Origin of the sequence: Paenibacillus sp. Aloe-11 (assembly GCF_000245715.1) — a bacterium.
Taxonomy (GTDB): Bacteria; Bacillota; Bacilli; order Paenibacillales; family Paenibacillaceae; genus Paenibacillus; species Paenibacillus kribbensis.
Window position 1 is genome coordinate 176,290 of sequence record NZ_JH601056.1, and the last position, 57,671, is coordinate 233,960.

General features: G+C 46.3%; 57 protein-coding genes (1 of these 57 running past the window's edge). 10 read left to right on the forward strand and 47 right to left on the reverse strand.

The window, feature by feature from the left end:
• From xseA to WG8_RS14410, 20 genes are all read right to left on the reverse strand, one after another.
• A partial coding sequence (gene xseA, locus WG8_RS14315; RefSeq protein WP_007430922.1) for an exodeoxyribonuclease VII large subunit occupies positions 1-787 on the reverse strand: 787 nt, incomplete at its 3' end.
• A 12-nt stretch (positions 788-799) separates the two neighbouring features.
• Entirely contained in the window at positions 800-1,657 is an 858-nt protein-coding gene (folD, locus tag WG8_RS14320) for a bifunctional methylenetetrahydrofolate dehydrogenase/methenyltetrahydrofolate cyclohydrolase FolD (protein ID WP_007430923.1), read from the reverse strand.
• A gap of 37 nt (positions 1,658-1,694) precedes the next feature.
• Positions 1,695-2,144: a transcription antitermination factor NusB gene (gene nusB, locus WG8_RS14325; RefSeq protein WP_007430924.1), complete on the reverse strand. Its 450-nt coding sequence runs from the start codon at positions 2,142-2,144 to the stop codon at positions 1,695-1,697.
• A 133-nt stretch (positions 2,145-2,277) separates the two neighbouring features.
• Positions 2,278-2,511 (reverse strand): DUF2273 domain-containing protein, encoded by a 234-nt coding sequence (locus WG8_RS14330; RefSeq protein WP_007430925.1) that lies wholly within the window; start codon positions 2,509-2,511, stop codon positions 2,278-2,280.
• Between the two features lie 15 nt (positions 2,512-2,526).
• Positions 2,527-3,066, reverse strand: coding sequence for an alkaline shock response membrane anchor protein AmaP (gene amaP / locus WG8_RS14335; protein ID WP_007430926.1), 540 nt, complete (start codon positions 3,064-3,066; stop codon positions 2,527-2,529).
• A 73-nt stretch (positions 3,067-3,139) separates the two neighbouring features.
• On the reverse strand, positions 3,140-3,553 hold the full coding sequence (locus WG8_RS14340; RefSeq protein ID WP_007430927.1) for an Asp23/Gls24 family envelope stress response protein: 414 nt from the start codon (positions 3,551-3,553) through the stop codon (positions 3,140-3,142).
• Positions 3,554-3,678: 125 nt separating this feature from the next.
• A complete protein-coding gene (accC, locus tag WG8_RS14345) occupies positions 3,679-5,022 on the reverse strand; it encodes an acetyl-CoA carboxylase biotin carboxylase subunit (protein WP_007430928.1) in 1,344 nt (447 codons plus the stop codon).
• Positions 5,023-5,083: 61 nt separating this feature from the next.
• Positions 5,084-5,575 (reverse strand): acetyl-CoA carboxylase biotin carboxyl carrier protein, encoded by a 492-nt coding sequence (accB, locus tag WG8_RS14350; RefSeq protein WP_007430929.1) that lies wholly within the window; start codon positions 5,573-5,575, stop codon positions 5,084-5,086.
• A gap of 138 nt (positions 5,576-5,713) precedes the next feature.
• On the reverse strand, positions 5,714-6,472 hold the full coding sequence (locus WG8_RS14355; RefSeq protein WP_007430930.1) for a SpoIIIAH-like family protein: 759 nt from the start codon (positions 6,470-6,472) through the stop codon (positions 5,714-5,716).
• A 61-nt stretch (positions 6,473-6,533) separates the two neighbouring features.
• Positions 6,534-7,175, reverse strand: a complete 642-nt coding sequence (gene spoIIIAG / locus WG8_RS14360; protein WP_007430931.1) for a stage III sporulation protein AG — start codon at positions 7,173-7,175, stop codon at positions 6,534-6,536.
• 16 nt (positions 7,176-7,191) lie between these two features.
• Positions 7,192-7,962: a stage III sporulation protein AF gene (gene spoIIIAF, locus WG8_RS14365; protein WP_007430932.1), complete on the reverse strand. Its 771-nt coding sequence runs from the start codon at positions 7,960-7,962 to the stop codon at positions 7,192-7,194.
• A gap of 38 nt (positions 7,963-8,000) precedes the next feature.
• Positions 8,001-9,191, reverse strand: a complete 1,191-nt coding sequence (gene spoIIIAE, locus WG8_RS14370; RefSeq protein ID WP_007430933.1) for a stage III sporulation protein AE — start codon at positions 9,189-9,191, stop codon at positions 8,001-8,003.
• A 12-nt stretch (positions 9,192-9,203) separates the two neighbouring features.
• Complete coding sequence (gene spoIIIAD, locus WG8_RS14375; protein WP_007430934.1) at positions 9,204-9,593, reverse strand: stage III sporulation protein AD; 390 nt, start codon at positions 9,591-9,593, stop codon at positions 9,204-9,206.
• Between the two features lie 8 nt (positions 9,594-9,601).
• The gene (gene spoIIIAC / locus WG8_RS26955) at positions 9,602-9,784 is read right to left on the reverse strand and encodes a stage III sporulation protein AC (protein WP_232289118.1); all 183 of its coding nucleotides are present in this window, start codon (positions 9,782-9,784) and stop codon (positions 9,602-9,604) included.
• A complete protein-coding gene (gene spoIIIAB / locus WG8_RS14385) occupies positions 9,785-10,303 on the reverse strand; it encodes a stage III sporulation protein SpoIIIAB (RefSeq protein WP_010345634.1) in 519 nt (172 codons plus the stop codon).
• A 25-nt stretch (positions 10,304-10,328) separates the two neighbouring features.
• Positions 10,329-11,324 carry a stage III sporulation protein AA gene (gene spoIIIAA, locus WG8_RS14390; protein WP_007430937.1) on the reverse strand — a complete coding sequence of 332 codons (996 nt, stop codon included), beginning with the start codon at positions 11,322-11,324 and terminating at the stop codon, positions 10,329-10,331.
• A 335-nt stretch (positions 11,325-11,659) separates the two neighbouring features.
• Entirely contained in the window at positions 11,660-12,913 is a 1,254-nt protein-coding gene (locus WG8_RS14395) for an aspartate kinase (protein ID WP_007430938.1), read from the reverse strand.
• A 200-nt stretch (positions 12,914-13,113) separates the two neighbouring features.
• Positions 13,114-13,671: an elongation factor P gene (gene efp / locus WG8_RS14400; protein ID WP_007430939.1), complete on the reverse strand. Its 558-nt coding sequence runs from the start codon at positions 13,669-13,671 to the stop codon at positions 13,114-13,116.
• A 33-nt stretch (positions 13,672-13,704) separates the two neighbouring features.
• On the reverse strand, positions 13,705-14,778 hold the full coding sequence (locus WG8_RS14405) for a M24 family metallopeptidase (protein WP_007430940.1): 1,074 nt from the start codon (positions 14,776-14,778) through the stop codon (positions 13,705-13,707).
• A gap of 81 nt (positions 14,779-14,859) precedes the next feature.
• Positions 14,860-15,444, reverse strand: a complete 585-nt coding sequence (locus tag WG8_RS14410) for a YqhR family membrane protein (RefSeq protein ID WP_007430941.1) — start codon at positions 15,442-15,444, stop codon at positions 14,860-14,862.
• A gap of 862 nt (positions 15,445-16,306) precedes the next feature.
• On the opposite strand from WG8_RS14410, the gene WG8_RS14415 reads away from it, so the two are divergent.
• Together WG8_RS14415 and WG8_RS14420 are read left to right on the forward strand one after the other, a co-directional pair.
• Positions 16,307-17,299, forward strand: a complete 993-nt coding sequence (locus WG8_RS14415; RefSeq protein WP_007430942.1) for a DUF1385 domain-containing protein — start codon at positions 16,307-16,309, stop codon at positions 17,297-17,299.
• 7 nt (positions 17,300-17,306) lie between these two features.
• Positions 17,307-17,624 (forward strand): hypothetical protein, encoded by a 318-nt coding sequence (locus tag WG8_RS14420; protein WP_007430943.1) that lies wholly within the window; start codon positions 17,307-17,309, stop codon positions 17,622-17,624.
• Between the two features lie 114 nt (positions 17,625-17,738).
• Here WG8_RS14420 and WG8_RS14425 read toward each other — a convergent pair whose 3' ends face one another.
• The 3 genes from WG8_RS14425 to mntR form a co-directional block, all read right to left on the reverse strand.
• Positions 17,739-18,728 carry a patatin-like phospholipase family protein gene (locus WG8_RS14425; protein ID WP_007430944.1) on the reverse strand — a complete coding sequence of 330 codons (990 nt, stop codon included), beginning with the start codon at positions 18,726-18,728 and terminating at the stop codon, positions 17,739-17,741.
• 95 nt (positions 18,729-18,823) lie between these two features.
• A complete protein-coding gene (locus tag WG8_RS14430; RefSeq protein WP_007430945.1) occupies positions 18,824-20,563 on the reverse strand; it encodes a family 10 glycosylhydrolase in 1,740 nt (579 codons plus the stop codon).
• A 137-nt stretch (positions 20,564-20,700) separates the two neighbouring features.
• Positions 20,701-21,126, reverse strand: a complete 426-nt coding sequence (gene mntR / locus WG8_RS14435; protein WP_007430946.1) for a transcriptional regulator MntR — start codon at positions 21,124-21,126, stop codon at positions 20,701-20,703.
• A gap of 251 nt (positions 21,127-21,377) precedes the next feature.
• Between mntR and splB the strand changes: the two genes are divergently transcribed.
• The gene (gene splB / locus WG8_RS14440; RefSeq protein ID WP_007430947.1) at positions 21,378-22,442 is read left to right on the forward strand and encodes a spore photoproduct lyase; all 1,065 of its coding nucleotides are present in this window, start codon (positions 21,378-21,380) and stop codon (positions 22,440-22,442) included.
• Here the strand turns inward: splB and WG8_RS14445 are convergent.
• The 8 genes from WG8_RS14445 to adhE all read right to left on the reverse strand — a co-directional run bounded on the left by WG8_RS14445 (position 22,435) and on the right by adhE (position 35,210).
• Complete coding sequence (locus WG8_RS14445; protein ID WP_007430948.1) at positions 22,435-23,151, reverse strand: cytochrome c biogenesis CcdA family protein; 717 nt, start codon at positions 23,149-23,151, stop codon at positions 22,435-22,437. The two genes, splB and WG8_RS14445, sit on opposite strands and share 8 nt — an antisense overlap.
• Before the next feature lie 156 nt (positions 23,152-23,307).
• Positions 23,308-25,326 (reverse strand): methionine--tRNA ligase, encoded by a 2,019-nt coding sequence (gene metG / locus WG8_RS14450; protein ID WP_007430949.1) that lies wholly within the window; start codon positions 25,324-25,326, stop codon positions 23,308-23,310.
• Positions 25,327-25,718: 392 nt separating this feature from the next.
• Positions 25,719-26,015 carry a membrane protein insertion efficiency factor YidD gene (gene yidD / locus WG8_RS14455; protein WP_007430950.1) on the reverse strand — a complete coding sequence of 99 codons (297 nt, stop codon included), beginning with the start codon at positions 26,013-26,015 and terminating at the stop codon, positions 25,719-25,721.
• A gap of 1 nt (position 26,016) precedes the next feature.
• Complete coding sequence (locus tag WG8_RS14460; protein ID WP_007430951.1) at positions 26,017-26,508, reverse strand: Fur family transcriptional regulator; 492 nt, start codon at positions 26,506-26,508, stop codon at positions 26,017-26,019.
• A 255-nt stretch (positions 26,509-26,763) separates the two neighbouring features.
• Complete coding sequence (locus WG8_RS14465) at positions 26,764-28,983, reverse strand: copper amine oxidase N-terminal domain-containing protein (protein WP_007430952.1); 2,220 nt, start codon at positions 28,981-28,983, stop codon at positions 26,764-26,766.
• A gap of 212 nt (positions 28,984-29,195) precedes the next feature.
• Positions 29,196-29,954, reverse strand: a complete 759-nt coding sequence (pflA, locus tag WG8_RS14470; RefSeq protein WP_007430953.1) for a pyruvate formate-lyase-activating protein — start codon at positions 29,952-29,954, stop codon at positions 29,196-29,198.
• A gap of 65 nt (positions 29,955-30,019) precedes the next feature.
• On the reverse strand, positions 30,020-32,281 hold the full coding sequence (pflB, locus tag WG8_RS14475) for a formate C-acetyltransferase (protein ID WP_007430954.1): 2,262 nt from the start codon (positions 32,279-32,281) through the stop codon (positions 30,020-30,022).
• A gap of 316 nt (positions 32,282-32,597) precedes the next feature.
• The gene (adhE, locus tag WG8_RS14480; RefSeq protein WP_007430955.1) at positions 32,598-35,210 is read right to left on the reverse strand and encodes a bifunctional acetaldehyde-CoA/alcohol dehydrogenase; all 2,613 of its coding nucleotides are present in this window, start codon (positions 35,208-35,210) and stop codon (positions 32,598-32,600) included.
• A gap of 258 nt (positions 35,211-35,468) precedes the next feature.
• On the opposite strand from adhE, the gene WG8_RS14485 reads away from it, so the two are divergent.
• Positions 35,469-36,185 (forward strand): Crp/Fnr family transcriptional regulator, encoded by a 717-nt coding sequence (locus WG8_RS14485; protein WP_007430956.1) that lies wholly within the window; start codon positions 35,469-35,471, stop codon positions 36,183-36,185.
• A 121-nt stretch (positions 36,186-36,306) separates the two neighbouring features.
• On the opposite strand, the gene WG8_RS14490 is transcribed toward WG8_RS14485, so the two are convergent.
• The 7 genes from WG8_RS14490 to WG8_RS14520 form a co-directional block, all read right to left on the reverse strand.
• Positions 36,307-37,074, reverse strand: coding sequence for a DODA-type extradiol aromatic ring-opening family dioxygenase (locus tag WG8_RS14490; protein ID WP_007430957.1), 768 nt, complete (start codon positions 37,072-37,074; stop codon positions 36,307-36,309).
• Positions 37,075-37,820: 746 nt separating this feature from the next.
• A complete protein-coding gene (locus WG8_RS14495) occupies positions 37,821-38,165 on the reverse strand; it encodes a winged helix-turn-helix transcriptional regulator (protein ID WP_043891085.1) in 345 nt (114 codons plus the stop codon).
• Between the two features lie 213 nt (positions 38,166-38,378).
• Positions 38,379-39,110 (reverse strand): ThuA domain-containing protein, encoded by a 732-nt coding sequence (locus WG8_RS14500; RefSeq protein WP_043891162.1) that lies wholly within the window; start codon positions 39,108-39,110, stop codon positions 38,379-38,381.
• Positions 39,111-39,163: 53 nt separating this feature from the next.
• The gene (locus WG8_RS14505) at positions 39,164-40,132 is read right to left on the reverse strand and encodes a sugar phosphate isomerase/epimerase family protein (protein WP_007430961.1); all 969 of its coding nucleotides are present in this window, start codon (positions 40,130-40,132) and stop codon (positions 39,164-39,166) included.
• A 39-nt stretch (positions 40,133-40,171) separates the two neighbouring features.
• Complete coding sequence (locus WG8_RS14510) at positions 40,172-41,254, reverse strand: Gfo/Idh/MocA family protein (protein WP_007430962.1); 1,083 nt, start codon at positions 41,252-41,254, stop codon at positions 40,172-40,174.
• Entirely contained in the window at positions 41,247-42,014 is a 768-nt protein-coding gene (locus WG8_RS14515; protein WP_007430963.1) for a sugar phosphate isomerase/epimerase family protein, read from the reverse strand. The genes WG8_RS14510 and WG8_RS14515 overlap by 8 nt, the downstream gene beginning before the upstream one ends.
• A gap of 18 nt (positions 42,015-42,032) precedes the next feature.
• The gene (locus WG8_RS14520) at positions 42,033-43,139 is read right to left on the reverse strand and encodes a Gfo/Idh/MocA family protein (RefSeq protein ID WP_007430964.1); all 1,107 of its coding nucleotides are present in this window, start codon (positions 43,137-43,139) and stop codon (positions 42,033-42,035) included.
• Between the two features lie 165 nt (positions 43,140-43,304).
• On the opposite strand from WG8_RS14520, the gene WG8_RS14525 reads away from it, so the two are divergent.
• Complete coding sequence (locus WG8_RS14525) at positions 43,305-44,123, forward strand: AraC family transcriptional regulator (RefSeq protein ID WP_007430965.1); 819 nt, start codon at positions 43,305-43,307, stop codon at positions 44,121-44,123.
• An 84-nt stretch (positions 44,124-44,207) separates the two neighbouring features.
• On the opposite strand, the gene WG8_RS14530 is transcribed toward WG8_RS14525, so the two are convergent.
• The 5 genes from WG8_RS14530 to WG8_RS14550 form a co-directional block, all read right to left on the reverse strand.
• The gene (locus WG8_RS14530) at positions 44,208-45,692 is read right to left on the reverse strand and encodes an alpha-N-arabinofuranosidase (RefSeq protein ID WP_007430966.1); all 1,485 of its coding nucleotides are present in this window, start codon (positions 45,690-45,692) and stop codon (positions 44,208-44,210) included.
• A gap of 281 nt (positions 45,693-45,973) precedes the next feature.
• Positions 45,974-46,255: a hypothetical protein gene (locus WG8_RS14535; RefSeq protein WP_007430967.1), complete on the reverse strand. Its 282-nt coding sequence runs from the start codon at positions 46,253-46,255 to the stop codon at positions 45,974-45,976.
• Positions 46,256-46,346: 91 nt separating this feature from the next.
• Positions 46,347-46,667 carry a hypothetical protein gene (locus WG8_RS14540; RefSeq protein ID WP_007430968.1) on the reverse strand — a complete coding sequence of 107 codons (321 nt, stop codon included), beginning with the start codon at positions 46,665-46,667 and terminating at the stop codon, positions 46,347-46,349.
• Positions 46,668-46,746: 79 nt separating this feature from the next.
• The gene (locus tag WG8_RS14545) at positions 46,747-47,688 is read right to left on the reverse strand and encodes a Gfo/Idh/MocA family protein (RefSeq protein WP_007430969.1); all 942 of its coding nucleotides are present in this window, start codon (positions 47,686-47,688) and stop codon (positions 46,747-46,749) included.
• A gap of 162 nt (positions 47,689-47,850) precedes the next feature.
• On the reverse strand, positions 47,851-48,540 hold the full coding sequence (locus WG8_RS14550; RefSeq protein ID WP_007430970.1) for a TerC family protein: 690 nt from the start codon (positions 48,538-48,540) through the stop codon (positions 47,851-47,853).
• A 352-nt stretch (positions 48,541-48,892) separates the two neighbouring features.
• Between WG8_RS14550 and WG8_RS14555 the strand changes: the two genes are divergently transcribed.
• Together WG8_RS14555 and msrA are read left to right on the forward strand one after the other, a co-directional pair.
• Positions 48,893-49,510, forward strand: a complete 618-nt coding sequence (locus WG8_RS14555) for a TVP38/TMEM64 family protein (RefSeq protein ID WP_007430971.1) — start codon at positions 48,893-48,895, stop codon at positions 49,508-49,510.
• Between the two features lie 178 nt (positions 49,511-49,688).
• Positions 49,689-50,660 (forward strand): peptide-methionine (S)-S-oxide reductase MsrA, encoded by a 972-nt coding sequence (msrA, locus tag WG8_RS14560; protein ID WP_007430972.1) that lies wholly within the window; start codon positions 49,689-49,691, stop codon positions 50,658-50,660.
• A gap of 102 nt (positions 50,661-50,762) precedes the next feature.
• Here msrA and WG8_RS27135 read toward each other — a convergent pair whose 3' ends face one another.
• The 4 genes from WG8_RS27135 to WG8_RS14585 form a co-directional block, all read right to left on the reverse strand.
• Positions 50,763-51,566 (reverse strand): lipid II flippase Amj family protein, encoded by an 804-nt coding sequence (locus WG8_RS27135; protein WP_007430973.1) that lies wholly within the window; start codon positions 51,564-51,566, stop codon positions 50,763-50,765.
• Entirely contained in the window at positions 51,511-52,227 is a 717-nt protein-coding gene (locus WG8_RS29535; RefSeq protein WP_442950076.1) for a tropomyosin, read from the reverse strand. Before WG8_RS29535 ends, WG8_RS27135 begins: the two co-directional genes overlap by 56 nt.
• Positions 52,228-52,455: 228 nt before the next feature.
• Complete coding sequence (locus WG8_RS14580) at positions 52,456-53,160, reverse strand: YitT family protein (RefSeq protein ID WP_007430974.1); 705 nt, start codon at positions 53,158-53,160, stop codon at positions 52,456-52,458.
• Between the two features lie 464 nt (positions 53,161-53,624).
• Positions 53,625-54,515: a DMT family transporter gene (locus WG8_RS14585; protein ID WP_007430975.1), complete on the reverse strand. Its 891-nt coding sequence runs from the start codon at positions 54,513-54,515 to the stop codon at positions 53,625-53,627.
• A gap of 336 nt (positions 54,516-54,851) precedes the next feature.
• On the opposite strand from WG8_RS14585, the gene WG8_RS14590 reads away from it, so the two are divergent.
• The 3 genes from WG8_RS14590 to WG8_RS14600 all read left to right on the forward strand — a co-directional run.
• The gene (locus WG8_RS14590) at positions 54,852-55,265 is read left to right on the forward strand and encodes a hypothetical protein (RefSeq protein WP_007430976.1); all 414 of its coding nucleotides are present in this window, start codon (positions 54,852-54,854) and stop codon (positions 55,263-55,265) included.
• Between the two features lie 111 nt (positions 55,266-55,376).
• Positions 55,377-56,840 (forward strand): spore germination protein, encoded by a 1,464-nt coding sequence (locus tag WG8_RS14595; protein WP_007430977.1) that lies wholly within the window; start codon positions 55,377-55,379, stop codon positions 56,838-56,840.
• Positions 56,833-57,671 carry the 5' portion of a GerAB/ArcD/ProY family transporter gene (locus tag WG8_RS14600; RefSeq protein WP_007430978.1) on the forward strand. It continues 253 nt past the right edge of the window, so the window shows 839 of its 1,092 coding nt (coding positions 1-839); its start codon is at positions 56,833-56,835; the stop codon falls past the right edge of the window. The genes WG8_RS14595 and WG8_RS14600 overlap by 8 nt, the downstream gene beginning before the upstream one ends.

Genomic DNA, 57,671 nt, shown 5'->3' on the forward strand with positions numbered 1-57,671 from the left:
CAGCCAGCTCGGCCGCTGCGGTCGGCGTAGCGGCACGCAAATCGGCCACGAAATCGGCAATGGTAAAATCCGTTTCATGTCCGACCGCCGAAATAACCGGGATGACCGATGCATAGATGGCGCGCGCAACGGCTTCCTCGTTAAACGCCCACAGCTCTTCCAGCGAGCCGCCACCCCGCCCGACGATCACCACCTGCACCTCCTGCATGCGATTCATGGCTTCAATCGCCTTGACGATGGAGGGGGCAGCCCCTTTGCCTTGTACAAGCACAGGATAGAGGACAATTCCCGCCTGCGGGTATCGCCGTTGAAGCGTCGTGATAATATCACGCACAGCCGCCCCGGTCGGCGATGTAATTACGCCGATCGTTGCCGGGTGAGCCGGCAAACGACGCTTGCGAGCAGGTTCAAATAATCCTTCGGCATCCAGCTTTTGTTTGAGCTGCTCGTAAGCAAGATACAGGCTTCCGATGCCGTCGGGCTGCATTTGGGTCGCATAAAATTGATATTGTCCATCCCGTTCGTACACGGATACGTTTCCCCGGGCAATAACACGCGTACCTTCCTTAGGCACGAAAGGGAGCCGCTTATTATGGGTCGCAAACATAATCGAACGTATGCGGCTCCCCTCATCCTTGAGCGTAAAATACATGTGACCACTCGAATGATGCGTAAAGTTAGAAATTTCCCCGCGTATCCATACGTCGGACAGCACCTGATCCGATTCGAGCTTCATCCGGATATAACGATTCAGGTCCTTTATGGAGTAAATACGCTGTTCAGCCACAGGCAGTCGCTCTTAAGCCAAACCGTGCGACCGCTTGGCCGCTACGAGCGTATTTTGCATCAGCATCGTTATCGTCATTGGGCCTACTCCGCCGGGAACAGGCGTAATCGGACCGGACACTTGCTTCACGCTCTCAAAATCAACGTCACCCGCCAGCTTTCCGTTTTCCAGACGATTCATTCCAACATCGATCACTACTGCACCGGGCTTTACGAACGAAGCATCAATAAAATTGGCTTTGCCGATGGCAACAACCAAAATATCCGCTTGCTGGCTTAACTCGGCAATATTCGCTGTGCGGGAATGACACATCGTTACTGTAGCATTTTCCCGCTGCAACAATAATGACACTGGCTTACCTACGATATTACTGCGACCAATAACCACCGCATGTTTACCCGCTATTTCTACCCCTGTACGCTTAATCAGCTCAATCACTCCAGCGGGAGTACAAGGCAGCAGGCTATCGTCACCGATAACCAGATTGCCTACGTTTACCGGATGAAATCCATCCACGTCTTTCTCCACGGCAATAGCATCAATGACCGCTTTTTCATGAATGTGCTTGGGCAGCGGTAGCTGCACCAGAATTCCGTGAATATTGCTTTGGTGATTCAGCTTATCGACCAGTTCCAGCAATGCTTCCTGCGAAGTATCCACTGGCAGCCGATGAACCTCGGAATAATAGCCGAGATCATGGCACGCCTTTTCCTTGTTTTTAACATACACCTGCGAAGCGGGATCTTCACCTACCAGTACAACAGCCAATCCGGGTTGAAACTGGTGATCTTTCAGACGAATGACCTCTTGCTGAATGCTTGCGCGAATATCCTGAGAGATTTGTTTACCATCAATGATCGGTGCCGACATGTTTAACCACTCCCCAACCTGATTCAGTAGTTTCAACTTAAAAACGTGCTTTTAGCTGCTCCAGCTCTTGTATCACCCGACCCAGCACACCATTAACAAATTTGCCCGACTCTTCGGTACCAAAATGCTTGGACAATTCGATAGCTTCGTTGACTGCCACCTTGGCTGGAACATCTTCACGGAAAATCATTTCATATACGGCAAGTCTTAATATTTGACGATCCACACGTGAAAGTCTGCTGAGCTGCCAGCCCTTAAGGTAATCCACCAACAACCCATCAATGGCTTCCTTATGTTCCCACGTACCGCGCACATGCTCCAAAACGTACGATCTCAACGCTGCTGCGTTTTTAATGACAACTTCCGCTTCGTTCTCCTCAGCGGCTTCCTGAAGCAACATGTCCACCGCTGCTGCTGCATCCACTTCATTCATTTCCATATGGTACATGCTTTGTACCGCTAATTCCCTCGCCAGACGTCTTTTCATGCCCTGCCTCCTACGCTTGCCTGTATCTATTTTCATTTTAACCATTTTCACAAAAAAACCTGTGAACGCATCCTCCAAAACGTTGGGCGCAAAGAAGCTACAGCTCTATTTTGGAGAACACGTATCACAGGGTTCATTTAAAAGGACGCCAACGCTGCGACAGCCAGTCGCTCCATTCCTTCCAAGGGAGGAGGGAACCAAGCGCTGAATCGCTACGTCTTCCTAGCGTGTATCCGATGAACACCATCAATGCAAAGAACAACATATTCCAAAAGCCTGCCCACAAATAAATAAAACCAAAAAAAATACCGGCCGTAATCCCCGTGATCCGGCCCTTGTAACTTCCCCATATTTCTTTCCAGGGCATCAGGGAAAATCACCTCTATTCCACACGACTCTTAAAGCTTGGTGACTGAGAAACATTAGCGATGTACACCGACACATTGGACACAGGAATGCCTGTAATTTCTTCCACATGATCGTGTACCCCCTTTTGTACCTCGGAGGTTAACACCGGAATGGATCTTTCCCCGTCTACAACCGCCCGAATCGTAATATCAAGTCCCGATTCCAGCACGCGAACACGTGCCTTCAAATCCTGCATCCCACGAAAGCGGGATGACGCTTTGAGACACAGATTTTCAATGGTATCCACCGAAATCTGAATGTCGCCGTATTCCGTTCGTTGATCAATAGAATGCTGCACAGACTGGCTCCGGCGAATAGAGATATAAAAAACCCGGAGACTCAATAGCAGCAGAACTCCTGCAATGATCAAGCTGGCAAACCATACGACTCGCTCATCCTCAATACTTATAGCATACGGAATGGCCCCGCTCAAGAGGAGGATGGCGAGAATGGAAATAATTCCGATACTCAAGCTGTACAAGAACAGCAGAAGTCTGTCCATAACTTTGGCCACGAAACGCACAGCCTCCTTAAATTAGAGTAAACCCTCGACCCAAAAGGGTCGGGGGTTTGTACAAAGTATCGCTCTATTTAACCCGTCCGGCGCCCAGAACTTCCGGCTCTTCTACTTTTTCGGCACTTTTGAATTGAACATCATGAATTTGCACGTTCACTTCAACAACGTTAAGTCCTGTCATCGTTTCAATGGAACGCTTAACATTATGCTGAATAGCAGCAGCCACCTCAGGCAGACGGTTACCGTACTCAATAATAACGGAGACGTCTACAGCTGCTTCACGCTGTCCGACTTCCACTTTCACACCTTTAGACAAGTTTTTGCGGCCCAGCAGCTCGGCAAATCCGCCTGCAAATCCGCCACTCATTCCCGCTACGCCTGGCACCTCAACGGTAGCCAGTCCGGCAATCACTTCAATCACTTCCGGGGCAATCTGAATCTCCCCAATTTCTGTACGTTCGAATTCGGTTGGCACTGTGCTCATACCTTCAACACCTTTCGGTCAAAATAAGTTTCATTCCAGCTTTGGATATCAAAGCAGACATGCTCACTTATTATCCATACTATATCATTTGGCGTTCATTATGACAAACGGAGGAAATATACCGATTAAACTTCGTTTTCCTCCAAAAATTTAATATCAAAATCGCCTTTAATAAAGGTCGGATGCTCCAGCAAACGCTGATGAAAAGAAATCGTTGTTGGTATACCCTCAACAGCAAACTCAGTTAAAGCCCGCTTCATTTTGGCAATTGCATCCTGCCGTGTAGGTGCCCACACAATCAGCTTGGCGATCATGGAGTCATAATAAGGAGGAATGCTGTAACCCGGGTAAGCTGCGCTGTCTACGCGCACCCCAGGACCGCCTGGAGGCAGATAAAATCCGATTTTCCCCGGTGCAGGCATAAAATTGCGATCCGGGTCCTCGGCGTTAATACGGCACTCTATCGCCCATCCATTAATGACCACTTCTTCCTGTGTAAAGGACAACGGATGCCCTTCAGCGACCGAAATCATTTCCTTGATCAGGTCTACACCGGTAATCATCTCCGTCACGGGATGCTCTACCTGAATACGTGTATTCATTTCCATGAAATAAAAATGATTGTCCGGACCAAGCAAAAATTCCAGCGTACCCGCACCAGAGTATTGCACAGCCAAAGCCGCACGAACCGCTGCCTGGCCCATTTCATCACGCACATCCGGTGAAAGTACAGGACATGGCGCTTCCTCTAATAACTTCTGACGGCGGCGCTGCACAGAGCAGTCGCGTTCGCCCAAATGCACAACATTGCCGTGCTTGTCCGCTATGATCTGAATTTCCACATGCTTCATACCGGTCAAATATTTTTCCAAATAAACACCCGCATTGCCAAACGCTTTTTGCGCTTCCTGCTGGGCAGTAGTAATTTGCTGAATGAGGTTATCCTCATCCTCGGCAATACGAATCCCTTTACCGCCGCCACCTGCAGTGGCCTTGATAATCACAGGATAACCGATATCGCGTGCGATGCTAATCGCATCCTGCAAATCCTCGACAAGCCCGTCCGAACCCGGAATAACCGGAACTCCGGCATCCTTCATCGTCTGCTTGGCTACGGCCTTGTCTCCCATTTTGTTAATCGCTTCGGGAGAAGGACCAATGAACGTAATATTGCACGATTCGCAAATTTCAGCGAAGTCGGCGTTTTCCGCCAAAAATCCGTAGCCTGGATGAATGGCATCACATTCAGTCAAGGTAGCAACACTCATCAGGTTCGTAAAATTCAGGTAGCTGTCCTTGGACAGTGTCGGTCCAATACAGTAGGCCTCGTCTGCGAGACGCACATGCAGCGAATCCTTATCGGCTTCCGAATATACGGCAACCGTGGAAATATTCATTTCGCGGCAAGCGCGAATGATGCGAACCGCAATTTCTCCACGATTCGCAATCAATACTTTTTGAAATGTCATGACTTTATCCTCCCTGGGAGCAGTCTTGTTTGGCCCTCGAAAGAGGGCTCAAGCAAGCTTCTTACTCCGGTTTCACAAGGAACAATGGCTGGCCATACTCGACCAGCTGTCCGTTTTCGGCCAAAATTTCCACAATTTCGCCCTTCACTTCAGCTTCCAGCTCGTTCATCAGCTTCATCGCTTCAATGATACATACCGTTGTTTTATCGCCCACTTTGCTGCCGATACTCACATACGGAGCCGCATCCGGGGATGAAGAACTATAGAAAGTGCCTACCATCGGAGATACGATTTTATGTAGATTGCTTGCATATTCCTTGGTTTCCCCAGCATTTGCTTGTCCAGCATCGGACTGTACTTGTGGATTCGGAATAGCAGCTTGTGGTGCGGCTGTATAAGCAGGTACTGCCACAGGAGCCTGTACTGTAACGATCTCGCTCTTGCCCGGTTTGCGGATCAACAGGCGAGTTCCCTCATTTTCAATTTCAAGCTCATGTACAGACGTTTCATCCACCAGCTTGATCAATTCCTTAATCTCGCTTAATTTAAACATCTCTATTAATCACTCCTTCAGCATTTTGCCGGTTGCTGATAACATTGTTGAAACAGCTTTATGTATTATATCACAATCATTAAAAATAGAAAGAGCCCGGGAAAATGCAGAAATCCGGGCTTTTTCGCGATTTTTGTCTTATTGTGTAACATACTGCACACTGATTTTGTCCTGCGTTACATTCAGTTCTTTCATGACTTTATCGACAATGGTTACCGCTTGTTTGGCGTCCAACTTCTCACTCAGAACAACTACTTTGTATTTATCAGCATCTTCCTCACGCACGACCGCATTGGCAAACTGCTGCTGAAGCTCTTCTTCAATCCCGGTAATTTTGGCCTGTTTATCTTCCAGCACATGCAATTCCTTTTGCGCCTCTGCAGCTTTCTTAGGTGTACTGTCGTTCATGGCTGTTGTTAGCTCGTCATTTTTCTTTTGATTTTCCACATCCCGTTCCAGCAAATAGTTATCAATCACCGCTGCTGCTGTAGGTTTGGCCTCTTGCTCTGTGGCCACTTGATCAAGTACCTGCTGGTCAGTTTTGGCGGTAGAGGTTGTTTTATCTTCACTTTTTGCGGTTGTGTCCGTCTTAGCTGCCGTGTCCTTATCGCCCTTAGAGGTCTCTGTTCCTGTGTCCGACTTCGTGGAAGAGGCTGCTGCATCGCCAGTGACTTCCCCATTCGTCACCACTTCATTCACTTTCAGCTCATTCAATTGCTCTTCTGCCTTCGAAGTTGCTTCCTGTGCGGTTCCCTGCTTATCCTTGCTCACTTGCTCACTGTCTGCCACTGGCGGGTTTGCCGGGCTTGAGTCCTCCGTAAACAAATAATACGCAGACAGCACGACCATTAAACTCAGCATGGACACCAGCCAAACGGTTTGTCTTTTATTATTCATGTTCCGTCCTCCATATTCATTAATGGTTAATATACTAGCTTCTTTGCCTGTGAATCCTATATTATCCCTGCTTGCGCGGCACAACTGAGATTTTGTAGGAAGGCACATTAAGCCCCTTCTGTACAGCATCAATAATGAGCTTCTTCACCGTAGGGTTTTCTGCCCCCATGGCCACAACGAGTACTCCCCTCACCTGCGGCTTTACTTTTTTGGTAACGATCGGGGTGTGCTGGCCTCCTGACGATTCATAGGTGACAATCTCTCCATCGCGTGTATATTGAGTGGTATGCCGTTGGCCGCCATTAGCATCCGTTTCGTTATTTTCTTCCTGCATATCCTTCACATTGCGCTGGACGATAACCTCTTCGGTGGAGTCTACGGTAACCATGACATCAACCGTTCCCACACCTACAATTTGCTCCAGCATCTGCTTCATATTGTCCTCAAAGACCTTCTCGATCCCGGCAAAAGAGTTCTTTTCCCCCGCTGTTGTCTCTAGTGCAGACTCATTTTTCATCACGCCAGGCGGTTCACGCCCTACGTTTTCCGGGTCCACCTTTTTCACATTGACGAATGAGTTAAAAAGCATGATGGCTACTCCGATCAGACCTAGAATAAGCAGCCAGCGAAACGAATTGAACCTTTTGGTTCCCTCCTCCCCTCCCCCCATCCATTTCTCCAGTTTTTTCATCCATTTGCCCATTTCTGCTCACCTCCTGTTACCATTCATGTGTTCCGTTCTGTGCAAGAAGTACTTGAACACTTTTGCTGTCGATTCCCCATTTTTCACGCAGCACCCCCGTGATTAAGCCAAAAGCTTGTGTACTCGTTGCTGTTGCATCTTTTGCGCCTTCGGGAGGGTTACGGGGATTCGATTGCGTTCCCTCAGCTTGATCGGAAGCATTCGAAGGTGTTGGCTCTACGTGAATATGAACTGTTTTTTCAGCAACAGGCTCTACCATAATTGGCTTGGAATCCGCACCAGACGGTTCGTTCGTGCTTTTCTTTTCATTTTCTGGCTGCTGCTCTGCTAATTTGACCACAACGGACTGAATGCCTGTTCCAGCCTTTAATCCCGATTCCTTCTGCTGAATTTGTGCCAATGTAACTTGAACCGACTGAATGGGTAATCCGGTATACTGCTCCAACTGGGCTTTCATTTCCTTGGCTACTTCTTGACCGGCCCATTGCATGGAGCTCTGCTCCTGCTGTTGCTTCAGCTTGTTGCCTTTTGCTAAAATCTCCTCCAATGTCGGTTCCCTCTGGTTCATCTCCGCCTGACGTTGAAGATCAAAGGCTCGCCCCAAAATCTCCGAGGGACTGGTGCTCAGCAGACGTACGACCGGAGAGAGCAGCGTCAGTAAAATAAGCAGGCTGAGTACGAGCTTGACATACCTTTCCATGGATCGGCTCGGTAAGATCATATCGACAAAAGAAGCCAGCAGCACAATCAGCACCAGTTCCTTAAGCCATCCTCCCAGCCAGGTCACGTCACTCTCCTCCCTCCCGTTGGATTGCGTGCATTGATTCACCTCATCATGACCGTCATATTGCCTGCTGCGAGCATTACAGTAATCGCAAGAAAGGACATTAAGCCCACTGCCGCCAGCGCTGCGAAAACATAAATCATGCTTTTGCCGATCGCATCCAGACATTCCACTATGGGCGTTTCTCCCAGAGGCTGCATGATTGCAGCAGTCACTTTATAAATGAGAGCCAGTGTCAGAATTTTGAGGGCAGGGAAAGCGCACAGGAATAAAATTATAATGACTCCCACCAGACCAATGGCATTTTTAACAAGCAACGAAGCCGAAATGACTGTATCTGTCGCATCCGTCAACGCTTTGCCAACCACCGGAACAAAGCTGCCCGTAATATATTTGGCTGTACGAATCGTTAATCCGTCCGTAACCGACGACGTCAAGCCCTGTACCGAAATGACTCCGAGGAAAATCGTCAGCAGCACCCCCAGCACCCCTACTCCAGCCTTTCGCAGCAGATCGGCTAACTGGGTCAGCTTGTATTTACCCGTAAGTGAGTTGACCAGATACAGCACGGCCGAGAAGAAGAGCAGCGGGAAAACCAGCGTATGAATAACTATCCCGACCGTGTTAATCATAAAAACGATCAGCGGGTGGGTGACCGACACCGTGACGACGTTACCCATGGAGGCCAACATGGTAAACAGCAAGGGCAGCATTGCCATCATGAAGTGAATCATACTGTCAATAGCTTCTTTGGCATAACCAATGGCTACACTAAAACTGTTAATCGCCAGGATGATAATGACCATGTACACGATGGCGTAGGCGACTTTACTGACCTGCTTGCTTTCAAAAGCGCTTTGCAGCGTTTCCAGCACCATACTCATAATGCTGAGCATGACAATGGTGACGAGCAGCTTGGCATTTACCCGGATTTCATGAATAAAAAAATCAACGATAGCGTTCAGTACACTCTTAATGCTAAATCCTTCACCACCCGGAAGAAGCATGTCCATGAAAGAAGGCATTTTCTGATCAGGGAAAAATCCGCCGTATTGCTGCATTAGCCCATCCCAATAGTGTTCAACCTCATCTTTTGGCATTTGCTCCGCCTGCTGTTTGATCCATTCGTTGGAAGGCGTATCTGCAAAGAGGACCGCAGCCGAGGCGCACCAGAGACATAGCAGCAAAACCGTAATGACTTTGAGATTCGGCATGCCCCCCAGCCTTTTCATGGCATCACCCCCTCAGGCGGGCATCAGCTTCAGAATCGTGTCAATAATAATGCTGATAATCGGGATGGCCAGCACCATAATAAGCACCTTTCCCGTAAGCTCAATTTTGGAGGCAATGCCGTCTTGCCCCGCATCCCGAACGATCTGCGCTCCAAATTCGGCGATATAAGCAATTCCGATAATTTTCAGTACCGTTTTAAAATAAATCATGTCCATACCTGAAGATCTGGCCAGTCGCTCCAGCACGGAAACTACGGATCCGATCTTGCCAATCAACAGCAGGAAAATAACGACTCCCGCAGCGGTTGCAATTAAAAAGGCAAACATCGGCTTCTGTTCCTTAATGACCAAAATGAGGACTGTGGCAATGAGTGCAAATCCCACCACCTGAATGATTTCCATGTATCCACCTACTGAAAAAGAAAGATTGATTTGATCTCTTGCAGAAGGTTATCCAGCATTCGTACCACCATGAACAGCACCACAACAAAACCGATAACCGTTACCCAATGGGCCATGTCCTCCTTGCCCATTTGCTTAAGTACGGTATGAATCATGGCGATGATAATGCCGATTCCGGCTATCTGGAAGATCTAATAGATCAAAATGACGATCAATGCTCCGATCAGCAGTCCCAGGCTTCTGCTCATGCGCTCGTATCTCACCTGATCTGCCTGCGCCTGCGCTTCTTCATGGGATAACTGCTGGATCGTTAGCGCAATGTGCTTGATCTGGTCTTCACGGTCGCTGGTTCCGAGGCTGTAAGCAAGCTGCCGCATCGCCTCCTTCTCGGCCTGCTGCATAGAGGAACGGCTCCACGAATCTTCAATTGCTTTATGCAAGCTTTCTCTGGCGGTCAGGCCAAAAGAGGGGTGCATCCAGCGTGAGGCTTGTGTGAACAAGGTTCGCAGCGGCTCCCTCAGCGGCTCTCCTGTCTTGGCGAAAGCATCCGGTAGTGGGGACACTCCGTAGGAGACCTCGGTGGTCAGTCTTTGCAGCGCGAGAATTAGTTCCCTGATCTGCCGCGGCCTCATCGCAAACTGCCTTGCCCGCTGCCAGCCTGCCAGCGTAGCGGCTAATATAACCAACGCGGCTCCCAGCAGCTTAAGCATAGGATATGCCCCCGTTCTGCCCATCTTAAGCATAGGATATGCCCCCGTTCTGCCCATCTCCAGGCAATGTCAGCCTACGCTGCTTGGCATCTGCCAGCCGCAAGGAGACGCCCCGGCTCGTCCTCTCCAGCATGACATAGAGCTGAAATAGCTCCTGCCCTGCTGTTAGTCCGGCAAGAGCAGAACGGGTCGCCATTTCGGCTACATCACGGCCATGTGCAGAGGCAATGACTGCGATGCCCGCATGTAGTGCTTCACGCACCGCCTCGGCATCCTCTGGCCGCCCGATTTCATCGACAATGAGCACATCTGGTGACATCGAACGAATCATCATCATCATGCCTTCTGCTTTTGGACATCCGTCCAATACGTCGGTGCGAGGTCCGACATCAAATCCGGGGATCCCCTTGTGACTGCCGGCAATTTCAGAGCGTTCGTCTATAATCCCTACCTTAAGTCCACTTCGTCGCCCCCCATTACTTCCCACCCCTCCGTAGCTTAGCTGCCGAGCCAAGTCTCTAAGCAGTGTCGTTTTGCCATGCTGAGGAGGAGATAAGATGAGGGTATGCCGGATTTTTCCGGACTTTTGATCCGCTACATAAGGCAATATCCGATCAGCTATACCGGGAATTGCCCGGGCAATTCTTACATTAAAGCTGCTTATATCCCTCAAATGCTCCACTCGTCCCCTGCTAAGCACGGTTCTTCCCGCCAGCCCAATACGATGACCGCCTGGGATCGTAATAAAGCCTTTGCGCAGCTCCTCCTCCATGGTATACAGGGAATGATTGCTGATAAAATCCAGCAAACGGTGGGCATCCTCCCGGTTAGGCTTATAGGCTTCCACATGGTTCAAAGTCAGTCGACCCGCGGGCGTTACAAAATGATGTTCACCATTCGTGTTAATTTCCAGCGGCCTTCCTTCCCGGACCCGAATTTCTTCCAGTTGCCTAAATACCGTTTCTGGAAGCTTTCCGAGTATACCGTGCAACGGTTCGGGAAATAATTCCAGCCATTCCATACCGATGCCGCCCCCTCACAGTTGTCCTTATTCTTTAAGACAAGTCTATGGCTGACTCTCGCTTTTTATGCCGAAAATATATCGAAAACCTAGTCGAGAATTTCACAGCTTCTATCAGCACTTAACAGGCCTTTTCTTCACTTGTTCAAGCTCCTTTGCTTCATTTCCAGAAATCAAAAAAAAGCACCTCAAAGCCTTGTCGGCAAAGAGATACCCTTGAGTAGAAAAGATAGATTTACAACAAAAAGAGGCTGCCCCACAGTCAGACTCATACTGTTGGACAACCTCTTAACCTACCACAATATTCTATGATTATAAAACTATAAGTAGCTTTATTAACGACGGTCCTTCGGTCCACCTACAAATGCTTGCTCCTCGGTATCCAGGTTGTACGCTGTGTGCAGCGCCTGAATAACCTCATGAAGCTTACCAGCCTCAATGACACACGATACTTTAATTTCAGATGTGCTGACCATTTTAATGCTAACGCCTTGCTCCGCCAACACAGAGAACATTTGCGCCGCAACCCCCGGATGGCTAACCATGCCTGCGCCCACAATAGATACTTTTACCAGATTTTCCTCAGACGTTACTTCACGATATGGAAGCTCTGTGCGAATTCCTTCCAGTGTCTTCAGTGCTGCCTCACGGTCTGTTAGAGCTACTGTAAAGGAGAAGTCTGCTTTACCCGCTTCAACCCCACTCTGTACAATAATATCTACATCGATTTTGGCTGCCGCCAGTGTTCCGAATACTTTTGCGAGTACACCAGGGATATCGGCGACGCCCAAAATGCTGATTCTTGCTACATTTTTATCATATGCAATCCCACTGACTACAACGCCCTGCTCCATTACTGCATCCTCCTTTACGACCGTTCCTTCATTATGGTTAAAACTGGACCGCACAATCAATGGCACCCGATTATGTTTGGCATATTCTACCGCACGGGGATGCAATACAGCCGCACCCAGATTGGCTAATTCCAGCATTTCATCATACGAAATTTCTTTCAGCTTGCGAGCAACCTTCACGATCCGTGGGTCTGTAGAATAAATGCCGTCTACATCTGTGTAAATTTCGCATGCATCGGCCTGGATCGCTGCCGCCAGTGCAACCGCCGTCGTATCGGAACCTCCACGTCCCAGCGTCGTAATGTCTCCCTCGGCAGACATCCCCTGGAAACCGGCTACAACGACAATCTTGTTGCTGCTCAGTGCATCCAGCACACGCTGAGGCTGAATGTCCGTAATCCGTGCCCGACCAAAGTCAGATTCAGTACGGAAACCAGCTTGCCATCCCGTAAACGATACCGCCTCATGACCCAACTGCTGAATAGCCATTGACAATAATGCGATCGAAATTTGCTCGCCTGTCGTCATCAGCATATCCAACTCACGTGCAGGCAACTGCTCATTCAGCAATTTGGCCTGGTCAATCAGTTCGTCTGTCGTGTCTCCCATTGCGGAAACGACCACTACACATTGATGCCCTTCACTCTGTTTCTCAACAACGCGTTTTGCCACGCGTTTCATGCGTTCCGTATCACCGACGGAACTGCCTCCGAATTTCATGACATACAAAGACAACGATATTCACTCCCTCAGACTCAACAGTATGTAACCTTGAGATGGCACAACCGGCTCGAACGTGACATCCTGCGGCATAAACTTTAGTACAGTATAATACGAAAGTGCTATACGGAGCCAATGTTTTTTAATCATAAATCCTTATAAAAATATCCCCTGCCCTTAACAAGGACAGAGGACTCCAAAAACTGGAAAAAGAATTATGCGCGAGACATGTATTTGCCGTCACGAGTATCAATTAACAAAATGTCATCTTGGTTAATGAACAAAGGAACCTGAACATTCAGACCTGTTTCCAATTTGGCATTTTTGGTCGCACCTGTAGCCGTATTGCCTTTAATACCCGGTTCGGTTTCGACTACTTTAAGCTCTACGCTCGTAGGCAGGTTAATCCCCAGAATTTCTCCGTTATAGCTGACAATATTTACATTCATATTTTCTTTCAGGAAATTAAGCTCCCATTTCAGCTGATCGCTGGACAATGTGAACTGATCGTAAGTTTCGTTGTCCATGAATGTATGATCATCTGCACTTGCATAGAGGTAGGATACACCACGATTTTCGATTTGCGCACGACCAATTGTTTCTCCCGCACGGAATGTACGTTCAACGGTGTTGCCGTTGCGCAAGTTTTTCAGCTTGGAGCGTACGAACGCTGCACCTTTACCTGGTTTTACGTGTTGGAAGTCCAGTACCGTAAAAATATCTCCGTCTACCTCGACGGTCAAACCTGTTTTAAAATCATTAACGTTAATCACTAAAATACCCCTCCTACAGGACTGTTATCGTTATTAAACGACCGTAAATTCTTTGCTTGAATGTGTTAATACTTTGATGCCGCTATCTGTAATAACGATATCATCCTCAATCCGCACGCCGCCCAACCCAGGTACATAAATACCCGGCTCGACCGTTACAACCATACCCGGCTCCAGAATATCGTCACTCGCCTTCGACAGACGTGTGGATTCATGCACTTCCATACCCAGACCATGACCTGTACTGTGCCCGAAATTGTCTCCATAGCCATGACTTGCAATGATATCGCGAGTCAGCGCATCCGCTTCTCGGCCAGTCATGCCAGGTTTAATATGTTCCAGAGCGTGAAGCTGCGCCTTGAGCACAATATCGTAGATTTCACGCAGCTGAGGCGATAAGTCCCCTTGCGTAGCGACTGTACGAGTCAGATCGGAGCAGTAGCCATCCAGCAATGCGCCAAAGTCAAACGTAATCAGTTCGCCCGCTTGTACCAACTTGGCACTGGCTACCCCATGAGGCAATGCCGAACGAACCCCGGATGCCACAATCGTGTCAAATGAAGAAGAGGTAGCTCCTTGCTTGCGCATGAAAAATTCCATTTCCAGATCCAGCTCACGCTCGCTGACACCCGGTTTGATGTAAGGTAAAATGTGTGCAAATGTGGCGTCCGCCAAATCCGCTGCCCGCTGCATTACTTCCAGCTCTTCTGCATCCTTGTACACCCGCAACTTCTCCACAATGCCTGACACCGGAACCAGCGTAAGAGGCGACAAATCTTCGCTGTAAGCTTTATGCGTAGCAACAGATACATCGTCTTGCTCGAAGCCTGTTTCACTGATCTGATGGGAGGACAGCAACTCTTTCACTGTTTCCATAACCTGCGCAGCGTGCTGCACCACCGTAAAACCTTTAGCTTGCTCGGTCGCCTGCGTCATATAACGAAAGTCGGTCAGCAGGTAGCTATGGGATTCCGTGATCAGCACATAACCCGCCGAACCTGTGAAGCCTGTCAAATATCGGCGGTTGACAGGGCTGGTAATCAGCATGGCACGCAGATTTTGCTCGCCCAGCGCCTGCCGCAGCTTTAACACCCGGTCATTCTTCATCCTTCATTCCGCTCCCCTCTGTCAAATAACCAAATGCTATTTTAACACAGGGGATAGGCGCTTGAGAAGTTTTTGTTACGTTCAATCCCCAGCTTTCTCAGGCTCGCGCTTTCTTTCATCCGTATACTCCACAGCAATCGTGTAGCCGATAAACAAGCCCCACAATAAAAACAAGCAAATTTCCGTATATATGGAATTCCATGTTAGCCGATGAGGCGGATTCATCATCCCGAGCTTGGGGCCGGTTAATACAAATAAAATAACCCACCAGACCAGACCGTAAACGATGCCGGGCATAGGTCCTTTAAATTGGCGGAGCATCAGTGTGTACACCAATGAAGCTATAACGGATAGTGCGATAAAAAACAGCAAGCCTACCAGATGTCCTGCCGTTGTTTTCATGAACGAATGCTTGAAAAATGGCTCTGCCAGAAAGCCGGGTGCTACTATCGTAAAATGCATCGTAAAAAATAGCCACCGCAGCAATCCCCAGAGCAAACCTGCAAAAAAACCAAGCTCCAACGCAAAGGGAATGAGCGGCGTATGTATTTTGCCTGACTGTTGTCTGCCCCTACTACTGTTATGGTTATGGCTGCGTTGGTCCTGAGATTCACGAGACTGCTCCTGATTATGTCTCCCCTTCGGTACGGAGTAGGTTTCACTCATGTCGTTTGCTCCCCTTTCATGATGCTGCACGTTGTGATGCGTTTGTATATCCGTTTTGCTAGGTAGTATGCTCCGAAGGGGTGAGTTTAACACTGACGTTAGTGAGTTCTTGTTACATGAGGGGCAGGTGTGGCGAAGATTGGTGATGACTTGTACTGCGTGCATATATGGTCGCTACGCGAACGGATCATTCCTCCGATCGCTGTTGCCTCCAGATTTCTGATTTTTTACCCTCAAGGGTAGAAATCCGAAGGCAAAGGCGAACGCTGTCGCTTCTTCAGAACGATTCCGTTCTCTCCGCTGCTTTATGCGCTTGTGCCAACTTTTTCCTTGACGGGCTTGGTTAATCAACGTATTTACATCCATTATTCAACACTCAAAAGCTCAGAGTCTAAAATTAGTTTTTTTACATACTAACCCTTAAAGGGTTAGTAATATCAGACTTTTCACAAATCTGATAAAGAAATTTAATACAGGGATACCGCTTTCGTAAATATTCCATAACCGAAATGCTTTAATTTCGGAAAAAGCTAAAATGGGGCTAAAGCCCCGCAACAAGCTTTTCATAGAGGTTTAAAACACGATTTTACTCCCCCACCCCAAACAAATTGAGAGGCGGGTAGCAGCGGAGGGCTCGGAATCGTCCTGAAGAAGCGTTAGCGTTCGCCTTTATTCACGGATTTTAACCTCTACATCTTTTATTTAATCCAAAAAATACGGGAATAACAGCGATCGGAAGGATGATCCGAGCTCGGAGCGGTCTAAATACTGCTTCTCAAATTTGCCCCAACTAGATATTCACTCCCAAATTCGATACAATATACAAAAAAGCATGTATCACGTATAAAGAGAGGTGAGTCGGTTGTCACAAGCATCGAAGCCTGTAAGTTACGGTGGCCAGGCAGTTATTGAAGGTGTCATGTTCGGCGGCAAGCGTGTCAATGTCACGGCAGTTCGCCGTAAAACCGGCGAAATCACATATTTGGAAGTACCGCGCAAGGAGCAATCCTGGGTATCCAAATTTCGTAAAATACCGTTGCTGCGGGGAATTGTAAGTATCATCGATTCCAGTGCCAAGGGTACCAAGCATTTAAATTATTCAGCTGATGCCTATGCAGATGATGAGCTCGATCCTGAAGAACGTGCAGAGCAAAAGAAAAAAGAAGAGTCCCGCTGGAGCCTGAGCATGATCATCGGTGTGGCGGCGGTCGGGATTATCTCCTTTTTGTTCGGCAAAATTGTGTTAACCCTCGTTCCGGTTGTCGTAGAGAACTTTCTGTTTGAAAATGTATTTCACAACCAGATTCTGCACAATCTCGCCGAAGGAGCTATTAAGCTGATTCTGTTGCTGGCTTATTTATGGGCTATTTCCCAAACTCCGCTAATTAAACGACTGTTTCAATACCACGGTGCGGAGCATAAAGTAATTACTGCATTTGAAGCAGGAGAAGAATTAACGCCAGCCAACGTGCAAAAATATAGCCGGCTGCATTACCGCTGCGGCAGCAGCTTCATTATGCTCACCGTGATTATCGGCGTACTCGTCTATTCCCTGTTTACGTACGATAGTCTGTGGGAACGCATGGGACAACGGCTTCTGCTGCTTCCGATTGTGTTGGGCCTTTCTTTTGAATTCCTCAAGCTGACCAATGCCCTGCGGGAGATTCCAGTACTTCGTTATTTGGGCTATCCCGGCCTGTGGCTGCAACTGCTGACCACCAAAGAACCGACCGATGATCAAGTAGAGGTATCCATTGCTTCTTTTAAGCGTATGCTTGAATTGGATGCCGAGTTGGAAAATGCACCTGCAAAGGAGACCTTCAACAGCCCGGTTCTTGATCCTGTGAAAGGATGAGTAGATGATGAACAGACATGCGGTTATTTTCTGGCTTACCCTTGCTTTGGGTGCATATGGAATTGTGGATATGGTATGGAGAGGAAGCTTGGGCTTTCTCATGAGTTTACTGATTCCTGTCCTTGTTTTTACAGTTATTTTTCTGCTATACAAATACTTGCCGGGACGACGAAGCCGTTCTCCCAAAATCAAGCCCTCTGCGCGTACGATGGCCAAAACAGCCAACTCACGCAAGCAAACTTCAAGCAAGCGCAAGGCGTACCCTTTTCATGTCATTGAAGGTTCTAAGGGCAAAAATGAAGAAGAGCAGCCTAAGTATCATTAGTCAGGCAAAGACCACGTATGATGCAGTAAAAGGAGCCACCCCCGTGTAATGAAATATGTCCATGGGAGCGGCTCCTTTTTTTACCTTCTAATCCAATTTAGCTGTTGGTAGCGATTACTTCATGGCGTACATTGTATTTTTCATCAATTGATACTTGCTGTACTGCTGTTGATAGGATGTAATGCTCCATTTGTGGAAAAAGGCTTCCCCTGCCTGCACACCGGAAGCATACAACAAATTACTCTGCTCTGGAGAAATGTTGAATTGCGCGGTGCGGATACCCAACGTTGGGATTTTAATAGTCCGGTATCGGTTCTCCTGCTCGATATATCGTTCATCGTGCGCCGATAGCATCGTATCAAAAATAGCCTGCAGCATCGTCAATGGCCCCCGGATATAAGAAACCTTGGTTTCCGTTCCCGTTCTGCCCACCATCTGAAATCCTACCGTTGGAATCGTTTTGGCTTCACGTTCGTTCACAGGCTCATCAAATAGCCACAAAGGCAGATTGCTTAGCAAAGCTCCATCAACAACAAAAACAAATTGTTGGGAAAAAGTTTTCCCTTTGGCAAGTGCAGAATCAAGTCTTAACATCACCGGATCAAAAAAATAAGGGATACTTGTGCTCATTCGAATGGCCTTGGCGACCTCCAGCGAAGAAGGGTTGATACCAAAACGTTTAATATCCTCAGGCAGTACCAAAATGCGGCCATTCGTGATGTCTGATGCAATAATCCGCAGCTTGCCAGGGGGTAAATCCGCGAATGTACGGACTCCCTTGGCTCGCAACAGTTCACGTACCCAGTGCTCCAGTGCTTCCCCTGAGTAGAGCCCTTTTTTCAGGAAGATACGAGCAGCCGGCCCAATCCACTTGATGTTAAACACCGGAGAACGCCGCAACAACTTAACCAAGGGGGTCTTCTCAATCACGGCTTTCATTTCATCTGCCGAGTATCCTGCCGCCAATAAAGCAGCGACGATAGCTCCTGATGATGTGCCGGCTACACGATTGAATACAGTCCCATGCTCCTCCGCAGCCTTAACTGCACCCGCCAGCGATATACCCTTAACCCCTCCACCCTGGAACACAGCATTGATCAGCATAGATCAAAAAACCTCCGTTCTCTTGGGAGTAAGCAGTTCTACTGCTTATGTATGAGAACAGAGGCCCAAATAGAACCTATATGATCCAATTTATATCACATTTGATAATAATTTTGAAGAAGTTGAATAAGTCCGTAAGGATTTTTCCGCAAATGCTGTGCACTAAAGTAAATATCCCCTTTGACCTGCTTATAATTTTCGTTCAGTTCAAGCTGCTTAATGAGCTCTTGAGCCGTTTGCCAGCCCTTTTCTGGGGTGCCAATTTTATACGGAGAATGACCGATATACAGCTTAACATCTGAATTTTTGACCTCATTGGACCACCATGCGACAAGCTTGTCATAACCGGCTGCCGGGAAACCGATACTCCAGTAAATTTGTGGAGCTACATAATCAATCCAGCCCTTGTTGATCCAGGTCCGTACATCTGCAAACGTCGTATCATACGCCGTAACGCCTGCCTTCGTGTCTGATCCGGTTAAGTCCTGAGACTTGTTGCGCCACACCCCAAAAGGACTAATCCCGAATTGAACCTTGGACTTGCTTGCATGAATGGTTTTGCCCAAATCTCGAACAAAACTGTTTACATTATCTCTCCGCCAGTCGCCCTTGTTCGAGATATTGTTGGCATTATATGCTTTGAAGGTTGCATCATCATCAAAAGTTCCGCTGTAAGGATAGAAATAGTCATCCAAATGAACACCGTCAATATCGTAGCCGTTTACCACTTCCATGATCGCCGTAATGACATGCTGACGTGCGGCTGGAATTCCCGGATTGATGTACAACTGGCTGCCATTTTTAACAATCCAGTCTGGATGCTGGTTAGCCACATGATTTGCAGCCAATCCGCTGGTGGTTCCTGTCGAATTAGCACGGAACGGGTTAAACCAGGCATGAAATTCCATTCCTCGCTTATGCGATTCGCTGATCATAAATTTCAAAGGATCGTAGCCTGGGTTTTTACCTTGGGTGTTCGTCAAATACTTGCTCCATGGCACGAGACTGGACGGATAGAGCGCATCCCCACTGGCACGAACCTGAACGAACACCGCATTAATGCCCATGCCCTGCAAATCATCGAGCATTTTGGTAAATTCCTGCTTTTGCTTCTCGGCACTACTTCGGGCCGCCGAAGAAGGCCAATCTCCATTAATCGTAGAAATCCAGGCTCCGCGCATGGAAGTCGAGGCCTTCACTTGAACGACATTTCCGTTTGCAGCATTTGAACTGTTCTCGCTCGTAGATGTGGACGGTGAAGTACCCATCGCCTGCCCATCATCGCTGGCATTCTGATCCGTACTTTCACTTTCCTGATTGACAGATGCAGACGTATCTGGAATAGTGCTATTCCCCGCAGAGGTATTTGCACCTGTAGACACACCTTCTTTACCACTGCTTAACGTAATAACTCGCTCAGTCGCCTGCCAGTCTACTTTTAAACCTAACGCTTCTCCTACAAAACGCAGCGGCACCATGACTCTCCCGCTTGTCATACGAGCAGATGCGTCCAATCGAACAGACTTGCCGTTCACGGTCGCGCTTTGTCCGCCGTTCTCCATCGATATATTTTGGTCCTGCGCTGTAATCGTTACCGTGCCGGATGCTTCCGACCAGTTCACCTGCGCACCCAATCCCTCACTGATCACCCTCAAAGGAACCATCGTTACATTGGCTCCCTGTACAATATACGGTGACGCATCACTTTGCAGGGACTTTCCGTCCAATATAATCTCAATATCTCCGTTTGGAGCTGCTTGAGCTCCAGGCATAATGACCGTCTGCACTGCCAAGAGTAAGCCCGCAGCCGATGCCCCTATTCTCTTCCAATTCATTTTGTTACAGTCCTCCGCTAACCCAGTTAATTTTAACCCCTATCTTGTCCTGCTATATAATGGATAGACGCTAACAACCGGATGTTTGTTGCGGTCTTTGCAAATAAAAAAGCATCTGTCCTTACGGACAATGCTTTTTAGGAATCCCCACTCAATTCCTTGTGTATATCATGAAGCTGGCGCAAGCGATCTTCATCCCGGCGGAAATATTCGACCAATGTTTCAATGCGGGTGATGGAATCCCAGCTCAAATGGTGCTCAATACCTTCCACGTCTTTATAAATCAGGTCCTTGTCAACCCCAATCATATCCAAAAATTGCTCCAGTAGCTGGTGACGATCAACTAACCGTTTTCCAACCTTTTTCCCTTTGGGCGTCAAAATCAGTCCCCGATATTTCTCATATACAAGATAATCGTCTTTATCCAGCTTCTGGATCATCTTGGTAACGGACGAAGGATGCACCTCCAGCCCCTCTGCGATATCCGAGACACGAGCGTAGCCTTTCTCATCAATCAGCTGGTAAATGCGCTCCAAATAATCTTCCATGCTTGGCGTTGGCACTTATTTCCCTCTTTTCTGTAATTGAACGGGCGCTACCGCCTTCATTTCCTGCGTTAAACCTACATATGTAATGATACATGTTATCATTGTCTATTGGCAAGTCTCCTACCGTTGCTCACAACGATTGCCATGATTTGTTCAATCTTAAGCCGGGCACACTAGCGATATCGTCTTTGTATGTTTTATCCTGTGGCATGAGTCAGAGATGAAACATCTGAATCTTGAGTTTTATTCGGAAAGGAGCGTTACCCTTGTCTACGCTTGAACGTACTCCTGTCCAAAGCAGAGGAACCAAGCCGTTCATGCCCGATCTGGTGTTTTTTGAGCCGGATGCACTGAATTATCCCAAAGGCCAGCGTATTATGGATTGGGTGAAAGCCAAGGGTATTCCGTATCGGATGACCACCTCGCACAACCGGATTACCAATTTGCCGGGTGAAACTGAGGTTGAAAAGTACCGAATGGCCAAAAAAACACTGGTCGTCGGTCTTCGCAAAACGTTAACCTTTGACCAGTCCAAACCTTCAGCTGAATACGCTATCCCCATTTCGACCGGTTGCATGGGACACTGTCATTACTGTTATTTACAAACCACCTTGGGAGCAAAACCATATATTCGTGTGTATGTCAACACCGACGATATCCTGACCGCAGCTAAATCCTATATTCAGGAACGTGTCCCTGAAATCACTCGTTTTGAAGCAGCCTGCACCTCCGACCCTGTTGGTCTGGAGCATATCACCGGATCACTCGGAGACTTGATTCGTTTTATGGCAGATGAGAAATATGGTCGACTGCGCTTTGTTACTAAATATCATCATGTCGATCCATTGCTCGATATTGAGCATAATGGTCATACTCGCATCCGTTTTAGCATTAATTCCGATTATGTTATTAAACAGTTTGAGCCTGCAACCTCACGTTTTGAGGAGCGGATTGAAGCAGCGGGAAAAGTAGCACGCGCCGGTTATCCGCTGGGCTTCATCATTGCACCGATCATCTGGTATGACGGCTGGGAAGAAGGCTATGGTGAGTTGCTGCGCAGACTGGGAGAAACCTTGCCCCAGCATGCTGCTACAGATTTGACGTTTGAATTAATTCAGCACCGTTTTACCAAAACATCCAAAGCTGTTATTGAAAAGCGTTACCCGAAAACCAAGCTCGAAATGGACATAGAGAAACGCAAGAAAAAATGGGGTCGCTGGGGACAAAACAAATATGTTTATCCCGACGAACAGCAAAACGCACTACGGGAGTTTATCACAGAACGCATTTTTGAACATTTTCCATTAAGCCGTATTGAGTACTTCACATAATCAGCATCCAATCCGGTGTAATCCGTTGTAAAAACAGGGTTAGATCTGTCATATGATCGGTCACCAGCAAAATACCAGTAATAATAAGCAGTATACCACCTGTTTTGATAATAATGGATGTATAACGAGAGGATAGCCGAACAGAGCCTGCCAGCAAAGCCAATGCAAAAAATGGAATCGCAAAGCCAAGCGCGTAGCCTGTAATCAGCTTGAACCAGGTGTGATGCTCAACTGCCGCCAAAGCGATAATAGCTGTCAGCATGGGACCGATACAGGGGGACCAGCCTGCCGCAAACCCAATTCCGATCACAAAGGAACCGGCATAACCGGCAGGCTTCCATGTCCAACGAAGCTTATGCTCCCTCATTAAAATCAAAGGACGCACGACACCAAGAGATACCAAACCCATAATTAGAATCAGCAACCCAGCCAACACTCTTAGCGTATCCCCATAATTACCAAACCATTCTCCAAGCAGCCCGACGCTTGCACCAAGTGAATAGAACACAACCGAAAAACCCAGTACAAAAGCAAGCGTGTGCCCCATCGTACGGTAACGCACCTCTGCTTTATGCCGTCCTTCGGCAAGCTCACGAGCCGACATCCCTGTCATATACGATAAATAAGAGGGATACAGCGGCAAACAGCACGGTGAAAAAAAAGAAACCAATCCGGCTATGATCGCCAACCCGGCGTTAACATCCGTCATCTTCACGTCCTCCTACCTGTCTAGTAGACACGGGCAAACAAGCCCTATTTACTACAACATACGTGAGAAGGGAGCAAAATATGATGCAAGCCAAAAAGCGCAGGCCCGGACATGAAGCTGCCCGGACATACGCTGATACATCTTTTCTAATTTATTCTACTTTACAATCGCACCATTCGGCATACCTTCCGGTACGGTGGCCAGCGTAAGCTGATCTCCATGCGATGCTGCCAAAATCATACCTTGTGACAGCTCTCCACGAAGTTTCACAGGCTTAAGGTTGGTCACACAAATCACCTTGCGTCCAATCATATCCTCTGGCGTATAAAACTTGGCAATTCCCGATACAACCTGGCGCTGCTCATAACCGAGATCAAGTTGAAGTTTCAATAGTTTGTCAGCCTTCTTCACAGGCTCACAGGCAATGACCTGAGCGACTCGCAGTTCTATCTTGGCAAAATCCTCAATGCCAATCTCTTCCTTCGCCTCTGGTGCCTCCTGGCCTGCCTCAGCCGCATTTTGTGGCTGAACTTGAGCCACAGCTTCCTCCGGCTTCTTGCCTCCGGTCATGGCTTCCACAATGAAAGCAACCTCTTGCTCCGAGTCCAGACGCGGGAAAATTGGATTGCCTTTGACCAACTGCGTTCCTTCTGGAATACGTCCAAACTGCTTGCCGCTATCCCATGTAGTCAGCTCACCTTGGCTGATACCGAGTTGTTCCCAAATTTTATGAGGAGCACGCGTCAAGAACGGTTGCAGCAGAATAGAAGCGATACGCAAGCTTTCTACCAAATGCACCATGACGGATGCCAATTCGCGGCGTTTGTTCTCATCCTTAGCCAAATTCCATGGTTGCGTCTCGTCAATATACTTGTTGCTGCGGCTAATAAATTGACTAATCGCTGTCAATGCCACGGAAAACTCCATATTTTCCATCGCTTCTTCTACTTTACTGTAAGTCGATGTTGCCATCTCTACCAAAGCTCCGTCGAATGCTGTTACATTCGCTTCATAAGCTGGAACCTTGCCTGCAAAATATTTGTCTACCATCGCTACGGTACGGTTCAACAAATTACCCAAATCATTGGCCAGATCCGAATTCACCCGATCAACAAAGCTTTCTGGTGTGAAGGTTCCATCCGCCCCGAAAGGCACCTCGCGCAGCAGGTAGTAGCGAAGCTGATCCAGACCATAACGGTCAATCAACGTAACCGGGTCTACGACATTGCCTTTGGACTTCGACATTTTACCGTCTTTCATAAGCAGCCAGCCATGTGCAAATACCTTTTTGGGCAACGGAAGATCCAGCGCCATCAGCATAATCGGCCAATAGATCGTGTGGAAGCGCACAATCTCTTTACCTACGATGTGCACATTTGCAGGCCAAAATTTATCATACAGCTCAGTATTGGAGGAACCATAACCCAAGGCTGTAATATAATTGGAAAGCGCGTCAATCCATACGTATACGACATGCTTCGGATCACCCTTCACTTTAATGCCCCAGTCAAAGGTTGTGCGGGATACTGCCAGATCCTCCAGCCCCGGCTTGATGAAGTTATTAATCATCTCTTTTTTGCGGGATTCCGGCTGGATAAACTGCGGATTCTCCTCATAAAATTGCAGCAACCGATCAGCATACTTGCTCATACGGAAAAAATAACATTCTTCCTTGACCAGTTCTACCGGGTGTCCACTATCCGGACTTTTGCCTCCAGCTACATTGCCTTCAGCGTCCTTCACCACGTCAACCAGTTGAGTTTCGGTGTAGTAAGTCTCGTCAGGAATGCTGTACCAGCCTTCGTATTCTCCCTTGTAAATATCGCCTTGCTTCAGCAAACGATCAAAAATGTCCTGTACGACTGTCTTGTGACGTTCTTCTGTGGTACGGATAAAATCGTCATTGGAAATGTCGAGCTTCCGCCACAGATCTTGAATACCTGCCACGATATCATCAACGAAACGTTGCGGCGTTTTACCGGCTGCACTCGCCTTCTGCTCAATTTTCTGACCATGCTCATCCGTTCCTGTCAAATAACGAACCTCATAGCCTCGCAGCCGCTTGTACCGAGCCATCGCATCACCCGCTACCGTCGTATAAGCATGACCTATATGAAGCTTGTCACTGGGATAATAGATCGGTGTCGTAATGTAAAATGTGTTCTCATGGGACATGTGTATTCCTCCTGTTTTGTTTTCCTGTTACTCCAATTCATGATTTCGACACAAATTGGGCACAAAAAAGACCCCCGCCCCTATGGGACGAGAGTCACCTCACGCGTTACCACCCAAATTCCCTGTATCCTCGCAGACTACAGGCTTCACCAGTCACATCTGACCGCCCATTAACGCTGGATCACGCCTTTCCCTTACAATTGCCCCACGCTTGCACAAAAAACGTTGGCAGATACGCTCGAAAAAGGTTCCTCCAGGACCATATTCAGGCTTCGCTCCAGACCGGTTTGCAGCTAAACCCGGCTCTCTGTACTGGACTCTTACCCTACTCATCCCTTCACAGGAAAACAATATTAACCAAAATATAACCAAATCCACGCAGCGATGTCAAGTCAGCCCCTTCCCGGCATCCTCTCACCGTAGTCAGCCAAACGGTCTTCGCCGGACTTATCCGCCCGCTTTTGGATAGGAGGAACCAAATCTACCCCGCCCGGATGAAAGGGATGGCACTTGGCTATACGCTTGGCGGCCAGCCATGAGCCTTTAAGCGCACCATGCACCTCTACCGCCTCCAACGCGTATGCCGAGCATGTTGGATAAAACCGGCAGGTCGCTGGCTTTAACGGTGAGATATAGGAACGATAAAACTTGATCGGAGCCTGAACCACTCTGCGTGTGGTGATTTTCATTTTAATAGCCCCCGTGGCTGTGAGTGTGACTGCTCGTCTGCCTGAATCCTCCATCAGAATTACTCTCATGATGCCCGTTTTTTTGTTGGCAATTTTTGCAATACCCGAAAATTTCAAATTTGTGCTCAACGATTTGGAACTGATCCGTCGTATCTGTCATCTGCATCGGGCAAAAAGAAATCGGTAATGTTTTTTGGCAGCTCAAGCAAATCATATGATGGTGATGATGATGCTCATTGCAGCTTACCTTGAACTTCATTCCATCCTCAAAAGATACCTGCTCAAGCACGCCCAACTCCTGCATTACACGCAGATTACGATAAACCGTGTCAAAGCTGAGTCCACTATATTTTTTACCCATATATTCATAAACGTCTTTAGGAGACAAATACCCTTCATTCTCGGAAAATAACGTGGCCAGCGTCTTGCGCTGATCTGTAATACGCAGCCCTTGAGCGGACATTGTTGCGATGATTTCATCCTTTGTCAGCATGCGTTTCACCCTCCCCTGTCTGTAGTTTCAGGTATTCTGATGCAGGCTTAGGCTTGCATTTTTTTATTATACCACGATTAAAGTCAATATTATAAGAGATATTCGCACCTGTGAGTAAGAAAAAAGACGTTCTCCAGGACTGCAAACAATTCCGCAGCAGGAGAACGCCTATATTCTGCAAATGACATCTGACTTTTAAACGGTGAATGATGAGACCAATGGTCTAAGCCGGTGAACAGCACCGGTTATTTCATATTAGTTTTTAATAGGCGGCAACGGCATAACAACTACAGAAACCGGCAAGTTGCTTCCTGCCGCTGCAGTGAAATACATCTCTACGCTTTCCTCGATATGACCTGTACGATACAGCACACTCATCTCATTCGGTGCTTGCACAGAACCATTCGTTGGAATACCCACAACCTGATTGTTTACCATCGCATAACCGGCATATTCACCACCACGCGGGTTGAAAGCAATCAGGGAATACGGTGCTACATGGTCCAGCTTAACTTTATAGACGACACCAAAGTTACCGGCATTGGAAGCAGAAGAACCGTCCAGACCGTCAGTACCCAGCAGGTTCGGGTCTACTTTATTGTCACCAAGAACGATACGCTGAGCTGTTTTACCAACCTCTTCCGTATAATTGAGCGAGATATCGGAATTCGCATACGTTCCACGGTTATGAATGCCGTCCTTTGGCAGTTTTGCCAGAGTAGGCAGCGCGGTTAACGGATCTGCATTTGCATCTAACACAACAACCGTGTATTGAATAGGTTGATCCGTATACAAGTCGGACAAGAGAGAAATGACCTGTTTTTGCTTAATTTTTTGCGCATTCAAATCCTGTAAAATAACGCGGCTTTCGCCCGGATTCAGAACTGTGCTGGAGCGTTTGCTTCCATCCAACATGGATTGAAAGTAGCGCTGAATCGAAACCTTACCCGCAGCTGTCGCAAACTCAGATGGACCGGCAAAACCGGAATTTTCGACATTTATATTGGCAGGCGTAATATTATTGTTGGTTGCAATAACGTACATTTTTACATCTCTGCCCGTTTCATTCACATGATGGACGAGTATACGCGTGCTGCCTGATCCCGTTTCCTGATACACGATGCCATCCTGGAATACCCGTTCCGGACTGTTGGCACGGATCAAAAGACGTGGTGAAGACGTACTCGTCACTGGAATGGTAGCCATAGTAGGCACCTGACTGCCGTCTGCACTATATTTATCACCATAAGGAGTAAAGATTTTGTTGAAATCATCTTCATTGTAGAGCAGTTCATTTGTAATTTTAATCGTTTGGCTTACAGTACCTGTTGCACCATGCTTGTCAGTGACGGTCAATGTAATGGTCACGTCACCCGGTTCGAAAAATGCCAGTTTCTTGTTTACCCAATCACGCTTGGTGATCGCATTTTCATCATCCGTACTCAGATCCGTAATCGTGATTTTTTCACCCATTTTGTATTCTTTTTTATCTGTTGTAAACAGAGCCACCGGCGGCTGATTTGGCGGTTTCACCGTAATCGTAACCGAATATGGATCACTCCAGTTCCCTGCGGAGTCAAGAACGGAATAGGTAACTACATATGTACCTGGCTCCTGAAACACGTCCTGCTTGCCTTCCCAACGTTGATTCACAATCGGAAGACCTGTAGGAGAAGATTCCTTCGTTAAATACGTAACTTGGGTTTCACCTGCATAGATATCTTTTTGCTGAACCGTGAAGGAAGCTTTAGGCTTCTGATTCAAATCCATGATAACCTGTTTTGTTGTATTATTCACAGTATAAGGAATATTTAAGGCCTGTGTAATAGAGGTCAATGGGACCATAAAAACATTCTTCTGTTGGAAAGCCGGGCCCTTCATTTGTCTAGCTTCACCATTAACGGTGTAAACCTTGCTGTCCGTCTTGAAGCGCAACACGTTTGTTCCTTGGGTGATTACAGTTTCTTTGGTTGCAGTGTCATAACTAAACTGTAATCCGACGCGGCTGACAAGTGAACGGATAGCTACATAGGAAACGCCGTCCTTGACTGTCATAGGCTGAGTCGCCGTGTATACCTGTCCGTTCTGTTCCATTTTTGCGCTGTTCAAATACAAAATCAATTGATTTGCGCCCATGGATGTTGGAGAGCCGCCAGGATTGGTGATCGTTCCATCCCCGTATACATCACTGGATACGTTTGATCCGTTGGTTGTATCCGTAGGCAAGCCAGACAATGGATCATTGGTTACGCCTGTATTATCAGACGTTGTCGTGCTGTTTGGTGTTCCCGTGCTATCTTGACCTCCGCTGCTATTCTGAACGCCAGATTCTGCGACATTGGCTTGAGCCTGCTGTCCGCTAACCGAATCGGTAGATTGAACGGTTGTTGTTGTTGCTTCTGCTCCTACAGGGGCTACTGCGGCCACCTGAGCTACCGCAAGCGCGGTGAGCATGGTCCACTTCTTGAAATTCATTGTCTGTCTCCTTCTATCCCAAATTATTATCATTCCCGTAAAAAGTCATACTATTAGACGCGGCAGTTACCAAAAAGTTGCTGGGAATTTTTCTTAATATGAAAATAAAAAACCTCCTCCTGGAATTCAAAAATTCAACAAAAAAAAACCGCTGCCATCTAATCTGATGTGCAGCGGCTTTATAACAGTAAGTAGCTTGGGAGCCATCCTCATTATGACAGGCGACAAACAGCGTTCTTCTCTGCAGTCTCCAGACGACCCTCTTCAATGAGTCGATAAGCACGTTGAACTTCTTCTTCAGTAGGGGACGGAACCCCTTCCAGCGGATACGCCTTGCCGAGCATTTCCCATTTGTATACACCCATTTGGTGATAAGGCAAAATCTCGAACTTTTCGACTCCGTTCAACGTTCCGATAAACCGACCCAAATTCAATAGATCTTGCTCATCATCATGAATGCCTGGCACAAATACGTGTCTAATCCACATTTTGCGTCCTTGTTCAGATAACCAGCGTGCTGTTTTTAACATACGGTCATTGGACTTGCCTGTGAGCTTAATATGCTTGTCGTTGTCAATATGCTTAATATCCAGAAGCACCAAGTCCGTTACGTTCAGCAAATCTTGGATACGGTCCGCGTCATTAAAACCGTTACTGTCCAGCGTCGTGTGCAAATTCCAGCGACGCTTCACTTCCGTGAACAGCTCTGCTACAAAATGAGCTTGCAATGTCGGTTCTCCACCGGATACGGTCAAACCGCCTCCTGAAGATCGGTAGTAGGCTAAATACGGTTCTATTTCAGCCAATACCTCCTCCAGTGTCATCGGATTACCTTCATTTAAAGCCCAGGTGTCCGGATTATGACAATATTGACATTTCAACAAGCATCCTTGCATAAAAAGCACGAAGCGGATGCCGGGACCATCGACGGTCCCGAAGGTTTCCAATGAGTGTATATGACCTTTCAACATGTTGCATCATCCTTCCCGCATCCGCTATGCGTGCGTCGTTTGTAATATATGATAGGTTAAGCTAATTACATCGTACCGTGGAATGTACGGTTAATAACATCCAGCTGTTGTTCACGAGTCAGCTTGATGAAGTTAACGGCATAGCCCGATACACGAATCGTAAGCTGTGGATAATTTTCTGGGTGTTCCATGGCATCCAGCAGTTGCTCACGAGCAAATACGTTGACGTTCAAATGATGCGCATGGCTTCCGAAGTAGCCGTCCATCATCGAAACGAGGTTCGTTTTGCGTGTTTCTTCTTCCTTACCCAGTGCTTTAGGCACGATGGAGAAAGTATTCGAAATACCGTCCAGACTGTGCTCATAAGGCAGCTTGGCTACCGAACTCAGAGATGCCAAAGCACCTTTTTTGTCACGGCCATGCATTGGGTTCGCACCTGGCGCAAACGGTTCGCCTGCTTTACGTCCATCCGGTGTTGTACCTGTTTTCTTACCGTACACCACGTTGGAAGTAATGGTCAGGACAGATTGAGTAGGAAGAGCATTCCGATAAGCTTTGTGCTTGCGAATCATACTCATAAAGGTCTCTACCAGTTCTACTGCGATGGTATCTACACGATCATCGTTGTTACCATAGCAAGGGTATTCACCTTCGATTTCAAAATCAACAGCAATCCCTTTTTCATTACGGATTGGTTTTACTTTTGCAAATTTAATAGCGCTCAAGGAGTCAGTTGCTACTGACAGACCAGCAATACCACAAGCCATGGTACGAAGAATATCACGGTCATGCAGCGCCATTTCAATGCGTTCGTAGCTGTATTTATCATGCATGTAGTGAATCACATTCAATGTGTTCATATACAGTTTTGCCAGCCATTCCATCATAGGTTTGAAGCGGCTCAACACTTCTTCATAATCCAGCACTTCGCTTGTAATGGCTGGGAATTCAGGTCCTACTTGAACGCCGGATTTTTCATCCTTACCACCGTTAATAGCATATAACAGAGCTTTAGCCAAGTTGGCGCGAGCACCGAAGAATTGCATTTGTTTACCGATTTTCATGGCGGATACACAACAAGCAATACCATAATCATCGCCATAGATTGGACGCATCAGATCGTCATTTTCATATTGAATGGAGCTGGTTTCAATAGAAACTTTTGCACAATATTTTTTGAACCCTTCAGGCAATTGTTCTGACCACAGCACAGTCAAGTTAGGTTCTGGAGCAGGCCCCAAGTTGTACAGCGTGTGCAAGAAGCGGAAGCTGTTTTTGGTAACACGAGTTTCTCCAGTGACAGACATACCACCAATAGATTCTGTTACCCATGTTGGGTCTCCACTGAACAGTTCATTATAGTCAGGTGTGCGCAGGAATTTAACAATACGCAGCTTCATGACAAAATGATCGACCAATTCTTGAGCTTGTTCTTCTGTCAGCGCGTTTTCTTCAAGATCACGTTGAGTATAAATATCAAGGAACGAAGATACACGTCCCAGGGACATTGCTGCGCCATTTTGTTCTTTGATCGCCGCAAGGTAGCCAAAATATACCCATTGGAAAGCTTCTTTCGCATTGTTAGCTGGTTTTGAAATATCAAAGCCATGTTCAGCAGCCATTTGTTTCAATTCATTCAAAGCACGAATTTGTTCGGAAATTTCTTCGCGCAGACGAATTACGTCCTCTTCCATAGCGTCAACTTCAAGGCTTTTCAATTGAAGCTTTTTATCTTGGATCAGGAAGTCTACTCCATACAGAGCTACACGACGGTAGTCACCAATAATCCGACCACGACCGTATGCATCTGGCAAGCCAGTAATAATACCAGCTTTACGAGCTGCTCTCATTTCATCCGTGTAGGCATCAAACACACCTTGGTTGTGCGTTTTACGGATATGCGTGAATATATCAATAATGCTTTCAGGCACTTCAAAGCCATAGGCTTTACATGCATCAATCATCATCCGAATTCCACCGAATGGTTGCAAGGAACGCTTGAATGGTGCATCTGTTTGCACACCAACAATTTGTTCTTTATCCCGGTCCAGATAACCCGGCTTATGTGAAGTAATAGTAGATGGCGTATTCACGTCTACATCAAGTACACCGCCGTTTGCCAGCTCTTTTTTAGTAAGATCAGATACAATATCCCACAGTGCAGTTGTGTTGGCAGTAGGGCCAACCAGGAACTCTTCAGTACCTACATAAGGTGAAATATTGGTTTGGATAAAATCGTTAACGTTGACTTCTTTCATCCATTTGCCTTTTTTAAAACCTCTCCAGCCAGCTTGTTGTCCTTGTAAATCTCTCTCAATCACCGACATGTAAATCCCTCCAAATTGTTTGGTCTTCCGGGTTTGTGATTTTTTTCACTATTTTATCCCGGCCTTTTCACCGATGCCTTAGCTCAGTGTCGGGACCTTTCTTACACTCTTATTGTAGAATAATGACAGAGTGCAGTATGTGATATAAATCACAATATGAGTGATTTATGTCACTTTATTTTTCCCTTGCTCCCGCCTGATCCTGTAAACTTCTCACTCACCTCCCTTCCCAAGCCAACAGGCCCTCTATCAAAGAGAGCCTGTAGTGGTATTGAATAGGAAAATGCTTGTTACAAGCCTCTTCATACCTATTATATTATTGGTCAAAACGTCCGTAGAAGGCATTGCGGTATACATCAGCCAATTCAGTAACCAGCGGCAGCTTCGGATTCGCAGTTGTACATTGATCCTCAAAAGCGCGGTCAGCCAAATAATCTACACGTGCTTCAAAATCCTTCGGATCGAAACCGAGTTGTTGGAACGATTCCTCGATACCGAGTGTTTTGTTCATCTTACGGATCGCTTCGATCAGGCTGTTAACTCCTTCTTCCGTGGTGCGAGCAGGCAATCCCAGTATGCGAGCAATCTCCGCATAGCGCTCATCCGCAACAAAATGCGAATATTTAGGGAACGAAGCGAATTTTGTCGGTTTTTTCGCATTGTAGCGAATGACGTGCGGCATCAAGATCGCATTCGTGCGACCATGCGCTGTATGGTACTGTCCGCCCCATTTGTGCGCTAGACTGTGGTTAATACCCAAGAATGCATTGGCAAACGCCATCCCTGCGAGCGTGGAAGCATTATGCATTTTTTCGCGAGCCAGCTTATCACCAGTCAGAGCTGATTGCTCCAGGTGTTGGAATACCAATTGAATGGCTTTAATGGCCAGACCGTCTGTGTAGTCATTTGCCATTACGGACACGTAAGCCTCAATGGCGTGTGTCAGAACGTCCATACCTGTATCCGCTACAGCTGTTTTAGGCAGCGAATATACAAACACAGGGTCAATAATTGCCACATCTGGGGTCAACTCATAGTCAGCCAGCGGGTACTTCGTGTTGCCCAGGTTTTTGTCTGTAATTACCGCGAAAGAAGTAACTTCTGAACCTGTACCCGAGGTTGTAGGAATGGCTACGAATTGTGCTTTTTGGCCCAGACGTGGGTACTTGTAAATCCGTTTGCGAATATCCATGAATTTTTGTTTCAGGTTGTTGAAATCTGTATCTGGATATTCATAGAACAACCACATGCCCTTCGCAGCATCCATTGGGGAACCGCCGCCCAGTGCGATAATGCAATCCGGTTGGAAACGTCTCATCATTTCAGTACCGCGTTCTACCGTAACTGTCGATGGATCTGGCTCTACTTCAGAGAAGACCTCGATCGCTACCGGTGTTTGGCGTTGGTGCAAATAATGAATGACACGATCCACATAGCCAAGCTTCACCATCATAGGGTCTGTGACAATAGCTACACGTGTGATGTCAGGCATTTTAGCAAGATACTGAGTCGAATTTTTTTCAAAATAAACTTTGGAAGGTACTTTGAACCATTGCATATTCACCGTCCGTTTCGCCACCCTTTTCACGTTAATCAAATTGACTGCCGATACGTTCGACGAAGTTGAGTTACGTCCGTACGAACCGCAACCGAGCGTCAACGATGGAAGGTTGGTGTTGTAGATGTCACCGATCGCACCATGCGTGGAAGGTGAATTTACAATGATACGGCCTGTTTGCAAACGGTTTGCGAACCGGGCAATAACGTCCTCATCGTTCGAATGAATAGCGGACGAGTGACCCATGCCCCCGAACTCTACGACTTCAGCAGCGCGTTGAATACCTTGTTCAGCATTTTTTACTTTATAGCAAGCCAGTACAGGACTCAATTTTTCCGCGGACAATGGGTATTTTGTTCCTACCCCTTCAATCTCAGCGACCAAAATTTTGGTTCCTGCCGGTACGGTGATACCGCTCATTTCAGCAATTTTTACAGCGGACTGTCCAACGATAGCCGGGTTCACTGCACATTTCTCTACATTCATAGCTCCCTGAGTGAGCTTAGCTGCTTCTTCTTTATTTACAAAGTAGCAACCGTTAGCGATCATCAATTTTTTCACTTGCTCAAAGATTGGCTCTTCGATAATAACCGCTTGCTCGGAAGCACAGATCATACCGTTATCAAAAGATTTCGAGAGGATCAGATCATTCACAGCCTGCTTGATGTCCGCTGTTTTTTCAATGAAGCAAGGCACGTTACCAGGACCTACGCCCAGAGCAGGTTTACCGCAGCTATATGCCGCCTTAACCATGCCTGATCCACCAGTTGCCAGAATCAGTGCCACATCCGGGTGATTCATAAGTGAATTTGTCTTATCCATCGAAGGAGCTTCAATCCATTGAATACAGTCAGCAGGAGCCCCGTGTTTAACGGCTGCTTCAAGCAAGACGCGGGCTGCTTCCGCACTACACGATTGAGCGGATGGATGGAAGCCGAAAATGATTGGGTTACGTGTTTTAATGGCAATCAACGCTTTGAACATGGTAGTCGAAGTCGGGTTTGTCACTGGAGTAATCCCCATAATGATGCCGACTGGCTCAGCTATTTTTTGAAAACTGTCAAAATCATTATCTTCAATGACACCGACGGTTTTTTCATTTTTGATGCTATGGTAGATATATTCTGTTGCAAACATGTTTTTAGTGATTTTGTCCTCGTACACACCGCGTCCTGTTTCTTCAACAGCCAGCTTTGCCAGGTACATGTGTTTATCCATCCCTGCGAGTGCCATAGCTTGTACGATTTCGTCAATCTGTTCCTGATTCATACTCATGAAAGCTTGCTGTGCCCGGTTCGCCCGGTCAATCAGCGTTTGAATATACTGCTCTGCGCTTTGCTCTTTTTGGATAACCTCGTTTTTAACAGCCATTTCCCTCATCCTCCTGTTATCTCGTGTACTTTCTCTTGTTCACGCACTGATCGTAACACAGCTTTCCAAGATATTTTGTGATTTTTTTCACAATCTATTTAAAATTTTATTTTTGTAGTGAATTAAATCACAAAGTTTGCAAATCTGCCACTTTTCCCCCTACTTCTTGCCCCAAAAACGCATTGCACAGGTATATAATAAATTTGAATTGATCAAGTTGCAGATAAAAAAACATAGGAAACAAAGGGGAAATGGACGATGAGAAACCCTGCAAACGTAATGGAAGCTCACGGTAACACCTGTTGCTTCTCGGAGGCCAGCTTCAACCGGCTGCAAGTGATGATGAAAGATCGAGTCATGCCAGAAAGCTCGCATTTGTTTTGGGAAGGAGATACAGCAGATAAGCTGTTTTATATCAAACGCGGACGCGTGAAAGTGACAAAAACAACGGATGAGGGTAAGGAACTTATTTTATATATGTATCAAAGCGGCGATCTTGTGGGTCAAGCTGATCCATTTTTCGGAACTAAACACTCCTTTTCTGCTGAGGTTCTGGAAGACAGCGATATTGGTGTAATTGATCATACAGACCTGGAGCTGCTCATTTGCCAGCATTGCGATTTTGCCATTGACTTTATGAAATGGATGGGGTCGCATCACCGAATTACTCAGACCAAGTTCCGCGATCTGATGATGTACGGTAAGCCCGGAGCTCTCTGCTCAACACTTATTCGGTTATGCAACACCTATGGCGAGCCTCACGGTGATCATATCCTGATTCATAAAAAAATTACGCATACTGACCTTTCCAATATGATCGGTGCCACCCGGGAAAGCGTAAACCGGATGCTAAGCGATCTGCGTAAGAAAAATGCAGTTGAATATGATAACGGCATGATTGTTGTCAAGGATTTGGAAATGCTGCAAAGCGTATGTCATTGTGAATTGTGCCCACGTGAGATTTGCCGGATTTAGTTAATCTTGTCTAAACAAACGGGAGTGTTTATGCCATCCTGGCTATAAAACACTCCCTCATTTTATTTCCTCTTCTCACCAAAAAGCAACTAACGATATGCCTTCTTGATCCATCCCACCTTTAGAACTGAAAGCACAGGTAACTTAAATTCCCCATCTCATAGCTTCTATGAATGACCCTGGCCTTGTTCGCTGGATTGCCACTCCCCATTGCAATAAACAAAGGCACAAAGTGCTCTGCTCTTGGTACCGCCTGACGGGCATACGGCGCTTCGCTTTCGTAGCAATCCAAAGCCTCTATATCCCCATGTTGCACCTTGTCTATAATCCAGTCATCAAAATCAATGGCCCAAGGCTCTGTTGTCCTTGCTCCCCATTGGACGATGCGCAGATTATGGACGGTTACACCACTGCCAATGACCAGAATATCCTGTTCCCCCAGTCCGCGCAGCACTTCACCAATAGCATATTGTGCTTTGGGCGAGAGATATGGATTTACAGAAATCTGAACGACCGGGATGTCTGCCTCAGGATACATACGGTGCAATAGTGTCCAAGACCCATGATCCAGTCCTCTTACCTGATCAGTTTGTACGTCAATGCCCTTTTGCTCATATAATTCTTTCAGCTTATTTGCCAGCTCTATCGAACCATGTGCAGGATATTTCACCTCGTACAGTTCCGGCGGGAAGCCGCCAAAATCATAAATCGTTTCATATGCGTCATCCATCGAGCTGATTGTCAATACCTGCGTCTCCCAATGGGCAGTGAAAATAACAATAGCCTTGGGACGAATACTCTTCCCTAATCGCTCCAAGAAAGCAGTATAGTCGTTCTGTTCAATAGCAAGCATCGGCGACCCGTGGGCCAAAAATAAAGCTGGTGTCATACGGAAATCTCCTTATCGTTTATAAATTTATTTTTTTCAATAAGTAACTTTATGTAAGTTATAATACATAAGTAACAATGTCATGTCAATCAAGAGTTTTGCATATACTTAAAGATCAGCAATTGTTAAATAAAGATTGATATAGGTATAAAGTCATAGTAATATATAACTAATAAATTCAAAAAAATTTCACTACATTTCGATATAAAGGACTGGTTTCTATGGAGATACATACTGCTAATTGCCCAAAATGTGGTTCTGTTTTCCGTCGAAATCTTAGAAACCTGTGCAACACCTGTATTCAGGAGGAAAATGTATTCTTCGACCGCTGCTCCAATTATTTATGGAAGCACCCAGCTACGCACACCCGCCAGCTCAGTGCTGCAACCGGAACACCCATGAATTTGCTCACAGATTGGGTAAGAGCAGGCAAGTTTCCCTCTACATACAACCAGCTTGATTATCCTTGCGAGTCCTGCCAATCCCCCATTTATGCAGAAAGACTGTGCCATTCATGTCTAGGTACATTTCGTACAGCCGCACTGGATATTCAAACTCGTATCCCACGCCGTACGGCAACCGGATTATTTTCAATTGCCGAACGCATCAAAAGTTTTTAAGCGTACTAACTTATCTATATTGATCATTGCGGTATAGCGGAAAATAGCCCTTACATACAAAATAAAAACAGCCTTTTTCTAGGAAAAGGCTGTTTTGCTATGAAAAACGCTTATTTAGTTTGGTGCTCATCTAATCCATTCTTCAGCCCAAAATTGAATCTGCTCCATTACTGGCTGAAGTGCACGGCCTTTGGTTGTAAGCTCGTATTCAATGCGGACAGGAGTTTCCGGGTATACATGACGCGTAAGAATTCCTTCATTTTCCAAGTCTTTCATCCGCTCTGATAACATTTTGTCACTCATTGTGGGAATCAGATTGGAAATATCCTTAAACCGCTTGGGACCGCTCATCATGGATTGAATAATCAATCCGTTCCAGCGCTTTCCCAGACATGAAAAGGCGGTTTCAAAACGCGGACACATTTTTGTAAATTGCGGTTGACCCTCCAAATTTTTCACCTTCTTTTGCATTTCGGTTTGATAAAGCTTTCCTTTTGTTAGTATATATCATTTTAGCATACTTTATCCCGAAAGAAAACACTTTCTTCTTAAATTAATACTTGCTCCGATAAAGTTGCCATGACCAAAGCTGATTATACAACAACAACAGCAACAGGTATATGTCTAAATCGTTAAATGAAAAGACAGGCGGAATCTCTTGGGATTCTGCCTGTCGATCTATTCTTATACCAGCACTCCACCGAGAGGTCTTATCGCCTTGCTTTTACCATATATTGGATTAATTATACCTGTCGAGCAGGCCCAACGTATGCTATTGGCAATGACCTTCAATATATCAGGCTGGTAATAGGTCGGATATGTTTCATGCCCGGGACGGAAATAAAATATTTTGCCGCTGCCTCGACGGAAAGTACATCCGGTTCTGAATACCTCGCCGCCTTCAAAGTTACTAACAAATATCAGTTCATCCGGCGTAGGAATATCAAAGAACTCGCCATACATCTCTTCATGCTCCAACAAAATTTTGGAATTTACTCCTTCTGTAATGGGGTGTGACGGATTTACGGACCAGATAATTTCCTGTTCGCCTGCTACTCTCCATTTCAGATCACAACTGGTTCCCATCAGAGCTTTGAATGGCTTGGAAAAGTGACCCGAATGCAGAACGATCAAGCCCATGCCATCCTGTACTCGTTTTACAACACGAGCTGTAACCTCATCACTTACCTGATCGTGGGCTTTATGCCCCCACCACAGCAGCACATCTGTGGAATTCAGGACTTCCTCTCCCAAACCATGCTCAGCATCATCATGCAGAGTAGCCGTTCGAATAACAAATTCCTCACCGGCCAGGCCGGCTGCCAATGCCTTGTGTATCCCGTCAGGATACACCTGTTTTGCCTCATCATTCAGCTTCTCATTCAGAAATTCATTCCAAATGGTGACGTTAATCATCCACATTTCATTCCAAATGGTGACGTTAATCATCCACATTTCCCCCTATTAGGTTAGACCCACCACATCTCGCTCAGCGGCTCTTCAATTAGAACCTGACGAAGATTGTGAACGGCCTTAGTAAAGCCTTCCTCTACGGACATCAGACCATCTTCATGCTCAATGCTTACCACATAATCGTAACCTACCAGACGGAGAGCACTGATGATATCCGCCCAGGTTTTAACATCATGTCCATAGCCGACGGTACGGAACTGCCATGCGCGATCTAGCATATTGGTATATTCCTGCATATCGGTAAGTCCGTATTTATTCACATTGATCGGATCAATCGTCGTATCCTTGGCATGAAAATGATGAATGGCTCCTGCCCGACCTAAAATTTGAACCGCCTGCACCGGATCAATGCCCTGCCACCACATATGACTCGGGTCCAGATTGGCACCAATGACCTCCCCGACTGCTTCACGCAGACGAAGCAAAGTTGCTGGCGTATGAACCGAAAAGCCCCCGTGTAGCTCCAGTCCAATTTTTACATGGTGATCTGCTGCAAATTTCCCCGCCTCACTCCAATAAGGAATAATTTTGTTCTCCCATTGCCACTTTAGCACTTCCTGAAAATCATTAGGCCACGGAGCTACCGGCCAGTTCGGATACTTCGCATCCTCATGATCACCTGGACAGCCAGAAAAAGTGTTGACAACGGGAACTTCCAGCTTTTCAGCCAATTGAACGGTTTTAAGAAACGTTTCATGATCTGCCTGAGCCAAGTGTTTTTGCGGGTGAAGAGGGTTGCCGTGGCAGCTAAGCGCACTAATCGTGAGTCCCCGGGACTCTACTGCTTTTTTGAAGTTTTTGAGCGCCGTTTCGTTGGCCAGCAGTTCATCCGGCTTGCAGTGCTTATCTCCCGGATTGCCGCCTGTACCGATTTCTACAGCATCCAGTCCTTGGGAAGCTACATAATCTAGCGCTTCCTCCAGTGAGCGTCCGCCGAACAACACCATAAATACTCCAAGTTTCAAAAGAAATCCCTCCCTGTATCATATGTGAAAAAAGCGACTTTAATCAAAATAAACCGCCTTCCCCGTACGTGCCGATTCATAAATGGCTTCCAGAATTTCAGTGACAACCAGTGCCTGTTCCGGCTTCACAAGCGGCTCTTTATCGTCCAGAATGGATTCGATCCACAGACGGGCTTCCCGGTCTGCCTCATTTTCCGTTTCTCCTGAGTAAAAGGCCACACCGCCCGCATCCAGATCTATTTTCGTATCAAACAAGCGGCTATTCTTTTCTCCGTTAATGCGCAATCCATCCTGCATATCGGCTCCGCCTTCCGTTCCGCATAGCAGTGTCTTGGCTTCGCCAAATTCTACAACGTTTAATGCCCAGCTGGATTCCAGTACGATCGTAGCTCCATTTTGCATTGTAATAAAACCAAAAGCAGAATCCTCCACCTTAAATTCCTCAGGATTCCAAGGTCCAAAGGCATTCGCCGCATTTTTACGATCCCCCAGCTTATGGAAGGTTGATCCCATTACGCTTTTAGGCTTGTAATTATCCATCAGCCAGAGTGTCAAATCGAGTGCATGTGTACCAATATCAATAAGTGGGCCACCGCCCTGCTTCTCTTCATCCAAGAATACTCCCCATGTCGGAACCGCGCGTCGACGCAGAGCGATTGCTTTGCCCAGATAAATTTCACCAAGCTCTCCCTGCTCGACCAATTGCTTCAGATACAAACTATCATCGCGATAACGGTTCTGATACGCAATGGACAGCTTTTTACCTGTACGGTTGGCCGCAGCAAGCATTTCCCGTGCCTGCTCGGCCGTTTTGGCCATCGGCTTTTCACACAGCACATGCTTGCCTGCCTCAAGTGCGGCGACCGTGATTTCGGAGTGTGAGTCGTTGGGCGTACATACATGTACAACTTCAATGTCTTTATTTTCAAGCAGCTTACGGTAATCACTGTAAACTTGAGAGCCTTTAGCACCAAACTTTGCTGCGGCCTCCTCAGCGCGTCCCGGAATGATGTCACAAAAAGCAATGATCTCTGCACGCTTTTGCTTGGCAAGACTCGGCAAATGCTTGCCGTTGGCAATCCCCCCACAACCAATAATCCCGACTTTGAGTGTTTTAGACATGAATATTTCCTCCCTGAGCTGCGTAGTGTTGGAGCCACTTAAAGCTAGTTTCAATGCTTTCGATTGGAGGATTTGAGCTGAAATCCTGTTCCACCACAATCCAATCCACGCCTGCCTGAATAGCGGCGTCCGTAATAGCCTGAAGCTGTACTTCTCCTTGGCCAAGCTCTACGGTAACTGCTTTTTGCTGTTCGTCACGTGCCATATCCTTTAAGTGAATGATAGGCAGGCGACCCCGATAACGTCCGATGTATTCCACAGGATCATAGCCTCCATAGTATACCCAACAAGTATCCATTTCGACCTGTAACAAATCAGCGGGAACTGCATCATATATAGCATCAAATACCGGACGATCATTAATTTTCTCCGTCATTTCAAAATCATGATTATGATAAGCCAAAATCAGGCCCTGTTCCTTCACCTTTTCACCAATACGATTCAGATTGGCAAAAAGTTCATCCCACTGGCGCTGTTCGTCGGTTAAATAAGGAACGATCAGGTACTTATTGCCCAATTCCTTGTGGTATGCAATCTCTTCATCCAAATGATCCAGCAAGCGAGTATATGGCACGTGAGTTCCGACAACTTCCAGCTTCAGTTCATCCAAAAGCGCTTTGACATCCTTGGCACTGCGTCCGAAAAAGGTATGGAATTCTACCCCTTTATAGCCAAGCTCAGCGACCTTGCGCAACGTACCTTCAAAATCCTGTTCAAGATCTTCCCTTACTGTGTACAATTGCAATCCTACTTTTGCCATTGCCCTTCACCTCTTCTATTAGGATGGATGTACCGTTATATCTGTTCCTTCATACAAATCCTCGTCCGGCTCAAACGTGCTCTCCAGCATAATATGCTTTCCTTCCAATGAGGAACGTTGAAAAGCATGCATGGCTTCCAACACATGGTAGGCTAGCTCCGCATTGGCACGGTGGTTCTTTTCACTGCGAATGGCTCTCACCATCTCGCCTGCACCTATTCCACGCTCGTTTTTTCCACATTCAAAAAGAGGCTTCAACACCTCCACGTTTTCCTCTCCAGGTCGACGAAGCTTAACATCACCGTTAAAAAAGTTAGGGTCCGGTAGATTCAAAGTCCCTTTTGTTCCGTAAATTTCGATACGCGGCAGCTCGGAAGCTCCCTGAATATCAAAGCTGGTGATCAGTGTTACGATAGCACCGTTATGAAAATCCAGGGTCCCGGCCAGATGCGTTGGTGTCTCCACTTGCAGTGGTGTGCCGCTTTTGGGACCGGAATGTATATAACGTTCCGGAATCTGAATCCCTACAGATCCACTAATTCGCCGAATCGGCCCAAGCAGGTGGATCAGCGAGGTCAAATAGTAAGGCCCCATGTCAAACATCGGCCCACCTCCAGCGGCATAGAAAAACTCCGGATTCTCATGCCACCACTCTGGGCCCCTGCCCATTAAAAAGGCCGTAGCAGCTACTGGCTGACCAATGATTCCGGTCTGTATGGCATGGCGTGCAGTCTGAATGCCCGCGCCGAGAAATGTATCCGGAGCACAGCCGACACGGAGGTTTTTTGCTTTGGCTACATCCAGAATGCGTCTGCCGTCCTCCAAAGATACCGCCAAAGGCTTTTCACTGTACACGTGCTTGCCTGCCTCCAGTATCGCCACATCTGTCAGTGCATGGCTGCCAGGCACAGTAAGATTAAATACAAGCTCAATCTCAGGCTGACGCAGCAACTCATCCACTTTGTATGCGTTTTCAATGTTGAATTCATCGGCCTTCGCCCTGGCCCTTTCCTCTAGCAGGTCAGCGACAGCTACCACCTCAATAAGCGGACTGTTTTGCAGATTTTCAAGATATACCGTACTAATGTTACCACAACCGATGATCCCGGCCTTCATTCGTTCCACATCGTCACACTCCTTGGCCTCCAACATGTACTTTGTGATCTAGCATGTAAGCTTTACAGTTCACATGGTATTCTATTTCGGTTTCGTTTAAAATGAATAATATGATTAAAACATGAACAATCTGGTCAATATTTGAAACAGCTAATTGCCCAAAGGAGTCATCATATGTCCATCGTCGAGTCTTGTCAGGTTCTTACCGCAGGCTATTCCTTTCATCGTAAACCCTTTTATTCGAACCAGCCTGATGGGATTAAAAATTATTTATTTCGACTGCAAACAGACGGACGCTGCCAGGCCCGCATTAATGGAAAAATGACACGAATTGAGGCGGGAGACCTGTTGCTGTTTAGTCCAACTGAGCCCTATGAGCTGGATATTCACAATGAGTTGAATTCCATAGGTGAACAGATCGTGGAAAGCGGAGATTACCACATCTTTTTCGGTGGCGCTTGGGTAGATGAGTGGTGGAATCACCACAAACGGCCTAACCGAATCAAGGTTCAGCTCACAGAAGCCCTGCTCGGCCTATTTCGCCAGCTAGTGATGGAACAGCGTCGTATTTCTAATCCTTACCCGGAAATTTCAAGCTATTACATACGCATTTTATGTTTGGAGTTCGACCGTATGCTGTCCGAGCATCCTATTGCTACACATCATAATTACCTGGCTTATCAGATTAAAAATTATATTGAGGAAAATGCATCCTCCAACTTCAAACTGGATGACGTTTCTTCACATGTCGGCATCAGCGTATCCCGAGCCGTGCATTTGTTCAAGGAAACATTCGATACAAGCATTATGCAGTACACGCTGGACATCAGGCTCAACATGGCGAGGGAGCGAATCATTTTCAGTCCTATGTCACTGGAACAAGCCGCAGAATCGTCCGGATTTGCAAACTATACGTATTTTCACCGTGTATTCCGTTCCCGCTTTGGCATGTCTCCCAAGGAGTTCAGAGTGATTCACCGCGAGCAATTATAAATAAAAGAGAGCGTTCGCTGAACGCTCTCTTTGTCAAACTAAATGATAAAGCGAGTACTGCTTTACATACCACAGCCTGGATTGTTACGGAGCAATCGCCAGCATCACTACCGACATCGGCGGCAATACAACATCCAAACGCTGACCCTGCTGCTGGAAGGACGTAAAAGCTGCCTTTTTTACGCGCTCCGGCTGGTCAAACGTATTATGTTTCTGCATTTCATCGCTGACAAGGACAACTCCACTGATCTCCTTAACCTCTTCCAGTCCTCTCAGCTCCAGATTTAAATTTGCAGACTCGCCCGGATGGACATTGCACAAGCTAATATGAATATAGCCATCCTGTGCCTTGGAAGCGGACACACTTACTTGCGGGATGGAATCTCCATCGTATTCATAATTGCCTAGCTTGGTATGAGTAGCGAGTGCTTGTGCATCCTGATGCACCTTGAACATTTCAAATACATGATATGTCGGCGTCAACAGCATAGCTGGCCCTTCGGTCAGAACCATCGCCTGCAAAACATTGACCATTTGGGCAATATTCGTCATCTGCACACGGTCATGGTGGTTATGGAAAATGTGCAGGTGCAGTCCAGCTACAAGCGCATCGCGCATCGTATTTTGCTGATACAGAAAGCCCGGATTCGTACCCGGCTCGGTCAGGAACCAGGTTCCCCATTCATCGACGATCAATCCGACCCGCTTATCAGGATCATATTGGTCCATAATGGCAGAATGGCGGGTAATCAATTCGTCCATGTGCAATGATTTTTTCATCGTCTCAAACCATTCCGCTTCATCAAAACCGAGTGCTTGCCGTTTCGCTTCCCAAGTACCAGGGACCGTGTAATTGTGCAGACTCAAACCGTCCATAAGATGTCCGGCTTCTCGCATCAGCACTTCGGTCCAACGGTAATCATCCACATTTGCCCCGCCTGCAATCCGATAAATGCGGTTATCGCCATAGTTACGAACATAGGTCTGATAACGGCGATACAGATCGGCATAATATTCCGGACGCATGTTGCCGCCACACCCCCAGTTTTCGTTCCCCACGCCAAAATATTTGAGCTTCCACGGTTTCTCACGACCGTTTTCCTGACGCCATGCAGCCATAGGTGATTCCCCATCAAAGGTCATATACTCTACCCATTCCGACATTTCCTGCACTGTACCACTGCCTACATTTCCACATATATAAGGCTCTGCATTTAACAGCTCACACAACTGGAAAAACTCATGTGTACCAAAATGATTATTTTCAACCACACCACCCCAGTGCGTATTTACCATTCTCTTGCGATTTTCTTTCGGTCCGACACCGTCTTTCCAATGATATTCATCAGCAAAACAGCCCCCTGGCCAACGCAGCACAGGAATATTCAGCCTTTTAAGCGCTTCTACCACATCATTGCGAATTCCGTCCGTGTTCGGAATCGGAGATTCCTGGCCAACCCATAAGCCTTCATAAATACATCTTCCAAGATGCTCGGCAAATTGCCCGTAGATATTCTTGTTAATAACGCCTTGTTCCCAATCGGTATTTACAATAATGGAACCCTTCACAACAAGCCCTCCCCTAAAATATAAAAATCCCTGCCTCATCCGTACAAATGATTACGCTTTCAAAATAACGAAAATGTAGCTCTTTCTGCCGAGCTTTTTGCTAACCTAACCTTTGTGTTTTCATCAAGTCCAGCTAGCATTTGATTAATAAAAACATTAATAATTAAACAAAATCATTTTACACGTTTAATATATTTTATTGTCTACTATTTGTCAATCTTAAGCAAAAAGGTTCAGTCAAACCAAAAAGCCTGCCATTAAGGCAGACTACGATGGGGGTATTATGAGGACGCTCCTTGCCAGCGTGAACCACTATAACTGGGACAGTTATGCGTGGCTGCCAAGGCACGTACACGGACAATGCTTCCGCTAATGCCACATGTATGCCCAGCCATTAAGTCTTCGCATTGTGAGCAGGCCAACAGTCTGGCCTCATACACTTCATCGTTCACACATTCCACTTTGGGTCTCATGTTATTTAGAATTCTGGTAATTTGTTCCTCAGATATCGTGATGTCTCTTTCGCAGCCCTTACAGGTGCTTGGTACCGTTACATCTTTCATCGTCAGTTTACCCTCCCTATAACAAGATCCTAATTCAAGCAGTTGATTCTATGCTATCGTTATTATAGCATTTCCTTTATTCTGGCTAGCCCTATTTTCGTTCCTGCGGAAGCTGGGCAGCCGCCTCAGCTACGACCATCGCCAAGTCCTCGTTTCCGAACATGGATAGCACTCCCAATACCGTATCGAGCGGAATATCGCCCGCTTCTTCACGCGATACAGTCAGCTTGCGTACTCGTAGCAGACGCTCGTTGCTATCTTGCTGTGGATACGCTGCACGATATAATTCCTCCGGCTCCAGTCCATGATTGATGCACCATTGCGCAAACACCAGAATCATCATGTCCTCTTCCTGCTTGTAATTTTCGATAATGGCTTCTTCTAGCTGTTTACCACGGTTATCCTCTACCATTTATTCATTTCTCCTTCAACCTATTTCCTGATGTCTGGGTTCGTCATGATCGCTGTCTTCCATTCAATAAGCTTTGGTCTTAGTCATTCAGATGATTGACCAGTTCGTCTGCCAGCATATGGCTTTCCAGCACCTTTCCAGCACTTATAGCGCACTCCTCTGGACGATGAATATGCTCCAGAAAATGGTTCACGACTCCGCTGAATCCCCGTCTTTCCAATATCGTGTCCCAGCTTCCGAAAACTTGCGTTAGTGGCAGCTTGCTTTTTTCCGTGAAAACAGCCTGTTCCATATTGGTTACTTCAGCAGATCGACCTGCCCCATGCAGCTCCAGCCTCTCTATGTCAGCTCCTGCCTGTCTGCTCATGCTATAGCTGCCGAAGGCATTTCCCAAACGTACGGAACCAAACGAAGCTTCCATATACCCTTCATTCGTCGTCGTCAGTTTACTGTGCAACAGCTCATAATGATCGCCGCCCAGCCATAATAGCAAATCAAGCATATGAATCAAATCATCATAGACCGTTTGTTCAGCAGGTCTCCGATCATACCCCGTTCGGTGTTTAATAGCTGCACATTGACTGAAGCCGCCCGCTGCCTCCAGCCAAGCTTTAGCAGCTACATAATGCGGAGCAAAACGTCGGTTAAAGCCTACCGCCAGCAGCACGGCTTGTGCCTCCGCAAACGCGGTCATCTCCACACTTTGACGAATATCATAGGACAACGGTTTATCTACATACACCGCAATTCCTTTTTCAATACACACCATAACCAGATCAAAATGAGCTTCCGTCGCTGCATGTATAAATACAGCTTCCGGCTCCCACGCCAGCATCTCCTTTACATCTGTCGTTCCTCTCGGCAACCTGTATTGCTCCATGATAGAATTAACCGGCTCTTGCGAACGGTTCATGACACCTATAATGTCTACACCTTCGTGTGCAGTCAGCAATGGCAAATACACCTTGCGAGCAATACCTCCCAGCCCTGCAATAGCCACTCTTGTTTTCTGCTTGTTCATACTGTCATCACCTCTAATTACTCATTCATCTGTTGTCTAGTTTACATGGAAGTCTGCTGACAAGCAAAGAAAAAAGAGACTGCTCCGGTCCAGTTGGACTTAACGGAACAGCCTCTATGTAAGAATGCTCTGCTTAAGCTGCAATGACTTAAAAAGGCTTGCTTAGGCGTGAAGCGCTTGTTTTTTTGTTTTCTCCGATTTTATTTTTTTAACGCGCAGCCCAATGGCTACAACCAGAACCACAATCAGAGCTTCAAAACCGTATTTAACGACCCCATTTGCAAACCACTGTGCAATTAACGGCTCAGCCACCACCATTTTGGCAGCGGTATAGGCTAATACAGCAGCTCCAATCGTAATGACGACCGGATAACGTTCAGTCAGTTTCAAGATAATCGTACTTCCCCATACCATGATTGGAACGGAGATCGCCAGACCAAGAATTACAAGCAGCATATCACCATGAGCCGCTCCCGCGACAGCAAGTACATTGTCGAGTCCCATCATTGTATCCGCAATAATAATGGTGCGAATCGCTGCCCACATTTGATTGGTTGCTGAAATTTCGTGCTTCTTTTCTTCCACCAGCAGCTTGTAGGCGATATAGATGAGTGCAAGTCCCCCGATCAATCGCAAGCCATAAATTTGCAGTAAAAACGTGACTAATACCGTAGCAATCACACGAATGATGACTGCGCCGACCGTCCCCCAAATAATAACCTTCTTTTGGTTGGCCTTGTCAACATTGCGAGCTGCCAGGCCAATTACGATCGCATTATCTCCAGCTAGCACCAGATCAATGATAATGATGGACAATAATGCGGTAAAAAACTCAATTGAGAAAAAATCCATACGTTCCTCCCACCTTCTTTATTTATTTGTTATACTTGTACATAGTTCAGCGCTTTATACTAAAAAAGCGCCGCTTCACGGAAATCCGGAAATGGCGCTTGACCCAAATTTAGCATCAAAAAAAGACCATTTACCCGGATTCCGAAAATCCTGGCAAAGGTCTCGCTTACAACATAACGTTGCCAATAAAGCCGGGGATTTATGATCCCGTAATGACGACTTTACTCGTTGAGCTACTCCCCTTTGGGAACTATTCTGTTAGTGGCAGTATAACACACATTATTGGGAATGTGAACCCTATTTTTTCCGTATAAGCGATAAGCCAAACAGAAATAATGAAAGAGGTATGTAAATGAAAAAATGGCTATTCGCCGCTGCTTATGTTTCGCTGCTCTGCATCGCGTTTATCTACAGATATGATTGGCTTGCTTGGGCAAATAAGCAAACCTCCTTCCCGGCTCTGCTGCTAATTGCATTTTTATTCGCGTTAATTCCGTTCGTGCCTTACAAGCTGATTATCGCTTCCATTGCTTATGCGGCAGGTGCCTGGCAAGGCGCTTTGATCTGCTGGCTTGGCACTACCTTGGCTGCACTGGTCGTTTATGGTGCGGTACGTACCCTGTTCCGCGACAAAGGACGGGCATATCTGGAGCGGTTTCCCGCGTTAGAACGCTTGAACCAGGTCATGGAGCGGAAGCCTTTTACCGCTGTGCTACTGGCTCGCCTGATTCCGGTCATCCCGCAGGCGGCTGTAAATGTATACGCCGGAGTAACGGGGTTTCCGTTTTGGAGCTTTCTGCTAGGGACTGCTATTGGCAAACTGCCCGCAATTGCCGTATACGCTTATGCAGGCGGCACCATTGCGGAACATCCGATCACCGGCGTGCTCATTTTGCTGTTGTATACTGTGCTGCTGGGCGGCTGCTTTGTACTGTATCGAAAAAGACTCCAACGTACCAATAGAACATAACGTTGTGGTTTTTTCCCCGAATCTGTTGGGTTGTAGAACTATAATTTTGAGGAAGAGATCGTTGCGAAACCGATCAGCTTGTGATGGTTCGTTGGATTTTGCGAAAATGTCATATATAATTTAATTGTAAGCTATTTAAATATCAACTAATTAACAAACTCAGATTGGAGTGACGAATATGAGCACCAACAATCCAGACACAGTGGAAAAGGCAACTTTTGCAGGCGGCTGCTTCTGGTGCATGGTTTCCCCTTTCGAGGAATTGCCCGGTATTTTAAAGGTTAGATCCGGCTATACAGGAGGACATACAGAAAACCCCACCTATGAAGAGGTATGCTCTGAAACTACGGGACATGTGGAAGCGGTACAGATTACATTTGATCCACAAGTTTTTCCGTATGAAAAACTGTTGGAGCTTTTCTGGCAACAGATTGACCCGACAGATGAAGGAGGACAATTCCATGATAGAGGCTCGTCTTACCAAACGGCTATTTTCTATCATAATGAAGAACAGCGAATCCAAGCAGAAGCCTCTAAAGAAGCCCTGGCTCAAAGTGGACGCTTCGACAAGCCCATTGCTACACCCATCCTGCCTGCGGCAACTTTTTATGAAGCTGAAGAATATCATCAGGACTATCACAAGAAGAATCCCGCTCATTACAAACGCTACCGCAAAGGCTCAGGCCGCGAGGACTTTATCGAGCAGAATTGGTCCAACAAGATTGATAAATCTGATCTTAGAGATCGGCTGACCCCTATCCAATACGAAGTAACACAAAAAAACGCGACTGAGCGCCCTTTTCAAAATGAATTTTGGAATCATGAGGGTGAAGGTATTTACGTGGATATCGTATCCGGAGAGCCTTTGTTCAGCTCGCTGGACAAATATGATGCGGGCTGCGGTTGGCCCAGCTTTACCCGCCCCCTGCGCAGCTACAGCATCAAAGAAAAGACCGATCTCAGCCATTTTATGATCCGTACCGAGGTCCGTAGCCGTGAAGCGGACTCTCATTTGGGGCATGTATTTGACGATGGTCCAGGTCCAGAGGGACTCCGCTATTGCATCAATTCCGCCGCACTCCGCTTTGTTCCTCTAGAGGACTTGGAGCGTGAGGGGTATGGAGCCTATAAGTCATTATTTGAAAAGTAAGTGAACCACATAAAGCATATATGCCTCTTAGGCTGGCCCAAAGCATCTTTAACGGATGACCTCGGGTCAGCCTTTTTTCGATGTACAGCACATCATTGCACCTCAGCCCATAACCCATCCAAGCCAAATGGCCAGCGGTACCAGTAGCAACTGTGCAAGCAAGGTACCTGCCAATCGCGAAATGATCATCCAGCCGTACATACTGTTCATCCGATGTAAAGGCAGTTCTCCACGCAACGTTTTTTCCGACAAAACGGCCAATCGAGGATCAACTAACAGGGTCAATAGTACCGTTGCCACGCCATTGATTAGACCTGATGACATGGACATTGCTGTACTTTGAGCGGGCCACAGGAACGATGCGTACAAGGCAGATACCACCCCGGTCGTATAAATTGCGGTAACCGTCATATTCAGAACAATGAGACGCTTGGGTATTACTCCACTCAACAGTGAGGTGAGCATGGACCAGGTAGGACGCTTTATATAGTAGCCCGCATACTTCCAGCGATTTCGCAGCATGAAATGACGCACCATAGCCGGAATAGACCCAGTATGCTCCAAGTGTACAATCCATCTGGCTGACATACGCACAACCGTCGGATACAGCAAGATAGCGAACATTGTTCCAACGGTTGCGGCCAATAACACTCCATGCATATGTAACTCCAATCCGACATCCGCTCCGCCCATCCGTGCCGCGGCTTTGGCCTGATCGACCATTCCTCCCAGCAAAGGTCCCTGCGCCATATTAGAGGTACGTGAAACCAACAGCAGCATCCCCGCTACGGTTAACGCCAGTCCGATACGACGCGCCCGCAAGCCTCCAAGACGTAGGGCGTAAGACAAGCTATCCGTAGTATGTATGATGATGGTAAGTAGAAAAACAACCCCCCAGGCAAACAAATGCTCCACCCCTTTTCTGGTATTCTGTATTCTGTATTCTGTATTCTGTATTCTGTATTCTGTATTCTGTATTCTGTATTCTGTATTCTGTATTCTGTATTCTGTATTCTGTATTCTGTATTCTGTATTCTGTATTCTGTATTCTGTATTCTGTATTCTGTATTCTGTATTCTGTATTCTGTATTCTGTATTCTGTATTCTGTATTCTGTATTCTGTATTCTGTATTCTGTATTCTGTATTCTGTATTCTGTATTCTGTATTCTGTATTCTGTATTCTGTATTCTGTATTCTGTATTCTGTATTCTGTATTCTGTATTCTGTATTCTGTATTCTGTATTCTGTATTCTGTATTCTGTATTCTGTATTCTGTATTCTGTATTCTGTATTCTGTATTCTGTATTCTGTATTCTGTATTCTGTATTCTGTATTCTGTATTCTGTATTCTGTATTCTGTATTCTGTATTCTGTATTCTGTATTCTGTATTCTGTATTCTGTATTCTGTATTCTGTATTCTGTATTCTGTATTCTGTATTCTGTATTCTGTATTCTGTATTCTGTATTCTGTATTCTGTATTCTGTATTCTGTATTCTGTATTCTGTATTCTGTATTCTGTATTCTGTATTCTGCACATCATTATACGCTTTTTCTCAAAATACATTTTACAATATTTTTATTTCATTTTTTTGTTTACACTGCTAACGCACTACTTCGTGACGGTTATAAAGAAGGACGCTCCATTGCCATTACAACTTCTCAAGCCAAGGAATGGAACGATCACCATCATTCTGGACGCATTCAGTCTGCCCAGAAGCCTTTCTGGCAGAGCTTAGATACAGCGAAAGGGTGTTACGTAAGAAGATTTCTCTCCTAACGTAACACCCTTTCCTTATTGACGAAGGCTGTGGACGACCGGCACGGTTTTGGCAACTACCTTTTGGGCTGGAACAGCCGCAGGCAGTACTTTTTTCACAGGTCGGTGCAGTTGGAATGTTGTCGTCCATGTAATTATTTTTCCGGCAAGCCACACAGCCAGTATTGTAAACATTGTTTCCTTCACAGGTAGATACAATAGTGATAATCCTAATACGATAATGTCACTGACAATAAACACATTGCCGATTTTCCATCCGCGCCACTCACTGATCAGCAGGGACAAAATGTCATCGCCCCCGGTTGCTCCACCGAATCGCAGTACGATTCCGGCTCCCAACCCAGTCAGTACTCCACAAAGCAAAGCCGCTATTAGCAAGTTGCCGTGCAGATCTATAACCAGCGTCGAATATTTTTCAAATCCTGCATAAAACAGGGAAAAGCCGACTGCTCCGATCAATGCCAGCAGCATGAATCTTCTGCCCTTCAACACCCATGCCAGAATGATGACAGGAATATCCAGCAACAGCATACTCCACGCCGGAGATATGCCAAAGGCGTAATGTCCCAGCAGGGCCAGGCCCGCAAATCCGCCTTCTGACAAATGATTTTGAGCATTAATGTGATAGTACGTAAAAGCTAAAATGCATGTTCCGAGCAGCATGACAACAATCTGCCTTAGTGCTCCATTGTTCACGATAGATTCGTAAGTTTTCCTCATACAGGCTCCCTCGGTTTCTCGTAAGTTTAATGTGGATGAGCCCACTCTTACGGAAGCTACCGGGTAAAATGTGCCTTGAGGACTTGGTCCTTCGCATGTACAATCCCCTCTTCCGCAGAGTTGGCTTTCGCAACTTGACGTTACTCCGCGGAAAAGCTAAGTATAAGACAGATCAAATCGTTTCCAAATCGTCCTTTGGGGAAGTATCCTTCGGGGACACATGGTATCCTGATCCTTTCTTTTGTGGAATAAAACTCCGACATTTCTGTGGTACTTGTATTTCTATAAATTATTATACCACACCTTACCACTTGCTAAAAAGCTTGCTTTTTATGGCTGCACCATATTTTTTATGGTATGTGCGAGCATGCTTTATTGTATGTGCGAATTACAGCATTATACCGAAGGTTTGGCGAATGCACATAAAATATACTCCCGCGTATTTCTACCCGTTTACAGCGCTATTATCCAGCTAATTTGATTGTTCTACGCTGATTGGCCATAAATACACCTCCCAGGATAAGAACGAGTCCGGCAAGAACATTCCAGCCAATATGCTCATTCAGCAGCAAAAATCCCCATACAATAGCGCTCACTGGTACAAAATAAGTCACCGAAGCAGCAAATTCTGCACTTCCTCGCAATATCATATAGTTGAACAAAATATACGCTACTCCTGATCCCAGAACCCCTAGTCCTACGAGGGAACCAAACACACCGGGAACAAAAACAATCGACAAATCAGGTCTCTCTACAATTGTCATCATGATACCACCCCCAACTGCCGCACCAAACAGTGTCGCAAAGGTAGCCTGATACATGGACAGATTGGAGAGAAAACGTTTGGACAGCTGCGTTCCAAATCCGTAGCAGAGAGTCGCAAGCAGCATACATCCAAAACCTACAGGATCAACTGAAATAATGGATGCAGGATTAATGCCCAGTAAAATAATGATCCCTACAAAAGCGAGACACATTCCCAGCCACTGTAGGCGATGAAATATAGCTCCGAAAAGGACAAGCCCCACCAGCATGGTCCAAATGGGCGTTGTAGCATTCAATACCGAAGCCATGCTGCTAGCTATTCTGGTCTCACTAAAACCGATCAAAGTCCATGGTAAAACCATGTTGACCAAAGCTACCAGAATAACGGACTTCCACGGAATGCTTTTGATTTTAAACGGTATGCGCATAAACAGCATCAACAAGACAATAAAAACAAATCCGAAGCTGGAACGGAGAAAAACGATGGTCCACGGTCCTACTTGATGCAGCAACAACACTTTAATAAACAGAAACGAACCACCCCAAATAAGACTCAGTAGCAATAATGCTGCATACAACGAACGTGACAATATGTATACCCTCTTTCTCTACCTTCTTATGATAAATAATAGCAACTGACCGCAATCAGTAACGATCTCTCCTTTTATGTAAGTTTTTTAAGCATTAGCTTAACATAAATCCCGTTTCACTGTCACCGGCGATCCAAGCAAAAAATTCTGTGTATTGACACCCCGATTAGTGCTTCAAACCAGGTATAAAACTATAAAATTTGCTTTCCTGCTGCTTTTCCAATAATTGATGATTGCTTACATAACAGAAAAATTCCTATGATGAGGTATAAAGAGAACATTTGTTCTGTACACTTATTATATATTGTATTCCTACTCCGAGTAAAGGAGATTTTTATGACAAACAAAAAGCTGCATGACAACAAGAGTAAAGCCCCTCAACCTTCCGAAAAAGATGCGGCGTTGATCAAGATCTGTGTACTTTTAACCCTTGTGCTGGATGTTTTGGAGCGGGACATTCGTATTCTGGGCACCTCTCCTTTAAAAATGCCCGATCTGTACGTTCGTAGCCTGACTGAAGTACAACAGCGCGTTGCAGTTCAATTAGCAGAGACGAAGGCCCAAATGAAAAGACAAGGGATTAAAATATATAGTGAAATCCGAAATCATGAAGGTGTAGAGGTTTTGTATATGTGCCGCGGTTATCAAAAGCGGTTTTTCATGCTTTCCTCCTTTGCCCGCAGTGAGGTCAGACGGAAACTGGGACATTATCTGGGAATTGATCTGACCCAAGATGATGTTCCCTTGTAATCTCGTCTACAGTCCAATAGATGCGAGACATGGATAATTCACCAGATCGTGGATAAATCCAATCCATTTGGCGCACATTATACCTATCTCATCCAAAAAGGAGGTGCTCTCTTGACAAGACATGACGCAGCTTTCTTTGAATTAAACAGCAATGTTTCCTTTATAGAGCAAGCACTTTTTTATACGGATGATTTACAAAAACAAGCGATTTCCGTTGACGGTAAAGATAGTATGCTTCTCTATATTGATTCGCTCGTGGATCAGGAGATGATTCAGACGCATATCCTGAGTGCTTTATACGAGAAGACCGACACAAGCTCCCATCAAATGTTCACTACCCTGAGCAACCAAAAGGATACTAACCTCCAAAATGCCATTGATTCGCTTATTCAAGGATATTGCATTTTTATGATAGATGGCACGGAAGAGTTTTATATCCTTTCTACCGAAAAAACATACACTCGTAGTACGGATGAACCGGAAAACGAGGGGATTATTCGCGGACCCCACAACGGATTTATTGAGCAGCTATCCATCAATCTCAATCTAATTCGCAAACAAATTGTCAACCCGTTGCTGGTTGTACGTTATTTTTATGTCGGATCTAAAACGCGAACTAAAATTGCTATCGTCTATGTTCAGGACCTGGCTAATCCCGAGCTGGTGGAGGAAGTGAAAACGAGAATTAAAGCGATCTCCTCGGATATGGTACTCCCTCCCGGTTTTATTCAAGAGTTTACGGAGGACAATCCTTTCTCCCTGTTTCCTCAACATCTCAGCACAGAACGGCCGGACCGGGTAACTGCTAATCTAATGGAGGGGCGGGTAGCGATTTTGGCTGAAGGCAGCCCTACCGCTTTAATTGCTCCCGTCTCTTTTTTTGCATTCTACCAAAGTCCTGATGATTATCATGGCCGCTGGATTATCAGTTCATTTCTAAGAATGATTCGAATGGTAAGCTTTCTGATCGCTTTTACGCTGCCTGCCGTTTACATAGCAACGATAACTTTTCATTCAGCTATTTTACCGCTAGAGCTGGCGCACACCATCAAAAAATCACTGGCGAACATCCCCTTTCCAGCTATTGTCGAGGCCATGCTGCTTGAATTGATCTTTGAGGTGCTGCGGGAAGCAGGGGTTCGTCTACCCAGTCGGGTCGGTCAAACGATTGGTATCGTTGGCGGTTTGGTCATAGGAGATGCTATCGTTCGGACAGGTCTCGTGTCATATACGATGATTATCGTCGTCTCGTTAACAGCCATTTCTTCCTTTTTGGTGCCTTCTCATGAAATGAGCTCAGCTGTCCGTATTCTCCGTTTTCCGATGATGATTGCTGCGGCCTTGTTCGGATATATCGGCATTGCTTTTGGTTTGCTTATTCTCACCATTCACCTTGGCAAGCTGGAGACGTTTGGTACGCCCTACTTTGCTCCTTTGGCACCTTTCCGGCTTCGCGATATGAAGGATGTTTTTATCCGCTTTCCCATATGGGCACTTCATCAGCGGCCATATGATTCCAAAGCCCAAAAATTGAAGCAACAGAACGACTCTAGGAGCTGGAAACGACATGAATAAAGAAAGTACTATTACACGGAATCAACTGTTTCTTTTGATTATCAAGTTTGAAATTGGCGTAGACATTTTATCACTCCCCTATCAAATGCGCCTTTCATCCAAAGGAGGGGGCTTGATATCTGTCCTTATTGGCGGCTTTCTGACCCAGCTTATCATTTTGCTGTGCTGGCTCTTGCTAAGGCGATTCCCCTCTTCCTCTATATATCAGATATTAACCCAGCTTACCGGCTCCTGGATTGGCAAAATACTGACTGCCACTTACATTGCTTTCTATCTGCTTATGGGCACCTCGGTGCTTGCAAGCGCTTATGACGTTATCAACCGCTGGATGCTACAATTTACTCCCCGGTGGGCTATACTGACACTGTTTTTGTTCAGTAGCATCTATCTGGTTCGGGAAAATTTGAGGACAATTACACGGGTACTTGTGTTAATCTCATTTCTGATTTTGCCAATGATGCTATTGATCAGCTATGGCATAAAGGAATCCAACCCACTTTATCTGCTACCACTAACTGAGGCGGGATGGCCACGTATTATTGTCGGTTCAAAAGAAACACTGATGGCGATGTTTGGTTTTGAGTTTATCCTCGTCGTCTTTCCTATGATCGAGGGCAAAAGTATGGACAAGCTCAAGTCAATTCTAGCAGCTAACACGACTGTGGTCTTGTTGTATTGTTTCACCGTGTTCATCTGTGCAACTGTATTTAGTCCGCAGCAGCTTGATATAATGCCGGAGCCGATCATATATTTGCTCAGGTCAATTCCGCTGGGAACGATGGATCGGGTCGACTTTATTTTCCTGCCGATTTGGCTCATTTCGATCTTTGG

Excerpts from the sequence above, each read along its gene's own strand:
- WG8_RS14500 (WP_043891162.1), bottom strand. The coding sequence starts at position 39,110 with ATGATTAACGTCACCATTTGGAATGAATTTCTGAATGAGAAGCTGAAT.
- spoIIIAA (WP_007430937.1), bottom strand. The coding sequence starts at position 11,324 with ATGGAATGGCTGGAATTATTTCCCGAACCGTTGCACGGTATACTCGGA.
- WG8_RS14545 (WP_007430969.1), bottom strand. The coding sequence starts at position 47,688 with ATGAACAAGCAGAAAACAAGAGTGGCTATTGCAGGGCTGGGAGGTATT.
- WG8_RS14460 (WP_007430951.1), bottom strand. The coding sequence starts at position 26,508 with ATGCTGACAAAGGATGAAATCATCGCAACAATGTCCGCTCAAGGGCTG.
- spoIIIAB (WP_010345634.1), bottom strand. The coding sequence starts at position 10,303 with ATGCTTAAGCTGCTGGGAGCCGCGTTGGTTATATTAGCCGCTACGCTG.
- yidD (WP_007430950.1), bottom strand. The coding sequence starts at position 26,015 with ATGAAAATCACCACACGCAGAGTGGTTCAGGCTCCGATCAAGTTTTAT.
- WG8_RS14540 (WP_007430968.1), bottom strand. The coding sequence starts at position 46,667 with ATGGTAGAGGATAACCGTGGTAAACAGCTAGAAGAAGCCATTATCGAA.
- metG (WP_007430949.1), bottom strand. The coding sequence starts at position 25,326 with ATGTCCCATGAGAACACATTTTACATTACGACACCGATCTATTATCCC.
- WG8_RS14550 (WP_007430970.1), bottom strand. The coding sequence starts at position 48,540 with ATGGATTTTTTCTCAATTGAGTTTTTTACCGCATTATTGTCCATCATT.
- WG8_RS14535 (WP_007430967.1), bottom strand. The coding sequence starts at position 46,255 with ATGAAAGATGTAACGGTACCAAGCACCTGTAAGGGCTGCGAAAGAGAC.
- WG8_RS14410 (WP_007430941.1), bottom strand. The coding sequence starts at position 15,444 with ATGAGTGAAACCTACTCCGTACCGAAGGGGAGACATAATCAGGAGCAG.
- folD (WP_007430923.1), bottom strand. The coding sequence starts at position 1,657 with ATGTCGGCACCGATCATTGATGGTAAACAAATCTCTCAGGATATTCGC.
- accB (WP_007430929.1), bottom strand. The coding sequence starts at position 5,575 with ATGTTTAAATTAAGCGAGATTAAGGAATTGATCAAGCTGGTGGATGAA.
- msrA (WP_007430972.1), top strand. The coding sequence starts at position 49,689 with ATGAGCACCAACAATCCAGACACAGTGGAAAAGGCAACTTTTGCAGGC.
- WG8_RS14495 (WP_043891085.1), bottom strand. The coding sequence starts at position 38,165 with ATGCAAAAGAAGGTGAAAAATTTGGAGGGTCAACCGCAATTTACAAAA.
- WG8_RS14405 (WP_007430940.1), bottom strand. The coding sequence starts at position 14,778 with ATGAAGAATGACCGGGTGTTAAAGCTGCGGCAGGCGCTGGGCGAGCAA.
- accC (WP_007430928.1), bottom strand. The coding sequence starts at position 5,022 with ATGACATTTCAAAAAGTATTGATTGCGAATCGTGGAGAAATTGCGGTT.
- WG8_RS14340 (WP_007430927.1), bottom strand. The coding sequence starts at position 3,553 with ATGAGCACAGTGCCAACCGAATTCGAACGTACAGAAATTGGGGAGATT.
- pflA (WP_007430953.1), bottom strand. The coding sequence starts at position 29,954 with ATGTTGAAAGGTCATATACACTCATTGGAAACCTTCGGGACCGTCGAT.
- spoIIIAE (WP_007430933.1), bottom strand. The coding sequence starts at position 9,191 with ATGAAAAGGCTGGGGGGCATGCCGAATCTCAAAGTCATTACGGTTTTG.
- WG8_RS14580 (WP_007430974.1), bottom strand. The coding sequence starts at position 53,160 with ATGAGGAAAACTTACGAATCTATCGTGAACAATGGAGCACTAAGGCAG.
- WG8_RS14515 (WP_007430963.1), bottom strand. The coding sequence starts at position 42,014 with ATGGCAAAAGTAGGATTGCAATTGTACACAGTAAGGGAAGATCTTGAA.
- WG8_RS14465 (WP_007430952.1), bottom strand. The coding sequence starts at position 28,983 with ATGAATTTCAAGAAGTGGACCATGCTCACCGCGCTTGCGGTAGCTCAG.
- WG8_RS14445 (WP_007430948.1), bottom strand. The coding sequence starts at position 23,151 with ATGACGGATGTTAACGCCGGGTTGGCGATCATAGCCGGATTGGTTTCT.
- WG8_RS14525 (WP_007430965.1), top strand. The coding sequence starts at position 43,305 with ATGTCCATCGTCGAGTCTTGTCAGGTTCTTACCGCAGGCTATTCCTTT.
- spoIIIAD (WP_007430934.1), bottom strand. The coding sequence starts at position 9,593 with ATGGAAATCATTCAGGTGGTGGGATTTGCACTCATTGCCACAGTCCTC.
- pflB (WP_007430954.1), bottom strand. The coding sequence starts at position 32,281 with ATGTCGGTGATTGAGAGAGATTTACAAGGACAACAAGCTGGCTGGAGA.
- WG8_RS14485 (WP_007430956.1), top strand. The coding sequence starts at position 35,469 with ATGAGAAACCCTGCAAACGTAATGGAAGCTCACGGTAACACCTGTTGC.
- WG8_RS14490 (WP_007430957.1), bottom strand. The coding sequence starts at position 37,074 with ATGACACCAGCTTTATTTTTGGCCCACGGGTCGCCGATGCTTGCTATT.
- WG8_RS14425 (WP_007430944.1), bottom strand. The coding sequence starts at position 18,728 with ATGCTGATCAATGCTGTGTTCCAGGGTGGAGGGGTTAAGGGTATATCG.
- WG8_RS14330 (WP_007430925.1), bottom strand. The coding sequence starts at position 2,511 with ATGCCCTGGAAAGAAATATGGGGAAGTTACAAGGGCCGGATCACGGGG.
- WG8_RS14590 (WP_007430976.1), top strand. The coding sequence starts at position 54,852 with ATGACAAACAAAAAGCTGCATGACAACAAGAGTAAAGCCCCTCAACCT.
- WG8_RS14420 (WP_007430943.1), top strand. The coding sequence starts at position 17,307 with ATGAACAGACATGCGGTTATTTTCTGGCTTACCCTTGCTTTGGGTGCA.
- WG8_RS14510 (WP_007430962.1), bottom strand. The coding sequence starts at position 41,254 with ATGTCTAAAACACTCAAAGTCGGGATTATTGGTTGTGGGGGGATTGCC.
- adhE (WP_007430955.1), bottom strand. The coding sequence starts at position 35,210 with ATGGCTGTTAAAAACGAGGTTATCCAAAAAGAGCAAAGCGCAGAGCAG.
- WG8_RS29535 (WP_442950076.1), bottom strand. The coding sequence starts at position 52,227 with ATGTATTTTGAGAAAAAGCGTATAATGATGTGCAGAATACAGAATACA.
- WG8_RS14355 (WP_007430930.1), bottom strand. The coding sequence starts at position 6,472 with ATGAATAATAAAAGACAAACCGTTTGGCTGGTGTCCATGCTGAGTTTA.
- WG8_RS14555 (WP_007430971.1), top strand. The coding sequence starts at position 48,893 with ATGAAAAAATGGCTATTCGCCGCTGCTTATGTTTCGCTGCTCTGCATC.
- WG8_RS14430 (WP_007430945.1), bottom strand. The coding sequence starts at position 20,563 with ATGAATTGGAAGAGAATAGGGGCATCGGCTGCGGGCTTACTCTTGGCA.
- nusB (WP_007430924.1), bottom strand. The coding sequence starts at position 2,144 with ATGAAAAGACGTCTGGCGAGGGAATTAGCGGTACAAAGCATGTACCAT.
- spoIIIAG (WP_007430931.1), bottom strand. The coding sequence starts at position 7,175 with ATGGGCAAATGGATGAAAAAACTGGAGAAATGGATGGGGGGAGGGGAG.